Origin of the sequence: Paraburkholderia nodosa, assembly GCF_001718195.1 — a bacterium.
Classification (GTDB): Bacteria; Pseudomonadota; Gammaproteobacteria; order Burkholderiales; family Burkholderiaceae; genus Paraburkholderia; species Paraburkholderia nodosa_A.
This window is the reverse complement of the sequence record NZ_MCNV01000002.1, coordinates 1-56,250: the sequence shown is the minus strand read 5'-3', so window position 1 is coordinate 56,250 and position 56,250 is coordinate 1. Positions and strand designations below refer to the sequence as shown.

The following is a 56,250-nucleotide window of genomic DNA, read 5'->3' as shown; positions in this document are numbered from 1 at the left end:
AGCGGGCGCGGCGACCGAAGCCATCGCCACATGATGCTCGAGCAGATGGCAGTAGCCGCAGGCGCCGAATGCGTCGTCGTGCGAAAGATGCGGCGCGCTACCGGACTGCACCGGCTGCACGGCCGAGCAGAGCGTGGCGTCCGGCTCATGCGCGTGCTGCGCGGCGACGAGCTGGCTCACGAGCGGCGCAAGCACGATGAGCCACATGGCGACGAGGCCAAGCCATGCGGTCAGCAGTGAATGCTTGCGTGAATTCATGAGAATGAGAATGATTGCGCGGCGGAGTCTAACACGGCCTTTCGCGTTTGCGCACGCGCGCCCGCGGCCCTGAGGATGGCAATAAGCGCGGTGCGATGTCGCGTCCGTCGACGCCGTTGCGTGGCATCGAAACGCCCGCGGCTGGGGATTTCCTTACCTCTTCGCGCGAACTCGATGCCCGCTGCATGGTCCTATACCCCCAAGGATGAGCGGTCATGGCCGCCGCGGGCGGCCGGTGCCCACGCGCCGGATTGCGGGTTTGCCCCGGCGACGGCCATGCGCGCTATCCTGTAGCGCTTTGCGCACGGCCCGGATGTCCACGAGCGGGCCGGCGCGGGCACCCGAAGCCCCATTTGCACAGGAAAACCACGTAATGCGCCGACGTCAATTTCTTCTCAGCTCCAGTGCCGCTCTGGCCGCCAGCGGCCTCGCGCTTGCCGGCTGCACGACCACGCCGCTCGGCACGCAGAACAGCGCCTCGCAAAACACGGCGAAGCGCAATTCGATCGACGCGGGCGTCGACGCCACGCTCTCGCGCCTCTTCAGCACGGTGAGCGGGTCGCAGGAGCTGGTCTCGAAGGCGAGCGGCGTGCTCGTCTTTCCGCAGGTGCTTTCGGCAGGTTTCTGGATCGGCGGTCAGTACGGCACCGGCGCGCTGCGCGTGGATGGCCGCACGACGGGCTACTACAGCACCATTGCGGGCTCGTTCGGCCTGCAGATCGGCGCGCAGTCCAAAGCCATCATCTTCGCGTTCATGAACCCGGTCGCGCTCAACGATTTCACGAGCAGCCAGGGGTGGTCGGCAGGTGCAGACGCCACGGTTGCGCTCGTCACGGTGGGCGCGAACGGCAATGTCGATACCTCGACCGCGACGAGCCCCGTGGAAGCGTTCGTGCTGACCAACGCGGGCCTCATGGCCGGGGTGTCGCTGGAAGGCGTGAAGGTGTCGCGGCTCGTCATTTGACGCTGCCGCGCGCAGTGACGAGTTGGCATGAAAGGAGACACACGCATGGCGATGCCCACGTACCGCCGCAAACACAAGATTCACTTCTCGGAGTGCGATCCCGCCGGGATCGTGTTCTATCCGCAGTATTTCGTCCTCTTCAACGATCTCGTCGAATCGTGGATCGACGAGTTGTTGCCGCAGGAGGGCTATCACGGCGTGATAGGCGCTCGTCGCGTGGGCATGCCGACCGTGCGGCTCGAAGTGGATTTCAAGGCGGTCAGCAAGATGGGCGACGAGGTCTGGCTCTCGCTCGACGTCGAGCGCCTGGGCGGGGCGTCGCTCACGCTCGCGTGGGCCTGCACGGGCGTGGACGGCGTGCTGCGCATGGCGGCACGCCAGACCATCGTGACCACCTCGCTCGACACTCACAAGTCGATTGGCATTCCTGAGGACATTCGCGATGCGATCGCGCGGGCGATGACGGCCGCCGCGCGCGATTGATCATTGGACCACGTTCAGGCGGCAGCGCCGAGTGCCGCTTGCAACGTGACAAACGTTTTTTCGTCGGTGCGTTCGAAATGCAGCGGCGTGACCGAAACGCGGCCGGAGTTCACCACGGCCGTTTCGCTGTCGGGCCCGTTTTCGCGCGGGCCGCGATTGAAGCGCAGCCAGTGGTAGTCCATGCCACGCGGGTCGATCTGCGGCACGACGTCGATGCCCTGCACGAGCCCGACGCCCTGGCGCGTGACCGTGAGCGGGCCTGCGGCGCTGGCGTCGATATCGGGAAAATTCACGTTCAGGCAGACCGGCGCGTCATGCGCGACGGCGGCGAGGCGGCGAATCACGTCCGGCGCGAGCGCGCGGGCGGTGTCCCAGCGCACCCGCTCGCGGTCGCGGAAGGTCTGGCTCAAGGCGATGGACGGCAGGCCGAGCAACAGGCCCGTCATGGCTGCGCCCACCGTGCCCGAGAACATCGTCTCCACGCCGAGGTTGCCGCCGCGGTTGATGCCCGAGAGCACGAGCGAAGGGCGCACGTCGCCCATCAGCTGGCGCACCGCCATCACCACGCAATCGCCGGGCGTGCCGAGCACCCCGAAGCGCCGCGCGCCGCGCCGGCTCACGCGCAGCGGCGTATGCAGGCTGATCGAGTGCGAGGTGCCGCTCTGGTCGTGCTCGGGCGCGACGACCCAGACTTCGTGCGCGAGGTCGGCGGCCACGGCTTCGAGTACGGCGAGGCCGGGCGCATCGATGCCGTCGTCGTTGGTGAGGAGCACGCAGGGCAGTTTCGTATCGGTTGCGGTCATGGCTGGCTCTTCTTCGTGGCAAGGTCGGGGGAAAGGGGCATTATTCCAGAGTGCGTTCCGTGCTGCCGTGCGGGACTTTTGAAACGGATTCGTAGCCTATCCGATATAGACTAGCGCGTCGGCGCCATGAGGCGCGCCCTGCATCGAGGAGAAGTACGTGAAGCCGCAAGCCCTGCCGGACCTGGCCCGCATCCTGTTCGTTGTTGCCATACTCTGCGCGCTGACGATCGGCAGCCTCTATGTCATGCGCCCGTTCCTCCCGGGGCTGATCTGGGCCACGACCATCGTCGTCGCGACCTGGCCCGCCATGAAAGCCATCGAGAGGCGCTGCGGCAACCGCCGCTGGCTCGCCACGCTCATCATGCTGCTGATCCTTCTGGTCGTGATCGTGCTGCCGCTCTATGAAGCCATCTCGACGCTCGCGGTGCACGGCGGCGAGATCATGGAGCTGATCCGCAAATTGCCCGACTATGCGTTGACCGCGCCGCCGCAGTGGGTCAGCGACATTCCCGTGGTTGGCCCGCGCATTGCCGCCAAGTGGCAGGAGTTTTCGGACGCCGGCCCCGGCGGTCTGCTCGCGCAGCTCGAACCGTACGTTTCGATCGCGGCGCACTGGTTGATCGGCCACGCCGCTTCGGTGGGCGTGTTCGTCGTGCACATGTTCATCACCGTCATCATCACGGGCATTCTGTACAGCAACGGCGAGCAGGCCGCCGACTATGTCACGCGCTTCGCCATTCGCGTGGCTCCCGCTTATGGCGAGCAGGCCGTCAAGCTCGCGGGCGCTTCTGTCCGCGCGGTGGCGCTCGGCATCGTCGTGACGGCGGTCCTGCAGTCGGCGCTGGGCGGCATCGGTCTGTGGGTGGCGGGTGTGCCGGGCGCGGGCGTGCTCACGGCCGTGATGCTCATGCTGTGTCTCGCGCAGATCGGCCCGACGTTGCCGCTACTCGGCGGCGTGATCTGGCTGTTCGTGCACGACGCGCATGTCACGGCGATCCTGCTCGCGGTGTGGTCGGTGATGGTCGCCATGCTCGACAACCTCGTGCGTCCGGTGCTGATCCGGCGCGGCGTCAATCTGCCGATGCTGCTCATTCTCTCCGGCGTGCTTGGCGGCCTGTTCGCCTTCGGCATCGTCGGGCTCTTCATCGGGCCGGTGATCCTCGCCGTTTCGTCCACCTTGCTGAGCGCCTGGATACGCGACCCGGCGGCGCAAGCCCACGGGGCGTCCAGTTCGGCCGCCCATCAGGACGTTTGACGCCGCGCACCGAACACCATCGATTAGCAAACGTCTCCTCTTGCCGACGCGCAGTTCGATTCGACGTTACGATGACGTCTGAACTTCGCTTCGGCATTCGTTAGAGCATTCATGCGGTGCTCGCGTGGGCATGCCTCGTGCCGTTCCTGGTCGCGGGCAGCGCACCGCGCGCACCGCGCATCGCTTCCAAGGAGACGAAATGGCTCAGTTCAACTGCGATATCTGCGGCGTGCGCCCCGCGACGGTGCGGGTCGCCGTGTTGCAGGACGGCAGGCGGCGCTTTCTCGATGTCTGCGACTATCACTACGCGCAACTCACGCGGCATCAACGGACCTTGAGCCCGCTGGAGGCGCTGTTTCGCGCCTCGCAGCAGGGTGACGGCACGGACGATGCGGGCGGCCCGGCGGCTGAACCTACGCCACAGGCCATGGAAGCGGGCGACGGCGCCATCGTCGAACGCTATTTCAGCGACGTGGCGCGTGAATTGCTCCAGCGCGCGGCGGAGCGGGCGGTGCAGTTCGGGCGGCGCGAAGTCGACACCGAGCATCTGCTTTACGAACTCGCGGGCAACGACGCGGGCGCGGCGATCCTCAAGCGCCTCGGCATTCAGCCCGACGATGTGCGCGCGTTCATCGACGCCAACGCGCAAAAGCGCGAAGGCGCGCCCGCGCGGGAGGACGGCCGTATCGGCGTCTCCCCGCGCCTGAAGGGCGCGCTCGACCGCGCATTTCTCGTCTCGCGCGAACTGGGTCACAGCTACGTTGCGCCGGAGCATCTGCTCTTCGGGCTCACGCAGGTGCCGGAAAGTTTTGCGGGCCATCTGCTGGGCCGCTACGGCGTCACGCCCCAGAAGGTATTGCAGCGGCTCGTGGAGGCCCAGGGCGACAAACGCGAGCGTCCCGCCGCGAAGGGGCCGAGCGCGACGCCGCAGCTCGACCAATACAGCCGCGATCTCACCGCGCTCGCGAGCGAGGGCAAGCTTGACCCCGTGATCGGCCGTTCGAGCGAGATCGAGACCGTGGTCGAAGTGCTCGCGCGCCGGCGCAAGAACAATCCGGTGTTGATCGGCGAACCGGGGGTGGGCAAGACCGCGATCGCCGAAGGCCTCGCGCAACGCATGCTCAACGGCGACGTGCCCGAATCGCTGCGCGGGCGGCGCCTCGTCGAGCTGAACGTCAACGGGCTGATCGCGGGCGCGAAGTATCGCGGCGAATTCGAAGAGCGCGTGAAAAGCGTGATGGAGGAAATCTCGGCGCAGCGGGAAAGCCTCGTGCTCTTCATCGACGAGGTGCACATGATCGTCGGCGCGGGCCAGGGCGGCGGCGAGGGCGGGCTCGACATCGCCAATGTCTTCAAGCCCGCGATGGCGCGCGGCGAACTGAACCTGATCGGCGCCACGACGCTCTCCGAGTACCAGAAGTACATCGAGAAGGACGCGGCGCTCGAGCGGCGCTTTCAGCCCGTGTTCGTCTCCGAGCCGAGCGTCGATCAGACGATCAACATCCTGCGCGGCTTGCGCGACAAGCTCGAGGTGCATCACCACGTCACCATTCGCGACGACGCGCTCGTTTCGGCGGCCGAGCTCTCGGACCGCTACGTGATGGGGCGCTTCCTGCCCGACAAGGCGATCGATCTCGTCGACCAGGCGGCGGCACGCGTGCATCTTTCGGCCACCTCGCGACCTGCGGCGATCCTCGAACTCGAAGCGGAGCTGGCGCAATTGCGGCGCGAGCAGGACTACGCGGCGACGCGCAAAAATTTCGAGCGCGCCCATACGCTGGACGAGCCGATCGCCGACAAGGAAAAGGCGCTCACGCAGGCCACCAACGACTGGAAAGGTCAGCTCGGCACCGTGACCTCGGACGTGACGAGCGAAGACGTCGCGGAGATCGTCTCGAAGCTCACGGGCGTGCCGGTCACGCAATTGACCGCCGAGGAGCGCACGCGGCTGCTCGAAATGGAAGCGCGGCTGCATGAGCGTGTGATCGGGCAGGAACAGGCCATCGTCGCGGTCAGCGACGCGGTGCGCCGTTCGCGCGCCGGGCTGCGGCGCGGCCGGCGGCCCACGGCAGTCTTCCTGTTCCTCGGGCCGACCGGCGTGGGCAAGACGGAGCTTGCGAAGGCGCTGGCCGAAGTGGTGTTCGGCGACGAAGACGCCATCGTGCGCATCGACATGAGCGAGTACATGGAGCGCCACGCGGTGTCGCGGCTGATCGGCTCGCCGCCGGGTTACGTCGGCTATGACGAAGGCGGCCAGTTGACCGAGAAGGTGCGCCGCCGACCCTATTGCGTGATCCTGCTCGACGAAATCGAGAAAGCACACGCCGACGTCTACAACGTGCTGCTGCAGGTGTTCGACGACGGCCGGCTTACCGACGGCAAGGGGCGCGTGGTCGACTTCAGCAATACGGTCGTGATCGCGACGAGCAATCTCGGCTCCGACCTGGTCTCCGGGCAAAAGCGCTCGGGGCCGGGGTTTCTGTCGAGCGCAGAAGGGTCGATGCAAGGCGCGGTGATGGGCGAGCTGCGCCAGCATTTCCGGCCCGAGTTCCTGAATCGCATCGACGAGATCATCATGTTCCAGCCGCTCACGAGCGACGAGCTGCGCTCGATCGTGCGGCTGCAGCTCGAACAGGTCCGGCGGATGGCACACAGCCAGGACATCGACCTGACGTTCGACGACAGCGTGATCGATTACCTCGCGGCGGAGGGATATCGGCCGGAATTCGGCGCGCGCGAGTTGAAGCGCAAGATGCAGCAGGCGGTGGAGAACGAGCTGGCGAAGGAAATGCTCAAGGGCGGCGTGAAAGAGGGCGCCAAAGTCGTATGCCGTTACGACGCGGCGGGCAAACGCATGGCATTCGCGTTGCAGGGGGCGGCCGCAAGCTGATGCAGGCGGCCGGGCGGCGTTGCCCGTGCTCGCGCGCCTAACGCACCAGCTTCGGGCGCGAGACGGGTTTGACGCCCGGACGTTCGACGGCCCGCCGGATCCTGGCGAGCAGGTCGCCCTCGTGGAATCGCCGGTCCTGCGCAAAACGCTCGGCGACCGTGAGATAGGCGCCGTGCAGGCGGCTCATGATTTCCTCGCCTTCGGACTGCCGCAGGCCGAGGCGCCGGGCGAAGGCATGGAGTTCCGCCGGCAGCGGGAACGTCTTGCTCCGGTTGAGGCCGAGCGCCATGCGCCCATCGAGATCCGGATAGATGTCCGTGCAGACCACGTCGAACACCGGAGCGAGCCGGCGCGGTCCGGTCGGATCGATATAGAGGATTCCCAGGTTCTTCATGTGGGCGTCGCCGTCGCGCAACAGGCACGAGAGGGCGATGCGCTCGAACAGGCGGCGTTTCTGCGCCGGGTCCGATCGTGTATAGATGTCCACGGCCTTGGCGATCATCTCGTAGCTGCCCTCGTATTTCGCCTTGCCGGTGAGCACGCTCATGTCTTCGAATCCGATGGGCGTGCCGTCCGCCTCGCGGTCGAAGCGTGACATGACGAAGAGTTTGCCGTCTTCGGAAAGCCAGAAGTCGGGGACTTCGAGCGCGGCCTCTTTCGCCACCGACATGCAGAAGTATTCGTTGCGCGCGAGACCGGGGAAGTCGTCGCCTTCGGCCTTCACGATCACCGTGCGCAGGGGCAGCGCCGTGTGTTCGGCGGGGCGCGGGGCGTTTTCTGCGGCGAGCGGGACGACCGCCTTCGGCTGCACGCCGGAGATGCCCGAGCCGAGTGCATAGCGGTCGATCAGGCGCTCGAACAGCCGGCCCGACGGCGAGGAAAGCAATTCGTCCAGACGTTCGCCGTCGCTCTGCGGCACCCGCTCTCCCGGCACGGAATAGGTGAGCCGCCCGATTTGATTGGTGCCGGCGAGAAAGAGCAGAAACATGTCGCTCGGCGCACCGTAACGCGCGAGCCGTTCCTCGATGACGAAACGCAGGTAGCCCTCTGGCCGGTTCATCGCGAAGATGCCCATCAGGTCGCCGCTCGCGTAACTCTGGCGCCGCACGGGCATGGTGAGTGATACGGCGGCCATGTCGGGCGCGTCGCCGTAATTGAAGACGAAGCGGCTCTCGCGCGCCAGCAGACCGCTCGGTCCCTGCGGCGTATGGACTTCCAGGTTGCGGATTTCGCGCAGGAGCCGCTCGAGGTCGAATGAGGCGCTCGCAGTCATTCGTCGTCCCTGAATATGTCGTTCAGGTCCTCGAGGATGACGGTATCCATGGGGCGAAGCACGACTTCATAGCCGAGCGCGTTCACGAGCCGGCAGAGTTCGCGTACGCCGACGTTGCCTGCGTGTTCGGCGTTCGTGACGGTGCGACGGGCGACGCCGGCCTGCTCCGCCAAGGCCTGCTGGGTCAGCTTGCGCTCGCGGCGCGTCGCGCGCAGGCCTTCTGCCAGGCGCTCGGCGTTGGAAATCGAGAGGTTCGCGGGTTTTTTGCGCATCATAGTGCGCATTATAGGTTGTTATCCAGCAGCTTGCGCAGAATTCTGCGCATCCAATCAATCGGGATTCGTGGCGGAAAATGCGCGCAATTTTGCGCAAGATGATGGATAAAACGCCGATATGCGCAATATCGTGCGCATATCGGCGTTTCAGGGGTCAATGCGTGTTCGTTGAAGATTCAACGGTTTACGTCGTATTTTCCCGCCAGGGGCCGCTTCACATCGACCGCAGCGCCGAGCGCTTGAGCTTGCCGGTCTCGGTGCGCGGCAATGCGTCGATAAAGGCGATCAGGCGCGGATATTTGTACGCCGCCACCGCGTTCTTCACGAAGTTCTGCAACTCGGCGACCAGGGCGTCGCCGGCGCTGAAGCCCGGGCGCAAGACGACGAACGCCTTCACCACCTGGCCACGCACTTCGTCGGGCACGCCCGTTACGCCGCACTCGGCCACGGCGGGGTGCTGCATGAGCACCGTCTCGACTTCGGGACCCGCGATGTTGTAGCCCGACGAAACGATCATGTCGTCGGAGCGGGCCTGGTAGAACACATAGCCGTCGGCGTCGATGGATACGGCGTCGCCGGGCAGGTTCCAGCCGCCGCGCACGAACACGGCCTGGCGTTCGTCGGCGAGATAGCGGCAGCCGGTCGGGCCGCGCACGGCCAGATTGCCCGTCACGCCGGGCGCCACCGGCTGCAGGTCATTGTCCAGCGCCTGCACGACGTAGCCCGGCACCGCGCGGCCGATCGAGCCGGGGCGCACATCGGCGCCGGCGGACGACACGAAAATATGAATCAGTTCCGTGCCGCCAATCCCGTCGATCATCTCGATGCCCGTCGCGTCGCGCCATAGATCGCGCGTGGCCTGCGGCAGCGCTTCTCCGGCGGATACCGTCTTGCGCAGGCTGGCCAGGTCGTACTGCGTGACGAGCGCCGCCATCTGCCGGTAGAACGTGGGCGCGGTGAAGACGATCGTCGCGTGAAAACGCTGGATCGTGTCGAGCAGCAGCGCCGGCGTGAGCTTTTCGATCAGCACCGTCGACGCGCCGACGCGCAGCGGAAAACACAGCAGCCCGCCCAGTCCGAACGTGAACGCGAGCGGCGGCGTGCCGCAGAACACGTCCTCGGCCGTGGGCTTCAGAATGTGGCGCGGGAACAGGTCGCACATGGCGATCACGTCGCGGTGAAAGTGCATGCAGCCCTTGGGCATGCCCGTCGTACCGCTCGTGAAGGCAATCAGGCAGACGTCGTCGCTGGCCGTGTCGCAGGCCGTGAAGTCGGCGGGCTTGTGTGCCGCGAGCGCTTCCAGCGTGCCCGGCGCGGTGTCGTGAAAGTAGCAGACCTGCTTGATGCTTTCGCAAAAGAACTCGTCGGCGGAGTCCATGCAGCGCGCGAGCTCTTCAGTGAGCCGCACGTCGCACAGCGCCGCGCAAACCTGCGCCTTGTCTGCGATCTGCTTGAGTTCCTTTGCACGCAAGAGCGGCATGGTGGGAATCACCACGAGCCCCGCCTTGAGCGACGCGAGAAACGCCACCGCCATTTGCAATGTGTTCGGCCCGCGTAACAGGACGCGGTTGCCCGGCTTCAGTCCCATGTCTTCCACCAGCACGCGGGCGCTGCGATTGACGAGCGCGAGCAGTTCGGCGTACGTGGTGGCTTGTGGCTTGCCATCGATATCCGACCAGATGGCCGGGCGTTCGCCGTGTCCCGCCTCGATCGCGCGGTCAAGCAACTCGACCGCGCAATTCATGCGCGCAGGGTAGGCAACATCGGGATTGTCGAGCAGCATGTCGGGCCACTGCGACTCGGGCGGCAGATGATCGCGTGCGAACGTATCGACATGGGCGGTGGGTTGCATGGCGTCTCCGGCTGTCTGTATGAGCTGATCGTGCTGTTGCGCGGGCGCCGGTCTACTGGCGCGAGAGACGCGCGTCGTCGGGAATCACGGCCGTCGCTTCGATTTCCACTTTGGCGTCGTCTTCCATGAGGGCCACCACCTGCACCGCGCTCATGGCGATCTCGTAGTCGCCGATCAGCTCGCGAAACGCAGCGCCAATTTCCTTCAGCGATGCCAGGTACTCCTTCTTGTCGGTGACATACCAGGTCATGCGCACGAGGTGCTCGGGCTTGCCGCCCGCGGTTTCGAGAACGGCAACGATATTGCGTAGCGCCTGCACGGCCTGGGCGCCGAATTCGCGGCTCGTGAAGCGCGCGTTCCCGTCCCAGCCGATCTGGCCGGCGATATAGACCTGCGTGCCGGCAGCGGCGACGCCGTTGGCATAACCGCGCGGCTTGACCCAGCCTGCGGGAAGAAGGGCTCGTTTCATGTTTTCGTCCGGTTCCGTAGTGAAGCGTCGCGCAGCAGGCGCTTACGCGGCGTTGTATGCCTTGAGCAAGCCACGCCCGACAATGAGCTGCTGGACCTCGGTCGCGCCTTCGTAAATGCGCAGCGAGCGAATCTCGCGGTAGAGCGACTCGACGATGTTGCCGCTTTGCACGCCCATGCCGCCCCAAAGCTGCACGGCCGCATCGATCACCTGCTGCGCGCCTTCGCTTGCATGCCACTTCGCCATGGCGGCTTCGCGCGTCACGCTTTCGCCCTGGTCGCGCAGCCACGCCGCGCGATAGACGAGCAGGGCGCTGCTGTCGATGGTGAGCGCCATCTGCGCGAGTTTTGCCTGGGTCAGCTGAAAATCGCCGAGCGTCTGGCCGAACATCTTGCGCGAAGCGGCGCGCGCGAGCCCTTCGGCCATCGCGCGGCGTGCGAAGCCGAGCGAAGCCGCGGCGACCGAGGTGCGGAAAATATCGAGTGTGCGCATGGCGATCTTGAAGCCTTCCCCCGGCGCGCCGAGCATCTGGCTGCGCTTCACGCGCGCGCCGGTAAAGCGCAGGCGCGCGAGCGGATGCGGCGCGATCACGTCGATGCGTTCGGCGATTTCGAGCCCCGGTGTGTCGGCATCGACCACGAACGCGCTGATGCCGCGCGAGCCCGGCGCCTCGCCGGTGCGGGCGAATACCACGTAGAAGTCGGCGATGCCGCCGTTCGAGATCCATGTTTTTTCGCCGTCGAGCACGTAGTCGTCGCCCTCGGCGCGTGCGGCGAGCGCCATCGCGGCGACGTCGGAGCCTGCTTCGGGCTCGGAGAGCGCAAACGCGGCGATGGCTTCGCCGCGCGCGACGCGCGGCAGATAGCGCGACTTTTGCGCTCCGTTGCCAGCCAGCGAGATCGCGCCCGAACCGAGGCCCTGCATGGCGAGCGCGAAGTCGGCGAGACCCGAGTGTTTCGCGAGCGTTTCGCGCAGCAGGCAGACGGCGCGCGTGTCGATCGTGTCGCCATGGCCGCCATAAGCGGTGCCGCCCACGCCGTAGCGTAGCCAGCCGGCTTCGCCGAGCTTGCGCACGAGCGCGCGGCAGGTCGCATCGACGTCGTCGTGCGGCACGTGCACGAGATGCTCACGCGCCCATGCTTCGATTCCCGCGCCGAGCGCGCGATGGCGATCTTCGAAGAACGGCCACGCGAGTGCGTCGTGGAGATTCGTTTCAACGGCAGCGTTCAATTCAATCCCCTTCGAAAACCGGGCGCGTTTTGGCCGCGAACGCCTCATAGGCGCGGCCGAAATCGCGCGTGGCCATGCAGATCGCCTGCGCCTGCGCTTCGGACTCGATGGCCTCGTCGATGCTCATGGTCCATTCCTGATGCAGCATCGTCTTGGTGATGCCGTGCGCAAAGGTCGGACCGGAGGCGAGATCGGCGGCGAGTTTCTGTGCATCGGCGAGCAGCATTTCGGGCTCGCAAATGCGGTTGTAGAAGCCCCATGCGTGGCCTTCTTCTCCGCTCGCGGAGCGGCCCGTGTAAAGCAGCTCGGCTGCGCGGCCCTGACCGATGATGCGTGGCAGGATCGCGCACGCGCCCATGTCGCAGCCCGCGAGCCCCACGCGCGTGAAAAGGAACGCGAGCTTGCTGCGCGCGGTGGCGTAGCGCATGTCGGAGGCCATGGCGAGAATCGCGCCCGCTCCGGCGCAGACGCCGTCCACGGCGGCGATGATCGGCTGCGGGCAGTGGCGCATGGCTTTCACGAGGTCGCCGGTCATGCGCGTGAACATCAGCAGTTCGGGCATCGGCAGATCGATGAGCGGCGCGATGATGTCGTGAACGTCGCCGCCCGAGCAGAAGTTTTCGCCCGCGCCATGCAGCACGATGGCCTTCACGTCCGTCGCATAGGCGAGCTGGCGAAACAGATCGCGTAGTTCCGCATACGATTCGAACGTGAGCGGATTCTTGCGTTCGGGGCGGTTCAGCGTGATGCTTGCGACGCGGCCTTGAACCGACCAGCCGAAATGTTGCGCCTCATAACCGGCAAGCGTGAGGCGGTTGCCCGCGAAGAGCGCTTCGGCGCTGGAACGTGTCGTCAAGATATGTCTCCCGGATCTTTGCAATTTCAGTGTGATCAGCTTTCGAGCCCGTTGCGCAGATGCTGTTTGAGCTTGCCGAGCCGCTCGTGCATCTTCGACTTCTCGTCGAGCGAGAGGCCGCCGAACAGTTCCACCACCCATTGCTCGTGCGCGGCCGCCATGCGGTCGAACAGGGCGCGGCCCTCGGGCGTGAGGCGCACCACGAAGGCGCGCCGGTCGTCGGGGGCCACGTCGCGTACGACGAGGCCTTCCTTTTCGAGCTGATCGGTTATGCCCGTGACGTTGCCGCCCGTCACCATCAGGCGGCGCGAGAGTTCCGTCATGCGCAGACCTTCGGGGTGGCGCTCGAGCTGCGCCATCAGGTCGAAGCGCGGCAGCGTCGTGTCGAACTCGACGCGCAGGCGGCGGCGCAATTCGGCCTGCACGAGGTTCGTCGTGGTGAGCAGGCGCAGCCACAGGCGCAGGCCCATGTGGCTGTCGGCGCCCGTGCTCATTTCCATGTCGACGACATTCTCCGCCGGCTTTTCGACGCCCTTGCGCGGCGCTTTCGTTGCGGCCTTCGCGGTGGCGTTCTTGCGCGTGGATGCGGGCGATGTCATGTGATTTCTCCACCGGAAACGGATAGGGACTGGCCCGTGATCGCGGGCGATCCAGGCGCGCAAAGCCACAGTACGGCGTTGGCGACTTCTTCCGGCGTGACGAAACGCTGCTGCGGGTTGTGGCGCACGAGAATGCTGCGCGCCTCGGCTTCGCTGCGCGAAGTCTTGCGCGTGATCTGTTCGAGCGACGCCTGCAGCAGTTCCGTTTCCGTGTAGCCGGGGCACACGGCGTTCACGGTTACGCCCTGGGTGGCCACTTCGAGCGCAAGCGCGCGCGTCAAGCCGATCACGCCATGTTTCGAGGCGCAATAGGCGGCGACATACGGATAGCCGACCTGGCCCGCCGTGCTCGCGACATTGACGATGCGTCCGGCTTTGCGCGCGAGCATGCCGGGCAGCACCGCGCGCGTGCACAGAAACGCGCCGGTGAGATTCACGTCGAGCATGCGCTTCCACAGCGCGAGGTCGGTTTGTGTGAACGGCGCGGCCTGAGCCTGGCCCGCGTTGTTCACGAGGATATCGACGGCGCCGAGCGATTGCGCCGCATGCACGAACGCGGCGTTTACGGCGTCTTCGTCGGTGATATCGACGCTCACGCAAGCCACGTTCTCGCCGCCGCCGAGCGCGGCACGCTGGGCGTCGAGCCGCGTGGCGTCACGGCCCATCAGTGTGACGCGCGCACCGGCATGCAGGAGCGCGGCGGCAGTCGCCGCGCCGATGCCGCTGCCGCCGCCGGTCACGACGGCATGACGATCGTTCAGGATTGCCTGGTTCATGCTCACACGGTTCCTTCGGCGCGTTGCGCACGCTCGATCGGCGACAGGCCGGCCGCGGCTGCCGCTGCGGCGCGTTCGCGCTCGATGTTGCGTTCGAGTTGGGTCTTGGCCGCCATGTACTGGTTCGGCCACTTGATGTCGAGATAGCCGATGCGCGCCGCTTCGGTGAGCGTCCACGAGGGGTTGGCCAGGTGCGGCCGCGCCACGGCGCACAGGTCGGCGCGACCGGCAGCGATGATGCCGTTCACGTGATCCGCTTCGGAAATCGCCCCGACGGCGATCGTCGCGATGCCCGCTTCGTTGCGGATGCGGTCGGCGAAAGGCGTCTGGAACATGCGGCCGAAGACGGGTTTTTCTTCCTTGCTCACCTGGCCCGACGAAACGTCGATCATGTCCGCGCCTGCCGCCTTGAACGCGCGCGCGATTTCGATGGCGTCGTCGGGCGTGTTGCCGCCTTCCACCCAGTCGTGTGCCGAGACGCGTACTGAAATGGGCTTGTTTTCCGGCCAGACCGCGCGCATCGCCTTGAAAACCTCGAGCGGATAACGCAGCCGGTTTTCGATCGATCCGCCGAACTCGTCGGTGCGCTGGTTCGTGAGCGGCGAGAGGAAGCTGGAAAGCAGATAGCCGTGCGCGCAGTGCAATTCGAGCCAGTCGAAGCCCGCTTCGTCTGCCATTTGCGTGGCTTGGACGAATTGCGCCTCGATGTCGCGCAGTTCCTGGGTGCTCGCTTCATGCGACCACTGGCTCACACCGCGCAGATATTGCTGCGGCGAAGCGGAGACGAGCGGCCAGTTGCCGTCGTCGAGCGGCTGGTCGATGCCTTCCCATGCCACGCGCGTCGAGCCCTTGGCGCCGGAATGGCCGAGCTGCATGCCGATTTTCGCGTCCGAGTTCGCATGCACGAAATCGACGATGCGCTTCCACGCCTGCAGATGCTCGGGCGCATACATGCCGGGGCACGCGGGCGTGATGCGGGCCTCGGGGGAGACGCAGGTCATTTCGGTCATCACGAGCGCGGCGCCGCCCATGGCGCGCGCGCCCAGATGCATGAGGTGATAGTCGCCGGCCACGCCGTCATGGGCGGAGTACTGCGCCATCGGCGAGACGATCACGCGGTTTTTCAACGTCACGCCACGCACCGTAAAAGGCGTGAACATGGGCGGCACGGCGCGCGCCTCGCCACCCGCGCGTTGCGCGAGCCACGTTTCGAAGCCGGACAGATAATGCGCGTCGCGCTCGCGCAGATTCTCGTGCGAGATGCGCTGCGAGCGCGTGAGCAGCGAATAGGCGAACTGCTCCGGATCGAACTTCGCGTAGCGGTCCACGTGCTCGAACCACTCCGTGGAATTGCGCGCGGCGTTCTGAATGCGCAGGACGTCCACGCTACGCACGTTCGTGTAGTGCGTGAGCGCCGCGCGCAGATCGCCGGGATGCGCTTGCATGCTGTTGGTGAGTTCGATCGCGTCTTCGAGCGCGAGCTTCGTGCCCGAGCCGATCGAGAAGTGCGCGGTGTGCGCCGCGTCGCCCATCAGCACGACAGGCGTTTGCTTACCGTCGGCCGCGGTTTTCCAGTGCACCCATTCGCGATTGACCACGCGGGGAAAGCGGATCCATTGCGACGAGCCGCGCATGTGCGACGCGTTCGAGCGCAGCGCGTGGCCGTCGAGATAACGCGCGAACAGCTTCTCGCAGAACGCGATGCTGTCTTCCTTGCTCATGGTGTCGAGGCCGGCTGCGCGCCACACCTGATCGGGCGTTTCGACGATGAACGTCGACGTGTTGTCGTCGAAGCGGTAGGCGTGCGCCTGGAACCAGCCCCATTCGGTTTCTTCGAACGCGAACGTGAACGCGTCGAAGAGTTTCGATGTGCCGAGCCAGACGAAGCGGCAGTTGCGCAAATCGATATCCGGCTGATACGTGGCGGCGTACTTCTGGCGCGTGGCGCTGTTCAGGCCGTCGCTCGCAATGATGAGGTCCGCGTGGGCGACGTCGTCGTCGGTGATCTGCGATTCGAATACGAGCTTCACACCGAGCGCCTCGCAGCGCGCCTGCAGGATGTTGAGCAGACGCTTGCGGCCAATGCCGCAGAAGCCATGGCCCGACGAGCGGATTGCGCTGCCGCGAAAGTGAATCTCGATGTCGTCCCAATGATTGAAGGCGTCGAGAATTTCGTCCGCGCTTTCGGGGTCGGCCGCGCGCAGGTTGCCCAGCGTCTGGTCCGAGAACACCACGCCCCAGCCGAACGTGTCGTACGGGCGGTTCCGTTCGATTACGGCGATTTCGTAGTCGGGGTGACGGCGCTTCATCAAAAGGCCGAAATAGAGGCCTGCGGGCCCGCCACCCATGCAAACAATGCGCATGCTCGCTCCTTCGTTCAGTCTGCAAGGCCAATGTAGGTTCAATTACTTTAGGTGTCAAGTAATATGCGAGCGAGGGCGGGATGGCCCTGGGCGCAGCGGCGAAACATCTGAATATTTGTGGAACCCTTGGTGCGGCGCGGCGTCAACTCGCCAATGACGCAAGCAAAGGGAACACGCAGGCTTTCGTGCGCCTTTCCACGAGACGCGACGGCCCAAATGCCGCGACGGTGCAGACGCCGGGACGCCATGGGATGTGGCACCAGAAACGGGCGGACGCCGATTCCGTGTGCATGGCGCGCACCGTCCGGGGCTGCGCGCGCGACTGCGTGCAACCGTGAAGTGGGCGAAATGCTTACCATGGGTTACGCAGGCCCATTGCGCGTGGAGCTGGCATTAAAGTCGCTTGGTGAGGCGGCGCTCCGGCGCAGCCTTTTACGGAACCCTTTCATGCGTTGCGCGTGTGGCCATGAATCGATCAGGCATCCTTACAAAAATAGCCGTAAAGCTGACAGCTTCATCGAATCGAAGTCGCGCACCCCTTCAATCGTAATCTTCGACACGAACGGGAGTCGTCACCCATGAGTCAGACAGCGAAGCGATCGATCGAAATCGACTTTTTCCGGGGTTTCGCTTTGATTTCCATCGCGCTCGATCACATTCCTTCCAGCGTGCTTTCGCATGCGATGCTGCACAACTTCGCGTTCTGCGACTCCGCGGAAGTGTTCGTGTTCGTGAGCGGCTATGTATGCGCGGCGAGTTGGCTCGCCATTGCCGGACGCAAGGGCGAGGGCGCGGCCAACCGGCGCTTCTGGCGTCGCGGGCGCGAGATCTACGCCGCCTACCTGTGCACCGCTGCGCTCATGCTGCTGTCGGGCGCCGCCGCGGTAACGATGCGGGTGGATTCGCCGCTGGTCGCAGAGTCGGGTTATCTGCGCTTCGCCGCGCAGCCGTTCACGATGCTCGCCAATATCGCGGTGTTTCGCGACCAGCCGTATCTGGCCGGCGTCCTGCCCATGTACATCGTGCTCGTGATGCTCCTGCCATTCGTGATGCCACTTGCGCGCCGCTCGCCCGATCTCGTGCTCGTGGGCAGCTTCGTGCTGTGGTTCGGCGGGTGCTGGCTCGTGGGGTATTTGCCTACCGCGCCCGGCGCCATCTGGCCGTTCAACCCGTTTGCCTGGCAGGCCATGTTCATGCTGGGGCTGCTATGCCGCATCTATCCGGTGTCGCGTGCGTTCCAGGTCTCCTGGACGGGCCGCGCGTTGACAGCGTTCGCGCTGGTGCTCGTCGCCACGTTCGCGTTCATCCAGTTGTTCGCCGATCTGGACCCTCAGCCTGGCTACATGAAGCAGAATCTCGCGAGCGTGCGCATCGTGAACTTCGCCGCCGTGGCGTGGCTCGCCGCGCAGGCGGTGCGCAAGGGCTGGATAGCGTGGCTTGCGCAGCGGCTGCCGGCCGTCGTCACCGTGGGGCAGCAGGGCCTCGTCTGTTTCGTGGGGGGCGCGGTGGCTTCGAACGTCATCGACACGCTGCTGCGTGCAACGCATGTCACCGCTTCGTTGCCCGCACGGCTCGCGGGCGACGTGCTCGCGGTCGGCGCATTGCTCGCGCTCGCGGGTGGCATGCGGCGCCTGAAAGCGGTACGGCCGCGCGTCGCGCTTACGTGAAGCGCGACGGCAACGATTCAACGCACGACGCGCTCACGCCTTGCCAAGTTCGCGCACATCAGTGACGGGCAACGAGCCGAAGGCATCGCTCAACGCATAGTCGATCAATTGTTGCGCGGCCGCTTCGGGCGTGGACAGCAAACCGTTCTGCTTGAGCTGTTCGAAGCGCTCGCGCATCGGGAACTGGTCGACGCTCGTCGCGCGGATCATCTTTTGCATGCCGGTATCGATCACGCCAGGTGCGATGCTGCAAATGCGCAGGCCGGCCGGCGCATCGAGGGCGACGGCGCGCGCGTGGTGGTCGAGCGCGGCCTTGGTCGCGCAATACACGCTCCAGCCCGCATACGCGTTGCGCGCGGCGCCGCTCGAAATATGCACGATGCGTCGTGATGCGCTCGCGCCGGGCGCAGACGTGGCGGCGAGCGCATTCGCGAGCATCAACGGCGCTGCCACGTTGAGCGTCACGGCGCGTGCGATGGCGAGCGGGTCCTGCGCGCCGAGCGGGGCAATCGGCTCGACGCTGCCCGCGTTGTTGAAGAGCAGCACGCACTGCGCGCCGAGCGCGAACGCATCGAGCGTGTCGCCCGCCAGCCAGCGTTCGAGTGCGGCGGGATCGGCGAGGTCCACGACGGCCTCGGCGAACCGTTCCGGATGGCGGGAAGCCAGTTCCGCATGCGCGCCACGGCCGAGGCCGAGCACCTCGATGTCCCGTTGCAGCAGCGATTGCGCGAGCGCCGCACCCAATCCGCGCGTATGGCCGGTCACGATGGCGCGAATGGTGGAACGGGGGGCGGATGTCGAAATCGTCATGGTGTCGTGATGATAAAGGGATGCGATCCTTGCGTGCGCAAGGTGTCGATGCATGAAATCGAGGGATTTTGCCGCGCGCCGCATGTAGTCGCGGTGTGGCGCGGCACACGACGGCGGACGCGAAACGGGGCGCAACAAACGATTGCCCGGTTGGATCGGCCGTGTTTTCGGTATCATAGCGTCCGGTTCCATATGGAAGAGATCTGGACGTGAAAGCCGCATCGCAACAACGCCGTACCCTGAGCTTCAAGGAAGGTCTTCTTGAGATCAAGAAGAGCATGGGGGGCGGCTCAGGCCAGCCAGCCGAAGAACAGGCGCAAAAATCGCAAGGCAAGCCCGCTCACAAGGGCGCGAAGGGCCATGGCGGCTCGCACGCCCCGAAGGGCCCGCGTGCGCCGAGAGAGGGTTCGGCGGCTGCTGGCGCAGCCGGCGGCAAGGACGAGCGTGCGCGCTCGCGCCATGGCCGGCCTCAGGGCGCGCGAGCGCAGGAGCAGAATCAAGGTGAGCAGGGGCAGCGCGCGCAGCAGCCGCGCCGGCCGCAGCAGCCGAAGCCGGCCCGCGGACCTGAGGCGGCCGAGCGTTCCGGGCAGCAGCAACGCCGCCGTCCGGCGCGTCCCCAGCAGCCGCCGGCCGCGAATCTGAGCGAGGCCGAAAAGGCGCGCATCGAGCGCAATCGCCAGTTGAACACGGTCTGGAATGTGTTCGCGAAGCACTACCCGGCTTTCCGCGACCGTTTGCCGCTCAAGATCGGCGTGGCCGAGGACCTCGTCGCGCGTCACCCCGAGTACGAGCGCACGATGATCGTCGCCGTGCTCAAGCGCCATGTGAACCATCCGCGCTATCACGAGCGCGTGGCCGCAGGCGGCTCGCGCTACGAACTCGACGGCACGGCTTCGGAAGGTCCGGGCATCGACCCGTCGCACGTCGGCCGCGCAAATGCGGCGCTGGCGCGTCAGAAGGCCAAGGCCGAGGCGCAAGCCAAGGCGCGCGAAGAGGGCAACGCCCAGCCGGAGGTCAAGACAGAAGCCAAGGCCGAGGCGAAGACCGAACCCGCGCCCCAGCTCGAAGCCCAGAGCGTAGAGCCGCAAGGCCCGTCCAGCGCGCCGGAAGCCGCGGTACAGCAACCGGAAAACGGCGAGACGCCCGCAAGCGGCGCCTGAGCCCGCGCGCCGGAAGTTCCCTCGTCGAAACGCCCCTCTCGCGGCACCGCCGCGCGAGGGGCGTTCGCACGTCTGGCGAGGCGCTGCCGATCGATGCGCGCGCAACCTTCGGCGCGCACGTCGGCCTTCGTATCGGGAACTCGGGTGCTTTCGATGCGCATCGCATGGCCGCCGATCGCACGCGAGGCAGCCTGAGCGAAGCAGGTAGCAGTGTTAGCGCGCGCTGGCCGAAGCGGTGCCTTGCGCGGCAGCCTGCGCGGAGGCCGCCGATGTCGCGGAGGGTGCTGCAGCAGGGCCGGATGCGCCGATCGCGGCCGTTGCCGCCGCAGCCGCAAAGGCGGAAGCCGCCGATGCCGCCAGCCCGACGCTCGCCCGCGCATCGCTCGCGGCCGGCGTGCTAGCGGTGTCGAGCACCCGGCTGAACTCCACGGCGCGCGTGCGGATCTTTTCCGCATAGGCCTTCGATCCGCCATAGTTCTTCATCGCGGCATTGAGGTCGCCGCCGGCAGCCCGCTGGTAGCCATAGAGGATCGACGAGCCCACGTCGATGTTGACCTCGGGGTCGGTGAGATCCTTGTTGTGCAGGAGATTGCGATGCGCCGACGGCACGACCTGCATGAGTCCGGTCGCGCCATTCGCGCCGTGCGCCTTCTCGCGAAAGCGCGACTCGATCGAGATGATGGCGAGCAGCACTGCAGGCGGCAGCGAATATTTCTCGGCGGCGCCCGTGACGGCTTGCGAGATTTGCGCCGCTTTCCCTTTCGCGATACCGAACTTTTGCGTGAGGTATTTCGAAACCGCGCCGGACATGGCGCTGGAGCTTGCGGGAGCAACCTCGCTCGCAGCCGATGCGCCGACGACGTCGCTAGCGGGCGCCTGCTGCTGCGCCTGCGCGGCCGCGGTCTGCACGAGGCCCGGCAACAGGACGAGCAGGCAGAGGAACTGCCTCATGGCCGGTGCATAGGAGAAAAAGAAGGCGCAAGTATAACCGGCCCCGATTAATGAGGCCGGCTGCGTGTCATCCCGTTTTCACATCCCTGACCGGTGTCGTGCCGGGCGCGGCGCCCGGCGCCCGGCGCCCGGCGCGGCTTGAGGCCGAGTTCAGGCCGGGTTCAGTCCTTCCGCACCGAAGCCTTCCAGATTTCGTCGATGCTCGCGGCGAGCGCGGCATCGAACTCGGCGTCGCTCATCGACTTCGTGAGGTCGTTGATCAGCGCGCGCGAAAAGCTTGCAATCATGCGATGGTTTTTGGCGAGACGCTCGCACGCGTCAGTACGCGAGTAGCCGCCCGAGAGCGCCACCACGCGCACCACGCGCGGATGTTCGATGAGCGGCAGGTAGAAGTCGGGCGTATCGGGAATCGTGAGCTTGATCATCACGTTCTGCGAGGCGGGCAGCGCGTCGAGCCCTTTGAGCAGTTCGTCGCGCAACAGCTTCTCGGCCTTGGCCTTGTCGGGGGCCTTGATGGAGACTTCGGGCTCGAGGATCGGCACGAGTCCGTGCGCGGAAATCTGCGCGCCGAATGCGAACTGCTGCGCGGCGATGGAAGCGATGCCGGAAGGCGAAGCGTGCTCGATCACCGAGCGCATCTTGGTGCCGAAAATGCCGGCCGTCACCGCACGTTCGAGCAGGGCGTCCAGGCCCGGAATCGGCTTCATGAGGCGCACGCCGTCGGACTCGGCCTCCAGCCCCTTGTCGACCTTGAGGAACGGCACGACGCGGCGTTCGTTCCAGAGGAAGTCGGGCACCGGCTTGCCTTGCGCCCGGCCGTCCATGGTCGCCTCGAACAGGATCGCGCCAATCACCTTCTCGCCCGTGAATGCGGGGGCGCTGACGATGCGCACCCGCATTTCGTGGATGAGGCGAAACATTTCGGCGTCGCCGCTATACGCGCTTTCGGGGATGCCGTACTGGCGCAGCGCGCCAGGCGTCGAACCGCCGCTCTGGTCCAGCGCGGCGATGAAGCCCGGTTTGTCGCGCATCTGCGCCAGCATTTGCTCGTTTGCCATCGTCGTATCTCCCGTATTTGGGGCGCCCTTGCGGGCGCGGTTACTCGAATCGGGTCGCCGCCTGCTGCGACGAGTGTACTTGCGCCGCTGCGCCGCGTCTTTGCCATTATGTGGGCATGGCCGCGCAGCCGCGCTGAAGAGGGGAAACGATAACCCGTAGCAATTGCGGTGCCAGGGCAGACGCGCGGCAAGCGCCGTCACACGATGACTTGCGCCTGCGCGCTGCGGTCGTTCGCGAGCAGCGCCGAGAGCTTGCGCAGCGCGGCCTGCAATTGTTCGCGCCCGCCCGTCGCGCCGAGAGAAATGCGGATCGCGTTCGCGGTTTCCGGGCCTTGCTGAAACGCCGTGGAGGGCGCCACGGCGAGGCCCTCGGTGCTCGCGGCCGCCGCCAGTTCGCGCGCCTGCCAGTAGCGCGGCAACGCGTACCAGAGGTGAATGCCCGCGCCCGCCGACGATCCCAGCGTATGCGCCGCGATGCGCTGGCGCTCGCGCGCTTCGGCCTTCACGTCCGCGAAGATCTGCTCGGCCACGCCTTCCTCGATCCAGTGTGTGGCGAGCGCGTTGGTGAGCGGCGCGGCCATCAGCGAGAACGTGCGCAGCGCGGTCACGAGGCGGGTGTGCGCGTCTTCGTCGGGCAGCGCGAGATAAGCCGTGCGCAGGCCGGGCGAGAGCGTCTTGGAAAGCGTCGCGAGATAGCAGACCTGAGCGGGCGCGAGCCGGGCAAATGGCGCTGGCGCATCGGGCGCGAAACGCCAGTAAGGATCGTCTTCGACGATCAACGCGCCGCAGCGCTGCGCCACCCGCAGGATTTCCAGACGGCGTGGCTCCGGCATGGTCGCCGTCGTCGGGTTCTGCAACGTGGGGTTCACGTAGATGAAACGCGCCGCGTGCTTGCGGCAAGCCGCTTCGAGCGCGTCGGGGCGCATGCCGTGGTCATCCACGGCAACGGGGGCGATGCGGCGGCCCAGTTGTGCCGCCGCGTGCGGCAGGCCCGGATAGAGCAGCGGCTCGGCGAGGATGACCTCGCCCGGCTGCGTGAAGGCGAGGATCAGCGCGGCCAGCGCCGCCTGCGCGCCGGGACAGACCACCACGCGATCGGGCGCCACGTGGCCGAGCACGGGCTGCAGCCACTTCGCGCCCGCCTGCCAGTCGGCGCGGCCGCCGCCGCCCATGTGGTAAGTCATGAGCAGATCGGCGTCGCTGCGCACCAGCACGCGCGCCATGCCTTCGCGCAACAGCGCGTTCATGTCGAGGTCGGCGGGCGCAGGCGGGATGTTCATGCTGAGATCCACGCGTTGGAGCAGCTCGGCGCGCGGCGCGGCGATGAAGGTGCCCAGCGGCCCGCGCGCCTCGATCAGGCCGCGCCGCCGGGCTTCGTTGAAGCCGCGCGTGACGGTGGTCAGATCGACCGCAAGCAGGGTGGCGAGACTGCGCTGCGCGGGCACGCGCTCGCCGGGGCGCAGCGTGCCATGCGCCACCGCGGCTTCGATGAAATCGGCCAGCCGCAGGTAGCGCGGGCCGTTGCCGGACTGCATCGCCGTGGCCCATGCATTGATATCTCCGGCGCTTTCAGCAGGTTGGTCGTGTGTCATTCTGTCGCGGATGTATGCGTCATGTCTTACTCTAGCATGCGTGCATGAAGCGCGTAAATCCATACATATAGGCTATGTATGGCTTCTGCGGCGGCCCTCCAAGGCCGCTCGTGCGGCAGCAGAGTGAGCACGTATGGATGGGTTTGCGCGAACGTCAACCTTGGAACCAGACATGCGCAATCCAGACCCTCGCTCGGGGCGGGCCGCTACCGCCGGCCCGCCTTCTTCATCCCGTCCACTCTTCGTTACCCGCTTTCTGCGGCGCGCCGCTCTCAGCGCGGCGGGCATCCCGCTCGTGCTGCTCAGCGGCTGCAACATGGCGCTGCTCGCCCCGAAGGGCGACATCGGCGTGCAGGAAAAGAACCTGATCCTGATCGCGCTCGGGTTGATGCTGCTCGTCGTGATCCCAGTGATCGTGCTCACGCTGTGGTTCGCGTGGCGCTACCGCGCCTCCAACCCGAACGCGACTTACGCGCCGCGCTGGTCGCATTCCACGGTCATCGAAGTAGTGGTGTGGACGATTCCCTGCGTGATCGTGCTCACGCTCGCCGTGCTGATCTGGCGCACGACGCATTCACTCGACCCGTATCGCCCGATCGAATCGCAGACGAAACCCGTGCGCGTGGACGTGGTTGCGCTCAACTGGAAGTGGCTCTTCATCTATCCGGATTACGGCGTGGCCTCTGTGAACCAGCTGGCGATTCCCGTGGATACGCCCGTCGAGTTCAACCTCACCGCCGAGTCGCTGATGAATTCGTTCTTCATCCCGCAGCTGGGCAGTCAGGTGTATGCGATGCCGGCCATGCAGACGAAGCTGCATCTCATCGCGAACGAGCCCGGCATCTACGCGGGCCGGTCGGCGGCATTCAGCGGCCCGGGCTTCTCCGACATGCATTTCGAAACGCTGGCCAAGAGCCGCGCCGACTTCGACGCCTGGATCGCGCAGGCGAAGGCATCGCCCACGATGCTGAGCCGGGCGGCCTACGAACAGCTCGCGTTGCCCGGCGAAAAGACCCCAGTGACGCTCTATTCGAACGTCGCGCCGGGCCTGTTCGACGGCGTGGTCGGCAAATACATGCGGGACGTGCACGGCAACCCGATTTGCGGCACGGTCCCCGCGGTCCCGGGCACAGCCCCCAGCGCAGTCCCTGGCACAGGCGCCCCGGCGCTCACGCTCAACCGTAGCGCCATCCTGGCAGCGGAGTAATCACACCATGTTCGGAAAACTCACGCTCGACGCCGTTCCCTGGCACGAGCCGATCATCATGGGCACGGGCGCCGTCGTGGCGCTCGGCGGCCTCGCCTTGCTCGCCGCGATCACGATCGCGGGCAAGTGGGGCTATTTGTGGCGTGAGTGGATCACGTCGGTCGATCACAAGCGCATCGGTGTCATGTACATCATTCTCGCGGTCGTCATGCTGCTGCGCGGTTTCGCCGATGCGATCATGATGCGCGCGCAACAGGCGCTCGCGTATGGCGACGCCGCGGGCTATCTGCCGCCGCATCACTACGACCAGATCTTCACGGCGCACGGCGTCATCATGATCTTCTTCGTGGCGACGCCGCTCATTCTCGGCTTGATGAACGTGGTCGTGCCCCTGCAGGTCGGCGCGCGCGACGTGGCCTATCCGTTCGTCAACTCGCTCTCCTTCTGGCTTTCGGTCGTGGGCGCGGTGCTCGTGATGGTCTCCATGTTCGTGGGCGATTTCGCGGCCACGGGCTGGGTGGCGTATCCGCCGCTATCGGAGCTTGGCTATAGTCCGACAGTCGGTATGGACTACTACATATGGTCGCTGCAGCTATCGGGTCTCGGCACCACGCTCTCGGGCATCAACTTCATCGTCACGATCCTGCGCATGCGCGCGCCGGGCATGAAGATGATGCAGATGCCGGTGTTCGTGTGGACGGCGTTCATCACCAACATCCTGATCGTCGCGGTGTTCCCGGTGCTCACCGCCACGCTCGCGCTGCTCACGATGGACCGCTACTTCGACATGCACTTCTTCACGAACGAGCTGGGCGGCAACGCGATGATGTACATCAACCTGATCTGGGTCTGGGGTCACCCGGAGGTCTACATCCTCATCCTGCCTGCGTTCGGTGCGTACTCGGAAATCATCGCGACGTTCTCGGGCAAGCCGCTGTTCGGCTACAAGTCGATGGTCTACGCCACGTCGTCGATCGGCATCCTCTCGTTCTTCGTGTGGCTGCACCACTTCTTCACGATGGGCTCGGGCGCGAACGTCAATGCGTTCTTCGGCATCATGACCACGGTCATTTCGATCCCGACCGGCGTGAAGCTCTTCAACTGGCTCTTCACGATGTATCGCGGGCGCATCCGCTATCACAGCGCCACGCTCTGGACCATCGGCTTCATGGTGACGTTCGCCGTGGGCGGCATGACCGGCGTGCTGCTGGCCGTGCCGGGCGCGGACTTCGTGCTGCACAACTCGCTCTTTCTCGTTGCGCACTTCCATAACGTGATCATCGGCGGGGTGGTATTCGGCTGTCTGGCGGGCGTGAGCTTCTGGTTCCCCAAGGTGTTCGGCTTCACGCTCAACGAGTTCTGGGGCAAGGTGTCGTTCTGGTGCTGGCTGATTGGCTACTGGCTCGCGTTCACGCCGCTCTACATCCTCGGCTTCGAAGGCATGACGCGCCGCATGAATCATTATGAGGTGGCCGAGTGGCATCCGTGGCTCGTGGTGGCGCTCGTGGGCGCGGTGTTCGTGGGCCTCGGCATTCTCTCGTTCATCGTGCAGATCGTGGTGAGCCTGCGCGATCGCGAGGCCAACCGCGACGTGACCGGCGACCCGTGGGATGGCCGCAGCCTCGAGTGGTCGACCGCTTCGCCTGCGCCGTTCTACAACTTCGCCGTGCTGCCGGAGATCACTTCGACGGAGCAGCACTGGGACAACAAGGAAGCGGGCCGCGCCTACGTGCAGCCGGCGAAGTACGAGGATATCCATATGCCGCGCAACACCGGCGCGGGCTTCATCATCGCCGCGTTCAGCCTGCTGTTCGGCTTTGCGATCGTGTGGCACATGTGGCTGTTCGCGGCGGCGGGACTCATCGGCATGATCGCCACGTTCATCGCGCGCACCTACAACCAGGACGTGGATTACTGGGTCCCCGCCGCCGAGGTCGAGCGCATCGAGAACGCGCGCTTCAGGCAACTCGGCATCCAGCGTTTCGATCAATCCGAGCACATCGAGGAGATGGCATAAACCATGGCTCACGCTGCTACTACTCACGCCCATGGTCATGCCCATGGTCATGATCACGACGACAGCACCAGAACCACGCTGGGCTTCTGGATCTACCTGATGAGCGACTGCCTCATCTTCGCGACGCTCTTCGCCACGTTCGGCGTGCTCGCGAATGCGACGGCAGGCGGTCCGGGCGCGAAGGAACTATTCGAACTGCCTTACGTGCTCGGTGAAACGCTGCTGCTGCTTGCGAGCAGCGTCACCTTCGGCATGGCCATGCTGAATCTCTACGCGCAGCGGCGCGGACAGGTGATCGTCTGGCTCGCCGTCACATTCCTGTTCGGGGCGGGCTTCGTCGCGATGGAGGTGAACGAGTTCGCCAAGCTCATCGCCGATGGGGCGGGGCCCGGGACGAGCGCCTACCTTTCGGCGTACTTCACACTGGTCGGCACGCACGGGCTGCACGTCACGGCGGGTCTGTTGTGGATCGCGATCATGATGCACCAGACCTTCAAGTTCGGTCTGACCGGCACGGTCCGCCGCCGCCTCGCCTGCCTGAGCCTCTTTTGGCACTTTCTCGATCTCGTGTGGATCTGTGTATTTACGTTTGTTTACCTGCGAGGTTTCCTGTGAGCCAGTCCCATGCCACCCACCACGCCGTGCATGACGCGTCGCACGGCAGTTTCAAGGGCTACATGATCGGCACGGTGCTCTCGCTCGTGCTGACGCTCGCGTCGTTCGGCGTGGTGATGTTTCGAGTCGTTTCGCCGGCCTTCGGGCTTGCGGCCATCGTCGTGCTCTGCATCGCGCAGCTCATCGTGCAACTCGTGTATTTCCTGCATATCGGCGCATCGCGCAGCCAGCGCGCCAACACGGGCATCTTCATCTGCACGGCGTTCCTGATCGCGGTGATCGTCGGGCTTTCGCTGTGGGTCATGCACAACGCAAACGTCAACATGATGCCCACGCAGATCTCGATCGACCGCGCCATGGAGCACGACTGACGTGTGACGTTGCGTCCCCGAATACGGGCGCCGGAACCGCGGGCACGGTGCATGCGCTATGTGAAGCGTCGCGACACACCGTCGCTTTTACGTGGAGTGTGACCATGAACAAGGACCAGGTGAAGGGCACGGCTGAAAAGATGAAGGGCAAGGTCAATGAGGCCGTAGGCCGCGCAACCGACAACCCGGCGCGCGAAGTGAAGGGGGACCTCCAGCAGGGTGCTGGCCAGGCACGCAAGAACGTTGGTGACATGAAGGAGGCCGCAAAGGACGTGGAGAAGGACACGAAGCGCCATCACTGATAAACGATCGCTAACCCACCGCGCCGCCGCCTCGAAAGGGGCGGCGGCGTCATGCTGTCCGCGCGTGGCGCGTTCTGCGCTCAGGCCGGCGAGATCCACAATCAAGGAATCAGCCCTTTCGGAGGGTCGATGGCGACTGCCTGGGTACGATTGCCCGCGCCGAGCTTGGCGTTGATCTTGCGAAGATGCGACTTCACCGTCAGTTCGGAGACGAACAGCTTCTCCGCGATCACGCGGTTGCGGTGGCCGGCCGAAAGCATCCTTAGCACGTCCAGTTCGCGCGCCATGAGCGCGTCGGCGGGAGAGTCCGCGGCGTAGGGCGAAAGATCGGCGGCACCCGTTGAGTCCGCCATGCGCGCGCGGGCGGGCGCCACGCCGTCCAGCAACTGCGCGACGAACGCGGGCACCACGCCAAGCGAGCCGATTTGCGTGGGACCGCGCTCGGCCCATGCGTCAAGCAGGCGCATCAATGCTTCGCCTTCATCGAGGAACGCGCGCACGAAGCCTTCGTGGCTCGCCATGCGCAGCGCGCGGTCACGCCCGGCTGGCGTGTGCTGCGCTCGCACTTGGGCAGCGCCACGGTGCTGACCGTCTTGTTCCAGTCGTTCGCGGGCTATGCAGTCGTCGCCTGCGGCATCACGTGGATGCCCGTGTATTTCCGCCTCGGACTGGGCTTGCCGCCCGCACGCGCAGGCTGGCTGTTCGGTCTCCAGGTGCTTTTGCAGGTGCCGGTCGGGTTCGCGCTGGCCACGCTCTCGCACGCGCTGCTCAGGCGCAACGTTTCGACGCGCATCGCGCGAGGCGGGCTTTCTGTCGCTGCAGCCCACAAAGGAGGGCTGCGGGGCGCGCTGACATCCGCGTACCCGATTCGACCGAAAGATTATCTCGGCCGGGTTCCTGGTAATTCGCAGTGCAATCCATTCCGCCAACGAGCGGATACCGACAATAGAAGAGGAGACATGCATGCGTTTGAAGCTGATTAGCCAGGGTGTGATGGGCGCGACGTTCGCAATGGCCGCGAGCGCCGCTTGCGCCCAGACGAGCGTGACGCTCTACGGCGTGGCCGACACGTTCTTCCAGTACCTGAACAACGGCGGCTGCAGGCGAACTATTCGTATGCGAGGCCGAAAACGCCACCGTCGCATTCACTCGCTGCTGCGCTCGGCACCGCGCATGCGTATAACGTCACGGAGGTTGGCGCGACGATTCAGGCCACCTCGTTCGACGCGATCCAGATCGCCGGTATTCAGCGCAACATTCACGGCGTTAGCGACGAGACGCTGGGTGTGGAGCTTGGCTACGATCACCGGATATCTAAGCGCACGAGCCTTTACGCGCGTGCGGGTTATCTGAAGAACCACGGCCAGGCGATGATGAGCTGGCCCGGCATTTCCGTCACGACCCCGCATTCTTCGCAAACGCTTGCCGTGCCTGGCATCTCGCATCTTTTCCGAAACACATTACTACGGACTGCAAATAGATAGCGGCGCGGCATGACAGCCTCGTCGCTTTCGATCTGCCTTCATTTTGCCATGTGCAACAGGAGGATAGCGGCACGGCGAAAAGCCCTCAGAACAGGTATGCTGCAGGCATCCCGTGTGTTCCGCGCGGGGCACGAACGTGGAGCTCCCGATGTCTGCCAATCCTGCCAGTGTGTCCTCCGGACTGCGCGAAGTCTGGTTGATCCGTCATGGTGAAACGGAATGGAGCCTCTCCGGGCAGCACACCGGCCGCACCGATATCGCGCTCACCGGTCACGGACGCGAGCAGGCGCGCTCGCTGGCGCCGTCGCTCGCCGCACAGCACTTCGACGCGGTGCTTTGCAGCCCGATGGCGCGGGCCATCGAGACCTGCCAGCTCGCGGGCCTCGGCGACCAGATGACGATTTCGGCCGACTTGCACGAGTGGGACTATGGGATTTACGAAGGCCTCAAGACAGCGGATATCCGCAAGACCGAACCCGACTGGAGCGTGTGGCATTCGCCCATCGCGCATGGCGAGGATCTCGCGCGGGTTCAGGCGCGGGCAGCGTCGGTAATCGAGGGCCTGCTGGCCATGCGGGGCCGCGTGGCACTCTTTTCACACGCGCATTTCCTGCGTGCGTTGGGGGGCTGGTGGGCTTCCGGTTCGGCGGCGCTCGGCGAGCATCTGTATCTCGACACGGCTTCGGTGAGCATTCTCGGCTTCGACCACGAAAGCCGCGCCATCCGCCGCTGGAATGCGCTCGGCGAGCGCAGGGCGTTGATGTAAAGAATTCCTGACGCGCGCGCTCGCTCAGCGCAAGGAGCACGACAGCCAGTGCGCGATGCGCACGCCATCCAGACGAGAACCCTCGGGCGTGGCGCTCCCTAGCATTGTGACGATCACGGGCCGCCGGCCGTGCACCATCATGCGCATCACCATATTGTGGCCGGACTCGTTGATGAAGCCGGTTTTCTGCACGCTCGCGCGGACCTGCCCGTAGCGCACCAGACGATTGCTGTTCACATACTGCAACTGCCCCTGGCCAGTGGCCATGCGTTCCTCATGATCGATCGAATAGCGGCGAATGAGCGGGTAGCCATCGGCTGCGCGCACGAGGCTCGCCAGTTCGCGCGCGGTTGAAACGTTCTGCGGCGAGAGTCCCGTCGCGTTGACGAAATGCGTGTGCTTCATGCCGAGGCGCTGCGCTTTCGCGTTCATTGCCGCGATAAACGCAGGCTGGCCGCCTGGATAATCGCGGCTGAGCGCCGAAGCCGCACGGTTTTCCGATGACATCAGCGCAACGTGCAGCATGTTCGCGCGCGTGAGCGACGCGCCCACGCCGAGGCGCGAATGCGTGAATTTGAGCGTGTCGAGATCGGCGGCCGTGACTGAGAGCCGCTGTTGCAGGGGCGCATGCGCACTATCGAGCCAGACGATGGCCGTCATGAGCTTCGACACCGATGCGATGGGCGCCACCGTGTCGGCATGGCGCGCGTAGAGCGGCGTGTGGGTGTTTTCGTCCACAACGTAGACGGCATGCGAAAAGAGCTGCTTGCGCGACGCCGGCGTAAAGCCGCAGCGGGCGAGCAGGCGAGGAGCGTGCGCGTTTTTGGCGCTCGCGTGCACGGCGTGTTGCGGCGCGGGTGGCGGCCCATGTCTGGGCTTCGCGCGTTTGGTGCGGCGCTTCGGCCCGGAGAGTTTGGTGGAGGGCGCATCGGCGGGCATCGAACGATGCGCGGGCTTCGTCTTGTGCGCGACTCTCTTCTTCTTCTTCGTGGCCGTTGCGTGGTGGGGTCTTTCGGCCACGCTGCGATGAGCGGCGGCATGGGCGCTGGCTGGAACCGCGCCTGCCGCGAGGGCCGCGACAATCAGGGCGAGCAGGCTGGGCAGCAATCGAAGTCGGGAAGCGAAAGGCATCGACGGATGGGCTTGAACGTTGGGTCTGCGCTGTGCGCGTCGAGATTTTGGCGGCATTGTTCGAGCGGGATCGACCGATGAAGTTCCATTCCGGTTCCATAATCGTCATTCAGTGGGATCATCGTCGTATTGAACGGGCGGCGAGCGGGTCCGTATACTCCGTCATGCCAAGGGGGAACAGGGATGCTCAATCAACTCTCCGACACCTTCCTGCTCGTCTTCGCGGGACTCTTTCCCGTGATCAATCCGCCCGCGGCGGGGTTCATCGTACTGAGCATGCTGCCGCATGCGACGGCCGGCGAACGCGCATTTCTCGCGCGGATCATTGCCATCAACAGCCTGTTCATTCTGCTCGGGGCGCTGCTCATGGGCGCCTATGTGCTCTCGTTCTTCGGCATATCGATACCCGTGTTGCGGGTTGCGGGCGGGCTGGTCATCGCGTTCGCCGGCTGGAACCTGCTTCACAAATCGCGCGAAGGCGCGGAGGCGGCGCAATCGCAGGCGCCGCCGGATTCGGCGCGCCAGGCGACGCTGCGCGCCATGGCGTTTTATCCGCTCACGCTGCCGGTCACTGTCGGACCGGGGTCGATTGCGGTCGCGATTGCGCTTGGTACGGGTCGGCCGCGCGGTCACGTGCAACTCGTCAATGTCGTCGGCGTGCTGCTCGCGCTGGTCGTTCTTTGCGGCTGCATCTATCTGTGTGTGCGCTTCGCGGGGCATGTCGGCAAGCGGCTCGGACCGGTCGGGACCGAAGTGCTCATGCGCTTGCTCGCGTTTGTGCTGCTGTGCATCGGCCTGCAGATCTTGTGGCTCGGGATCGAGGATCTGCTCGAATCGGTGCCGCTTTCGGTGAGCGTCAAATAGCGCAGCGCGCCCACACTTCTCGCCGTGTTGCGCCGCATGAAAGGGAAAACCACGAGCCCATAACATCAGACGTCTGATGTAGATTGGAGCCCAATGTCGCCAACCCACGCAATCTTGCGGAAGCCATGCGCCTGAGCGTCGATCAGTCGATGTGCGAGCGAATCCAGGATTCGCTGCTGGAAATGATCCGCGAGCGCTCGCTCAAGCCGGGCGATCAAATCCCACCGGAGCCCGAACTTTGCGAGCTGTTGGGCGTGGGCCGCTCGAGCCTGCGGGAGGCGGTCGCGCAGATGATTTCCCACGGTCTGCTCACGCGCGTGCACGGCAAGGGGACCTTCGTCAGACAAATCACGCTCAAGCTGCAAGGCGGTCTGGATGATCTGATGTCTGTGACGGACATGATACGCAGTGTTGGTGCAGTGCCTTCCACGAGCCGTCTGCAGGTGCGGACGATCGCGGCTTCCGGCAGCCTCGCGCAAAAGCTCGGCATCGCCGAAGGCGAACCCTGCGTGCGCTTCGAGCGCGTGCGGCGCGCCGACGATGCAATCGCCGCTTACTGCATCGACATCGTGCCCAAGGCGCTGCTCGAAGGGCAGGAGCTGGGCGAGTCGCTGTTCGGCACGCTGGAGCGCGCGGGCGTTCGGCTCTCCCACACCCATAGTTCGATCCAGCCGACCGTTCTCACCCCGCGGGATTTGCCGGAATTGCAGGAGAACATCGGCATGTTCCTGCTGATCGACGAAGTGGATTTCGACGAGACCGGCCGCGCGGTCTGCTACAGCAACGACTACTACAACGCCAGCATTTTCAAGTTCGATCTCGTGCGCAAGCGACGTTAGGCGGGCCAGTGGCCCATTTCCGGACAGGAAGAACGTATGCACTTCGAAGCTTTCACCTCTGCCGAATTGACCGAGTATCTGCTGGGCATTCCGGCCGTCTGTGCAAGGCTTGGCGACGACAGGGAATTGCAGGTCGTCGAAGTGGGCGACGGCAACCTGAACTACGTCTACTTCGTGAGCAGCACGCGTGACCCGCGCTTGAGCGTCGTCGTGAAGCAGGCGCCGCCGTACCTGCGGCTGGTTGGCGAAGCTTGGCCGTTGCCGCGCGAGCGCATGGAGCGCGAAGTGGCGGCGTTGCGTCGCTTCGGCGCGTTGTGCCCCGAGCACGTGCCGAGCGTCTTTCACGCGGATAGCGAGAAGTTCCTGATGGTGATGCAGCGGCTCGATTCGCATCGCGTGCTGCGCGGGGGGCTGATAGACGGCATCGTATATCCGCGGCTCGCCGATCACATTTCCACGTTTCTGGCCCGCACGCTCTTTCACGGGTCCGATCTCTATCTCGCGCCGGATGCCAAGAAAGCGGCCGTCGGCGGCGACATCAACACGGAATTGTGCAAGATTACCGAGGAACTCGTCTTCACGTTTCCGTTCGAAGATCATCCCTCGAATGTCTACAGCCCCGCGCTGCCTGTTGCTGCGATCGAACGGCTGCGCACGCACGAGCCGCTGAGGCTCGCGGCAGGCGAGATGAAGTGGGCCTTTATGAACCATGCGGAAACGCTCGTGCACGGCGACCTGCATACCGGCTCGATCATGGCGAACGAGCATGAGACCTATGTGATCGATCCCGAGTTCGCGTTCTATGGGCCGATGGGCTTCGACACGGGCGCGTTCATTGCGAACCTGCTGCTCGCGTATTACGCGCGCGACTGGCACGACCGCGAGGCGGGACGCGACCCGGCCGCCTACCAGGGCTGGCTGCTCGAACAGGTCGAGGCTGTGTGGAACGCCTTCGCGAAGAAGTTCGCGCAGATCTGGCGGCTGCACGAGCGCGAGACCGGCCACGCGTACATTGGCGGGCCGGCGGGCACGCGTGCGGCGGAGGCCTTCCGCGACGATTTCATCAAACGCCTCTTCGCCGACACGCTCGGCTTTGCGGGCTGCAAGATGATCCGCCGCATCGTCGGCATGGCGAAGGTGGCGGAAATTACGAGTATCGAGGACGATACGGTGCGCGCGCGCGTGGAAGTGCGCTGCCTGAAGCTCGCCGAAGCGCTGCTGGTCGGGCGGCGCGAGCTGGCATCGATCGAGGCGGTTACCGCGCTGGCCGCTCAGGTGCTCATCGAACCGGCGTAATCGAACACAGGCTGCCGTATGAGCGGCAGAGCCCGGACAACCGGCATCGACGGAGAACGTATGACGTTGCAGGCGCAACAATCGAGTCTTCCGCCCACCATCGAGTGGCGCGACGGCACCCTTTATCTGCTCGACCAGACGCGTTTGCCGCGCGAATGTGTGGTCGAAGCCGTGGGCAGTGTCGAGGCGGTCTGGCGCGCGATACACGAGCTGCGCGTTCGCGGCGCGCCTGCGATCGGTGTGGCGGCCGCCTATGGCCTGTGTGTGGCGATGCGGCACGAGCCAACCGATCCGCGCGATACGTTCCTCGCGCGTCTCGAAGCGCACGCCGCGTTTCTGGACAGCGCGCGGCCCACTGCTGTGAATTTGCGTTGGGCGCTGGAGCGGATGCTCTCGCGCGCACGCGCCGAGTCCAGTGCGACGGGCGCCGCGCTTTATGAAGCGCTCGTTGCCGAGGCTAAGCGCATTCATCAAGAAGATATCGAATTGTGCGCGCGGATCGGCGAAGCCGGACGTGCGCTCATCGCACCCGGCAGCGGCGTGCTCACGCACTGCAATGCCGGTGCACTGGCCACGGCGGGTATCGGCACGGCGACTGCGCCCCTCTATTGCGCGCACCGCGACGGCGTCGCGTTTCGCGTCTACGCAGACGAGACGCGGCCGCTCCTGCAAGGCGCGCGGCTCACCGCTTACGAATTGCAGCAAGCGGGGCTCGACGTCACGCTGATCACCGACAGTATGGCGCCGACCCTGATGGCCCAGGGGCTCATCGATCTCGTGATCGTCGGCACCGATCGCGTGGCCGCGAACGGCGACGTCGCGAACAAGATCGGCACGCTCGGCGTGGCGATCGCGGCGAAGCATTTCGGCATTCCGTTTTATGTGGCGTGTCCTTCGTCCACGCTGGATCTGCGTACCCCCAGCGGCGCGGACATCGTGATCGAGGAGCGCGGAGCGGCGGAAGTGACGCATCTCGCGGGACAGCGCACCGCGCCTGAAGGCATTCAGGTGCGCAACCCCGCGTTCGACGTCACGCCCCATACACTCGTGACCGGCATCGTGACGGAGCGCGGCATCGTGCGCGCGCCGTTCGAGGAGAGCCTTGCCGCACTCTTCGCTAACGGAGCCGCGGCGTGAGCGGCGCGAGCGAAGGGCGTCGTGCGGGCGAAACGGCGGAACGTGCGCGCGATGTGCGGGCGGAAACCGAAATGCGCCAGCAGATCGTCGATACCGCGCGCGAGATGGAGCGTCTCGGCATCAATCAGGGCACCTCGGGCAACGTGAGCGCGCGCTGGCATGACGGACTTCTGGTTACCCCGAGCGGCGTGCCGAGCGCCGCGCTCACGCGCGAGCGCATCGTCTGGATGCCGCTCGACGTGTGCGACGACGATCCGCTCTTCGAAGCGCAACGCCCCTCGTCGGAGTGGCGTTTTCATCGCGACATCCTGCGCGCGCGCGCCGACGTGAACGCCGTGATCCATACGCATTCACAAGCCGCGACGGCGCTCGCAATTCACAGTCGCGGCATACCCGCGCATCACTACATGGTGGCCGCGGCGGGCGGCAATTCGATTCGCTGCGCGCCGTACGCGACGTTCGGCAGCCAGGCGCTCTCCGATCACGCGCTCGAAGCGCTGCACGAGCGGCTCGCGTGCCTGCTCGCGCATCACGGCGTCATCGCGCTCGGGCGCGATCTCGCGCGGGCGTTGTGGCTGGCGAACGAAGTGGAGGTGCTCGCAAAGCAATATTTGCTGGCCTGCCAGCTCGGCGAGCCGCCGCTGCTTTCCGACGCGCAAATGGAGGAAGTCATCGAGAAGTTCAAGGGCTACGGCCCGCGCAGGTAATACGCGCTCGCGCGCGTCCAGGCAGTCGTTGCATTGCAAAACACACGCGGTACAAACGATTACGCAGTCGGTTGGCGGTTCGCAGGTCAGTCAAAAACCAGCAGATCAAAGACAGGAGACGGTGATGGCGTGGAGTTCAGCAGGGTTCGACAGTTGGGTGGCGCGCAGCGCGCGCATGGGAGCTACGGCCGGCGTGACGATGTTCGCCGCCGCGGCAATGCTGGCAGGCTGCTCGAAGAGCGAGTCGCCTTCGACCAGCGCGGCTGCGTCCGACGCCGCCGCGGCGAGTGCACCGGCGCAGGCCGTGGCGGCGGCGCCGGCAGTCACGAAGATCAAGGTAGGCTTTTCGATCGCCACGCTCAATAACGCGTTCTTCGTCGGCTTGAAGAATGGTGTGGAGCGCGGCGCGGATAAGCAGGGCTTCGATCTCGTGCAAACGAACGCGAACGGCGACGCGCAGCAGCAGGTCAACGACACGCTCAATCTGCTGAGCCAGGGCGTGCAGGCGATCGTGCTCAACCCGATCGATTCGAAGGCGATCATCCCGGCGGTCGAGAAGGCCAATTCGATGAACGTCCCGGTGTTCATGCTCGACCGCGGCTCGGACGGCGGCAAGGTGACCTCGTTCGTTGCTTCGGATAACGTAGCGCTCGGCGCCACCGGCGCAAAGTGGATCGCCGACCAGTTGAGCAAGCGTTATGGCTCGCCCAAGGGCAACGTGGTCGATCTGATCGGCCTCATCGGCACGACGGCGGCGACCGATCGCGAGAAGGGCTTCTCGGAAGAAATCGCGAAGTATCCCGACATCAAGGTCGTCGCGCGTCAGGAGGGCGGCTTCGATCAGGAGAAGTCGCTCAACGCGATGACGAGCATTCTGCAGAAGTATCCGCAGATCGACGCGGTATTCGGCGCGAACGACGACAACACGGTGGGCGCGGAAAAAGCCATTGACAATGCGGGCCGCTACAAGCCGCTCGGCGACCCCGGCCACATCATGGTGATCGGCGCGGACGGCACGGCGCAGGCGCTGTCTGCGATCCGTGCGGGCAAGCAGGACGCGACGATCTCGCAGAACCCGATCGGCATGTCCGCCAAGGCGATGACGTTCATTACCGACTACGAGGCGAAGAAGGACGTGCCCTCGAATTACGCGTGGCCGACCTATCTGATCGACAAGTCGAATATCGATTCGGACGGCGTGAAGCAATACGGTCTGTGGGCGCTCGAAGTCAAGCAGTAACGGGCGGTCTTAAGCGCCGGCCGCGCGTGACGCGTGCGCCGGCGCCAGGGATGAACGGATGAAACGCGAATCAGGTTCGGCAATGGACGTATCGCAGCAGGCGAACAACAGCGCGGGCGGCAGCACAGACGCGCCGCCGCTGTTGCGCATGAACGGCATCGTGAAGAGCTTTCCCGGCGTGAAGGCGCTGCGAGGCGTGAGCCTCGAGTTGCATGCGGGGCACGTGATGGCGATCGTCGGCGAGAATGGCGCGGGCAAGTCGTCGCTCATCAAGACGCTCTCCGGGGCTTACGAGCCGGACGAAGGTACGATCGAGATCGACGGCGTACGACTCGCGCGCGGCACCCAGGCCGCAATCGACGCGGGCGTGGCCGTGATCTATCAGGAGCTTTCGCTCGTCAACGACATGACGGTGGCCGAAAACCTCTTTCTGGGCCGCATGCCGCGGCGCTATGGCCTCGTCGATCATCGCAGCGCCAACGCCATGGCGCGCGAGGCGCTGTCCCAGGTCGGACTGGAAGGCGTGCCACCCGCCATGCGCCTCGGTGATCTGCCGCTCAACAAGCGCCAACTCGTGGAGGTCGCCAAGGCGCTCGCGCGCGACGCCCGCATACTCGTGATGGACGAGCCCACGGCCGCGCTCCAGCATCACGACATCGAGCATCTCTACGCCGTCGTGCGGCGACTGCGGGCGGCGGGCATGGGCATCATCTTCATTTCGCACCATCTCGAAGAGGTGTTCGAACTGGCCGATTCGGCCGTGGTGATGCGCGACGGCGCGACGGTCGGCGCGCGGCCCATGCCGGAGTGGAACGAACCGGCGCTCGTTCAGGCAATGGTCGCGCGCAATCTCGACTCGTTCTATCCGTGGGAGGCGCGGCCCTATGGCGACGTCGTGCTGGAAGCGCACAACGTGGCGAGCGAGCCCGTGCTGCGCGACGCGAGTTTCAGCATTCGCGCGGGCGAGATCGTGGGCATCGGTGGCATTGCGGGCGCGGGGCGCACCGAGCTTTTGAAGACGCTTTGCGGCGCGCTCCCGCTTACCCGTGGCGAACTGCGGCTGCGCGGGCGCAGGCTCGCGCTGCGCTCGCCCGCGCAAGGCATGCGCGCGGGCATTGTCTACACCGCCGAGGACCGCAAGCTCGAAGGGCTCGTGCTCGACGCGAGCATCGAAGAAAACGTCGCGCTTTCGAGCCTGCGGGCGCTGGTGCGCGGCGGCTTCGTGAGCGCGGCGAGAAAGCGCCGCCTCGCGCGCGAGGCGGTCGAGCGCTTCGCGGTGCGCGCGCCTTCGGTCACGTCGCTCACCGGCAACCTTTCGGGCGGCAATCAGCAGAAGGTGATTCTCGGGCGCGCGAGCGCGACCTCGCCGGCTGTGATCCTGCTCGACGAGCCCACGCGCGGCATCGACGTCGGCGCGAAGACCGAGATCTATGCACATATCGTCGCGATGGCGCGCGCGGGCGCGGCCGTCGTGCTCGTGAGCTCCGAACTGCCCGAACTGCTCGGCATGTCGGACCGCGTGCTCGTGATGTATCGCGGCAGCATCGTCGGCGAAGTCGCGCGTGAGCACGCGAGCTCGGAGAGGATCATTCAATGGGCTACCACCGGAGTTGCAGCATGACGTCCACCACGGTTCGACCGCGTGAAGAAACACCAACCCTGCAACAGCGCGTGCTGCGCCAGCTGCGCAGCGGCCTGGGGCCGCTCATTGCGGCGCTCGTGCTGATCTGTATCGCGCTCTCGCTGGCGTCGCCCGAATTTCTCACCACGAGCACGCTGACCAACATCATGGTGCAGGTGTCCGTGGTCGGCATCGCGGCCGTGGGCGGCACGTTTGTGATCATCACCTCGGGCATCGACCTTTCCGTGGGCTCGCTCGTCGCGCTGAGCGGCATGGTGGCCGCGACTGTCATGGCCGGCGCGAGCCCGGACGCGGTCGGGCTCGGCGTAGCAGGGCTCGTGATCGCGCTCGTCACCGGCGCGGCGGTGGGCGCGCTCAACGGCTTTGGCATTGCGTGGCTGCGGCTCGTGCCGTTCATCGTCACACTCGCGATGATGGCAATGGGGCGCGGCCTTACGCTTGCGATTTCGGATGGGCGCACGAAATTCGACTTTCCCACCGTGTTTACCGCGTTCGGTGCGAAGACGTTTGCGGGCCTGCCCGCGCCGATGCTCGTGATGCTGGCCGTATTCGTCATTGGCCACGTGTTGCTGCGCAAGACCGAATTCGGCCACCAGGTGTTCGCCGTGGGGGGCAACAAGGAAGCGGCGCGGCTCGCGGGCATTCCGGTAAGCCGCGTGATCTTTCTTACCTACATGTTAGCGGGCGTGACCGCTGCCATTGCGGGCATCGTCCTCGCGGGGCGGCTCAATTCGGCGTTACCGTCGGCGGCCAACGGGCTCGAGCTGCAGGTGATCGCAGGCGTCGTGATCGGCGGCACCTCGCTCGCGGGCGGGCGCGGCTCGATCGTCGGCACGTTCATTGGCGTCGTGCTGATCGGCGTGATCAATGTCGGGCTCTCGCTGCTCGGCGTCAATCCGTTCTGGACGCAGTTCATCCAGGGCGGCGTGATTCTCGCGGCCGTCTTGCTCGACGCGCTGAGCCAACGGCGCAAGCTTTGAACGGAGAAGTCAACGTGAGCGGTGGTGCGAACGCCACCCATTACTGGAGACGCGACACGTGAAAAAGATCATTAATCATCCTGATCAATTTGTCGACGAGATGATCGACGCCTTGCTGCTCGCCCATCCGGGCTGGCTCAAGCCGGTCACGGCCGACCGCCGTGCGCTCGTGCGTGCCGACGCGCCGAACGCGGGCAAGGTCGGCATCGTGACGGGCGGCGGCTCTGGGCACCTGCCGGGCTTTCTCGGCTACGTGGGCAAGGGGCTCGCGAGCGGCGTGGCAGTGGGCAACGTGTTTTCGTCGCCATCGTCGGAGCAGATCTACGAGGCCACCAAGGCGGTGCACGGCGGCGCGGGCGTGCTCTACCTGTACGGCAACTACGGCGGCGACGTCCTCAACTTCGATCTCGCCGCGGACCTGGCCGACGCGGACGGCATCGAGACGCGCACCGTGCTCGTTGCCGACGATGTCGCTTCCGCGCCGCCCGAGCGGGCTTCTGATCGCCGCGGCGTAGCGGGCATGGTGTTCGGCTTCAAGTGCGCGGGCGCGGCGGCCGAACGCGGCGACACGCTCGACGAAGTCGCGCGCATTGCCGCGAAGGCGAACGGCGCGACGCGCACGATGGGCGTGGGCCTTTCGCCGACGATCCTGCCGGCGGCAGGCAAGCCCACCTTCACGCTGCCCGATGGCGAAATGGAGATCGGCATCGGCATTCATGGCGAGCCGGGCACGCACCGCGGCAAACTGGAGAGCGCGAATGCCATCGCCGAACGGCTTGCGGGCGCGATAATCGGCGACTTGCAGGCCAAGGCGGGGGCGAGCGTGGCGCTGCTCGTCAACGGGCTCGGCGCGACGCCGCTCGAAGAACTGTATCTGCTGTACCGGCGCGCCGCGCAGGCCGTTGCCGCCGCCGGGCTGCGCGTGGCGCGTGCTTATGTAGGCGAGTACGTGACGAGCCTCGAAATGGCGGGCGCCTCGATCTCCGTGATGCAACTCGACGAGGAACTCGACACGCTGCTCGATGCGCCGGTGCGCTCGCCGTTCTGGCGCGAAGGCTGGCGCGTGGACGAGGGAGGTGCGCGATGAGTCTTTCGGTCAGCGAAGTCCGGGCGCGGCTCATCGATGCGTTGAACGCGATGCCCGCCAGCGCGGAGGAACTGCGCGAACTCGACGCCGCGCTCGGCGACGGCGACCTGGGCGTCACCGTGAAGGCGGGCTCGCACGCGGCTGCCGATGCCATTGCGAAGCTGCCGCCCGACGCTGCGCTGGGCGACGTGCTGATCGCCACGGGCAAGGCGTTTTCGACGGCGAACCCTTCGACGTTCGGCGCGCTCGTGGGCGGCGGGCTGCTCGCTGCGGCGAAGACCGTGACGGGCAGCCATGCAGCGGGCCGGGCCGAAGCGCTCGCGATGGGTCGCGCGGTGGCCGCGCGCATAGCCGAGCGGGGCAAGTCGCAGCTCGGCGACAAGACGGTGCTCGATGCACTCGTGCCGAGTCTCGATACGCTCGAAGCGTTCGAATTGGGCGCCGACGAGCGCACGCTCCTCGACGCGATGATCGACACGGCGGAGCGACAGGTGCTCGCCACGGCCGCGTTGCAGTCGAAGAAGGGACGCGCGGCGTGGGTGCAGGAACGCAGTATCGGTCACGCCGATCCCGGCGCAACGGCCTGGCTCAGGTTTCTTCAAGCCTGGCGAGGGTGAGCTTCGCCACTCAACGAACAAGCATCTCGGCCACGCCGGCCGCCGCCAAAAACACGACGACAACGAGCGGCGGCACCTTCCAGCGCGTGAGCAAAAAGAAACCGATGACCGCGACCGCAAAGTCGATCCGTGACTGGACGGCGCTCGTCCACACCGGCGAATAGAGCGCCATGGCGAGCAGCCCGACCACGGCTGCATTCACGCCCGCCAGCATGGCCGCCATGGAGGGATGGGCGCGAAGCGCTTGCCAATAAGGCAGCGCGGCGAGCACGAGAAGCAGGCCTGGTAAAAAGATGCCTGCTAGTGCCACGAAGGCGCCCAGCGCATGACTGGATGGGCCGCTCATGATCCATCCAAGGAAAGCCGCGAACGTGAAGAGCGGACCGGGCACCGCTTGGGCGGCTCCATAGCCGGCAAGAAAGTCGTTCGGCGAGACCCATCCCGTCGCCACGGTCTCACGCTGCAGCAACGGCAGCACCACGTGACCGCCGCCGAACACGAGGGCGCCCGAGCGGTAGAAGGCGTCGAACACGCGGACGGTATGCGTCGTGTCGAATGCGGCAAGCGCCGGAAGCCCGAAAAGCAGGGCGCAAAAGAGGACGAGCGCGACCAGACCGGCGGTACGCGACACGCGGAACTGCTGCGTATGCTGACGCGTGCCGGCGATGGTTCCCGCAGTCGTGGACCGGCACAGCACGATACCGAGCGCGGCGCCCAGCACGATGACGATCAACTGTGCATACGCCGTCGTCATGACAGCGAGAAGCACGACCGCAATGAGTGCGATGCCGGCGCGGCGGTGGTCGGGGCACAGGCGGCGCGCCATGTCCCATACGGCTTGCGCGACGACGGCAACGGCGACGAGTTTCAGTCCGTGAATCAGCCCGTTCCCCACGGGGCCGCCGAGTTCAGGCGCGACGATGGCAAAGGCGATCAGGAGTGCAACGGATGGCAACGTGAAGCCGCACCAGGCTGCCAGGCCGCCTCGCCAGCCGGCGCGCAGCAGACCGATCGAAAATCCGGTCTGACTACTGGCGGGACCGGGGAGAAACTGGCAGAGACCGAGCAGATCCGTGAAGGTTGCGTCGTCGAGCCAGCGACGCCGCTCGACGAACTCGCGACGGAAGTAGCCGATATGGGCGATGGGACCGCCAAAGGACGTCAGGCCCAGCTTCAGAAAGACTCGCAGGACTTCAAGCGCGGAGCCTGCACGGTCCGGCTCTGACGTCGACATATCTGTTTCCATGGAACTCAGTCGTAACGAATACAAACATAGATCGATTTTGCGGCGATCATACCCGATCCGCTGGCACGATCGCAGGCCGGGACTTTCACAGCGTTGATCCGGTGGTTCGCAAACAACACACGCCAATGGACGGTTTAAAGCGTCATTCCTCTGCGTAAATCGAGCCGGTAAAACGCTGAATTCTTCTCGTTGATGCTTTCGTTCGCGCGCTGCGCGCGTCAACTGTCTATGCTCGTTGTAATTGTGCCGACACAGCGCCCCGGAGGGAGTCATGCAAGCAGATCCGAAAGTCATCGAATATCTCAATGCGGAACTGAAGAACGAGCTGACGGCGATCAATCAGTACTTTTTGCACGCACGACTTTACGGACACTGGGGTCTCGCAGGACTCGGCAAACACGAATACGACGAGTCGATCGAGGAGATGAAGCACGCGGACAAACTGATCGAGCGGATACTCATGCTCGATGGCCTGCCCAATCTGCAGGACCTTGGCAAACTTCTGATCGGCGAGGACGTTCGCGAAGTGCTCGAGGGCGATCTCAAGCTCGAACGCACTGCGCAGGCACAGTGCAAGGAAGCCATTGCTTACTGCGAATCCGTTCGGGACTTTGTCTCAAGGGAAATTTTCGTCGAGATCCTGGACGACACCGAGGATCACATCGACTGGCTGGAAATCCAGCTCGGGTTGATCGACAAGATCGGCCTGGAAAACTATCAGCAATCGGCGATGGCCTCGGTCAGCTGATACGCGATCCGGCGTGGAGCATGCCGGGAAAAAGCGTGGATGCCGCTTGCGGGGCACCCACGCACCTCTGCTTCAGGAAACCAGTGGTCGACAACGTTTAGTCGTTGTACTTCGTGAGGGCATCGAGTCGTTGCCACCTGCGTCGCTCGTTGCCGTGACGCTCTTGCCCGTCGAATCGATCAGCGTGACGTTCGCACCTGCTAGCGCGTCGCCGACTGCTACGGTGCCGCCGATGCTCGAAGGAGTGGCCGTCGAGGTGGACGTTGTCGACTCGCTGCTGCCACCGACCCCGCACGCCGCGAGAGTTCTCCTGGAGAAACGAGCACCTGGAATGCCGGCAGCCGGACGGCAAGAAGAATGGCGCATGCAGCGTCAATACCCAAACCCTGGAAAACGTCTTAAGGATAAATGTTTCGGCAATTGCATCGGGCAATAATGAAAGATTTGTGTAATGAAATCGATGGCAAGTCTATGACAGCTGTGTTGCTGGAAACGTTTTCGGACTCCCAGGACGCGCCCGTAAGGACCGTGCAGCGATGTAATAAAAATCTCGCCGGCAGATGAACAATTTGTATGAAGAAATAAATAATGCCGCCGATAACCCAGATATGTCCCGTGCTGCTTCCGGTGTTCGTGTGGCGGTGCACCGGTGTCAGGCGTCACGGACGCCAGGCGTTTGCGCTTGTTCGTTGAGTCGAAACACGATTGCCGGACTTTTCGACGTTGATACCGCGTCGAGCTGGGCACGAACTCGCTTAAGCATTCTGGTTCTTTCATTCTCACCAAAGTGAATCATGAATTTCAGCAACATGAAGCTCGGCACCAAACTGATCAGCGCTTTCATCCTGGTTTCGGCGATCAGCGCTGCGGTTAGCGGGATCGGTCTGCGCAACATGGCGCAAATCAGCGCAAATGCAGACAAGACGTATCGAGAGGATCTTGTTGGACTGAACCTGATCCAGCAGGCTAACGCGGACGTACTGCGAGTCGGAACTTATCTGCGCAATGCGGTTCTGGCCACAACGGCCGAGCAGCGGGCTGGCTCGCTGGACCAGGCCGACAAGGCACTGGCCCAGGCGCGTGATCACCTGAACCAGGCAGAACCGCTCGTCTATACCGACAAGGGGAAGGCGACCTTCGGCGAGCTTGATCAGGGCTGGCAGGACTACATCCAGGCCTTCAACGAAATGAAAGGCAAGATCAATTCTGCCGCGTTACAGGACCGGGATGGCCTGACTGAATACATGCTGGGTGAGTATCACAACAAGGGTTTCAGGACGCTCGTCCTGATGGGCAATCTGGTTACCCTGAAACAGGGCGACGCGCAAAGGACGGCGGAATCCAACGACGCCGTGTACGGCGAAGGCCGCAATCTGATGCTTGTCCTCGTGGCGATGTCCGTCTCGATCGGCCTCGGTATCGGCATCTGGATGATGCGTAGCGTCACCCGGCAACTGGGTACCGAGCCTGCAACCGCCGCCGCCGTGGCCAGAAGCGTGGCCGCGGGTGACCTGAACGTGAGCATCGACCTGCGCGCCGGCGACACAAACAGCCTCATGGCATCGCTGAAGTCCATGTGCGAGGCCCTGATGCGGGTCGTCTCGGAGGTGCGCGAAAACGCTGAAGGTGTCGCGACTGCGAGCGCGCAGATCGCACAAGGCAATCTCGAGCTGTCGAGCCGCACCGAAGAACAGGCCGCGTCGCTCGAGGAAACCGCGTCGAGCATGGAGCAACTGACCGCGGCGGTCCGCCACAACACGGACAATGCAACGCAGGCTGCCACGCTCGCGGGTACAGCCTCGGGTGTGGCGCAGCGCGGCGGCGAGATCGTTGGTCGCGTCGTCGAGACGATGCGCGACATCTCCACGAGTTCGACGCGAATGTCCGAGATTATCGGTGTCATCGAGGGCATCGCCTTTCAGACCAACATCCTCGCACTGAATGCAGCAGTCGAGGCGGCGCGCGCTGGAGAGCAGGGGCGCGGCTTCGCCGTCGTAGCGGGCGAGGTTCGCACGCTCGCGCAGCGCAGTGCGACTGCTGCGAAGGAAATCAAGGAACTGATTTCCGACTCTGTTCACCGGGTGGAAGCAGGCTCGAGGCTCGTCGAAGAAGCAGGCGGCGCAATCAAGGAAGTCGTGCAATCGGTGAAGCGCGTGACGGACGTCGTGGGCGAAATCTCGTCGGCATCGAGCGAGCAAAGCACCGGTATCGAGCAGGTGAATCAGGCGGTCAACCAGATGGACCAGGTCACGCAGCAGAACGCCGCGCTCGTGGAAGAGGCTTCGGCAGCCGCGCAGACGATGGCGCAGCAGGCGGAGAGCCTACGCAAAGCGGTGGCCTTTTTCAGGTTCAATGGCAACGGAACGACTTCATCTCCGGCGACGAAGCTGCAGAAGGCCTCGCAAACCGTCTCCCGGAACCGCCTCACGTCCTCTCCGGCAACAACGAGAAAGGTCGCCGTGATGGCAGAGCCGTCCGGGGGCGGGAGTAAGGTTCTGGCTGCCACCGCTGCCGGCACATCGGACTGGCAGACATTCTGAACCGGGCTGCGAGGGTTGGGCGGCGATTCAGAACAGAGCGCAGGCAGATCGAGTGGACGAAGAGCCACGATGACGCTCGCCGTATGTTGCCGCAGCCGGCGACGAGGAACTCCCGGATGGAGACACGCGGGCCGCGTTACGAGCGGGCCCGTTGAAGTAGCGCGAGACACGACTGCAGCAGCAAGTGCAGTGTGTCAAAGGCCATCTTGCTGTCTCCAGGCATCGGTTGTCGCCGGCTTCGGTGCATTTCAAATCCGCAAGGCCGTGCATTACCCCGCGATGGAGAGCGGCAGGATCCGAATGTTGACTTCTGTCCGGATCGCAATCAAAGACCATGAGATCTTCCGCTTCCCCCAACGTATCGAAGGTAGTTGTGAAGTCGCTCGAGTCCGCGGGAATAGACCACGTGTTTCTGGTCCCCGGAAAGCTGATTTACCCGCTTCTGGCTGCGATTGATGATTCACCATCCATTCGCGGCATCGTTGGCGCTCATGAGACGGGCAGCGCTTTCATGGCCGATGGCTATGCGCGCGCTAGCCGCAAATTCGGCGTTTGCGCAGGAATTTCCGGTCCCGGTACCATGAACTTCGTGCCCGGCATGGCAGCCGCGCAGGCAGACCGGATTCCGATGCTCTATATTGCGGGAGCGATTTCGTCGACAGCGGAGGGTAAAGGGGCGTTCCAGGATGCGACATCAGGCGGCATCTATGAAAGTGGCGTGGTCAGAGGTCTGATGACGGACGTGGTCGAGCTGAAGAACAAGGATAATGTTCAGGCGGAGCTACGTCGTGCGACGGACGGGCTGAACTGGATGCGTCGGGCGCGGTCATTCATCAGTATCCCTGTTGACGTTCAAAAGCAGGACGTCCCTCCCGGTCCGCAGGTAGCACGGCGACCCTACGCCCAGCACGAATTCAATCTGGGTGAAGCGCCCCCTGACCGTACCGCGCTGGATGCCCTGTGCCGCCTCTATCTGCTCCAGTCGAAGAAAGTCGCGTTTCTGATTGGTAGTCGCGGGAATGACGCGGAAACTGCAAGGGCGCTTCTTGAGGTTGCCGAGAAATTTCACGTTCCGGTCGCGACGACGCTGGCAGGCAAGGGTGCCTTTCCCGAGGGACACGAACTCGCGCTGGGCATCTACGGGTTCTCAAGCCATTCGCGCGCCGCACGTGTGATCAATTCGGACGAGCTTGACGCGCTCGTTGTATTTGGCAGCGATCTGAACCAGCGCGACAGCATGAACTGGAGCAGGAAGCTGACCGAGGGGAAGGATCTGCTTGTCTTCGATGATGGCTTTGATCAGCCGCCGATGGGGCACATTGCCCAGCGCAGCATTTTCTCGGGAATCGGGGCTAGCTTCCGGTTGCTTGCCCGGATCAACACGGGCGCCAACGACGATTTCCAGAAAGTGCTCGAAAGAAGGAGGGCATGGATCGCCGGGGTCAGCCAGACTCCCCTGTACGACGGGCAATTCGAGGATTTTTCCGCGCAGCAGACCTCCAGCGGTAATGAATCGCTTTATCCTGGCGCCGTCATCAAGCGCCTGTGCAAACTGTTGCCCAGCAACAGCAACGTCGTGGTGGACTCCGGTGCCCATCGTATATTCATGGCCCACTACTGGCTGTCGTCGGGTATGGGCAACTACTTTTCGTCCAACGCTCTCGCGCCGATGGGCTGGGCTATTGCAGCCGGAATTGGCGTCAAGCTTGCGTCCCCCGAACGCCCTTGCGTCGTAGTCACAGGCGACGGATGCATGATGATGCACGGAACGGAGATTCAGACGGCAGCTCGCTACGGCGTCAAAGTGATCTACGTCGTCCTGAACAACTCTGCGCACGGTGCAATTCACATCGATGCGATGAGGGGCGGTCTGATTTCGGAGCAGTTCACCAGACTGCCCCGTCATAGCTGGACCGCGTTTGCATCGTCGTTTGGTGTGGCGGCACGCGTGGTTAGCGGAATCGACGAGCTGGACGATGTTCTTGGTGAAGCAAGTCGATATGACGGCCCGTTCCTGATTGAAGTCATGACAGGGGTCTTTCCCGCGCCGAACCGGTACTATTCGGAAGCGGGGGCCTGTTCCTGAACAACTTCAACTGGGCGAACAACAACGAGTCGGCCATCGGCGCATCGTCCAACTATTGCATCGCGCGGCCATGGCGAAGGAGCGCCTTGAGGCGGGGGCACTCGTTATGCCGTTCAGCGAGGTCGTGCAAAATGGACTGGGCTATTTCCTCGTCTATCCCTCGCAACGCGCCGCACAGGCCAGGATTCGTGCACTCGCCGACGTCTTGACCCGGCTCGCGCAGGAAGACCCGACTAAGCCGGCCCAATAAGCGGCTGTCAGGTCGCTTACTTCGGCTGAACGTGGATTCATTTCGCTTTGCCAAATGCGTCCGCGATTTGCCGCGCGCGCTTGACCTCGTCGCTGTGCAGATAGATCGAGGTCGTCGAAACGGAAGCATGCCGCAGGTTGTCGCGCACCGTGGTGAGTTCGGCGCCGCGCCCGAGCGCGTGTGTGGCGTGCGTGTGGCGCATCCAGTGCGGACTCGCGCGGCGCAGCTTTTCCGCGAGCGGCGCATGATCGGCCTCGATGGCTTTGGCGGCCAGCAGGAAGAAGCGCCGCAGCACCCCCCACAGACGCACGCTGCTGATCGCGGCGTCGCTGTCGGCCTCGAGACTGCCGATGACCGGCGTCGCCGGATTCCAGCGCACGGACACGACCGGCAGGTCACGTTCGGCCAGATAGTGCGCGAGCGCCTCCCACGCGAGCGGCGGCAAGGCGACGCGCGCAAGCTTGTTTCCCTTGCCCGTCACGCGCAGCCAGTGATCGCCGCGTGCATCTGTTTCGACGTGGCCGAGCGTGGCTCCAACCAGTTCGCTCGCGCGCAGGCCGGTCGCGTAGCCGAAATCGAGCAGGAAGCGCAGCCGCTGAGCCGCCGGCGCTGACCAGCCGTACGACCACTCGAGGCCGTCTGCGATCGTGCGCACGAGCGCCCATTCCCCTTCGCTGAATGCGTGCGATGTATCGAGTGCTTGCGCGCCGCTCGCGCCGCGCACTTTCACGCCGGAAAACGGATTGGCGAGCACGTAGCGCTGCTCGATGAGCCAGCGGAACAGCGCGCCGAGGATCGATAGCGCATGCGCAACCGAGCGCGCCGAGAGGCTGCCGTTGAACGGCCGCCAGTCCGGCGACGTGCGTGCCCGCACGGGGCCGACCCAGCGTCCGCGTGGAGAGGGATGGCGCAGGAACGCGCGGTAGGCGATGGCGTCTTCGGTCGAGAGCGACGAGAGCGCGCGGCCCCGCTCGACGATCGCCCAGAGGATCAGCCGTTCGGCTTCCTTCCGGTAGGTACGCTGCGTGGCGGGCGACTCGTGCAGCGCGAGCCAGGTCTGGATCGCTTCATAGTCGTTCGACGCATCCAGCGTGCAGGTCGCGCGGGGTGCACGGAAAGTGCCTTCGGAGCCGTCGACTTCGTGCGGCAGTTTGAGTGACTCCCACGGTGCGATGTCGCCGCGCTGGCTCGCCACGATGAGCGCGCGCGCCTTTTCCGTGAGTGCTGGCCAGGCCGCAAAGAACGCCTCGATCGCGCGGGCGCTCGCCACACCGAGTCCCGGCACGGCCTTCCACCACTGGCGGCGGCGCGGGATACGCACGGTGAGGTCCGCGAGCGTGGTGATGCCGTGCGCGTACAGCACCCGCACGGCGCGCGGCGTGAACCACTGCGCGATGTCGTCAGCAATCTGGGGTTCGGGCGGGCGGGCGTTGCGCAGGCTGTCGATTGCCTGCGCGACAGCCTTGGCGTGCCGCTCGCGTTCCTCCACGGGATGTTCGAACAGCGCCACCAGATCGTCGCGATGCGCCGCGCGCGCGAGGGCGACGAGCCTGCGCCGGATGCGTCCGAGCACGCCACGCGCCGATTTCCCGTCGCCGAGCGCCGAGGGGAGATAACGCTCGACGGCGGGCCGCACGGCGAGGCCTGCATACCACGCACGCAGCATGGCGAGTTCGTCGGCGTCGGGGAATCCGGGCGGCTCGGTGGAAGCGGGTGCGGCAAGGGGTGTGTGACGCGTTTTCATCTGACGAAGTTTAGCTTAGAAATAAGCCTCTAGTGATAAGAAGGATTATCTTTCTAGTTGGATATACACTCCGTCTGACCATCTTCACGTTTCTTTCACGCTGGCCAGGCCGGCATAAGCGTGGCGACGGCGTTGCCGGCACGCCGTTCACGGCGGGCGATATCCAGGCGGCGGCATTGTCCGAATCGCAGCGCAATGCGCTGACTCCCGATGAGATCATCGAAATGATGAAAGCCGGCGACGAGCGGTTTCGTACCGGCAAAATGAAAAAGCAGGACTTCTTCGCGCAGAAGAGAGCGAGCGCCAGCGGCCAGTATCCTGCAGCAATCGTCCTCAGTTGTATCGACTCGCGCGCGCCGGCCGAGATCATTCTGGATATGGGAATTGCTGTCGCGCGATCGAATATTCAAGGTGCGATAGCCGCCATCCGCCGCGGGAGTCCGATTCTCTCCGATCTGGAAAACAAAGGAAACGCGAAGATGGTGGGCTCACTACGGCCGTAACCATCGCAAGCCAATCGGTACAGCGAGAACCTTCCTGTAAAGCGCGATCAACGCGCCGGTCGCCGCCACGCCCGCGAGGCGCCAGAACGGGCTGCCAATCATGCAGGCCAGCCACGCGACGATCGCCGCGCCGATCATGTCGAATGGCCAGTGCACGCCGACGAAGATGCGAGCCCAGGCAACGGCGATATCGACGAACAAGGCAAGCAAGCCGATTCCCCGCTTCCCGCCGTACAGGAAGGTGAACGAGACTGCGCAAAGCAGCGTCACATGATCGCTAGGAAACGAAGAATCGGGCGCATGGGCGAGAAACGTATAGCCCGTTGCGCTGACGAAAGGGCGGGGGTGATACCACGCCAGACCGATCAACTGGTTGATGCCGAGAGCCAGCAAGCCGGCAAAGCAGGCGCGCACCGCCAACGCGCGGCGTTCGTCCGAGCCTGTCAGCCATAGCGCCACCAGCATGGCCGGGACCAGCAGGATCGCATAGTCCGCGATCAGCGTGCCCGCGGTAATGAGCCAATGCGGCGTCGCGGGTGTGGCATTGAGTGCGATAAAAAACGTTCGGTTCAGTGTTTCGACTGCGTCCATGGGGCCCTCTGTTTTCACGCCCGTTCTTGCGTTAACACTTGAAGGGGGTTCCGGTTGTCAAAGGCGATTCTACGCATCGGCCCCTTAACAAAACCTTAACAGGGGCGACCGCGTTCCACGGTCCGGCCGCCGTGGACGGCATGACATGGCCAGTTTTGTCAGTATGTCGGCCGGTTTGATCAGTCTGTCAGGCGCCGGTTGGCGCTAGGATTGCCACGGCGTGCCTTGGGTACTTCCTGAACAGGTCGGGACCAGAGGTAGAAACAGGCTGCGTCGGCGCTTCACAGGCGGCAGACAGATAACTGAGGAATCCATATGAATAGGGAAGTCGTGGTGATGGGCGGTGTGCGGACCGCGATCGGCAAATTCGGCGGCAGCCTGAAAGATGTGCCGCCAACCGAACTCGGTTCAATCGTCGTGCGCGAACTGCTCGCACGAAGCCGCGTCGAGGCAAAGGACGTGGGGCATGTGGTGTTCGGCAACGTGATCGCCACCGAGCCGCGGGATTTCTACCTGTCTCGCGTCGCCGCGATCAATGCCGGCATTCCCGAATCGACGCCTGCGTTCAACGTCAACCGGCTGTGTGGTTCCGGCCTGCAGGCGATCGTTTCCGCCGCGCAGACCATTCTGCTCGGCGAAGCTGACGTGGCGATCGGCGCTGGCGCCGAGAACATGAGCCGCGCGCCGTATATCACGACCGAGGCGCGCTTCGGCGCACGTATGGGCGACGCACGCCTCATCGACATGATGCTGGGCGCGCTCAATGATCCTTTTCACACCGTGCCGATGGGCGTGACCGCCGAGAATGTCGCGGGCCGTTACGGCATCACGCGCGAGCAACAGGACAATCTTGCGCTCGAGTCGCATCGCCGCGCAGCGCGAGCGATCGCCGAGGGCCGCTTCGCCAGCCAGATCGTGCCGGTCAAGCGCACGGTGAAAGGGCGCGAGACCGTCTTCGACACCGACGAACATTTGCGCCACGACGCCACGATCGACGACTTCGCGAAGCTCAAGCCCGTATTCGCGAAAGAGAACGGTACGGTCACGGCGGGCAACGCCTCCGGCATCAACGACGCAGGCGCAGCCATGCTGCTGATGTCGCGCGAAGCGGCCGAGGCGCGCGGCCTCGCGCCGATGGCAAAACTCGTGGCCTATGCACATGCGGGCGTCGATCCGCTTTACATGGGCATCGGGCCGGTGCCGGCTACGCGTCTTGCGTTGCAGCGCGCGGGGCTGTCCGTCGCGGACCTCGATGTGATCGAATCGAACGAGGCCTTTGCCGCCCAGGCATGCGCGGTCACGCAGGAGCTGGGTCTGGACCCGGAAAAGGTGAACCCCAATGGCTCGGGTATTTCGCTCGGCCATCCCATTGGCGCGACCGGCGCACTGATCGCCGTGAAGGCGCTGCACGAACTCAAGCGCATTGGTGGCCGCTACGCGCTCGTCACGATGTGCATTGGCGGCGGGCAGGGGATCGCCGCCATTTTCGAAAACGTCCAGTGAGTTGAGTGCGCCTTCGGGCGCGCCAAATAAAGCCATGCAAATCGAAACATTGGGAATCGTGGGCGCCGGGACGATGGGTTCCGGCATCGCGCAGGTCGCCGCGCTCGCTGGCGTGCGCGTGATTGTGGTCGACGTCAGCGAAGCCGCGCTCGACAAAGGTCTTACCGCGCTGAAGGGAAGCCTCGATCGGCTCATTGCGAAAGACAAGCTGGACGCGGCGGCGAGCGAGGCCGCGCTTGCCCGCATCGAGACGTGCACCGATTATCAGCGCCTCGGTGCTGCTGGGCTGATTATCGAAGCCGCCACCGAAAACCTCGATCTGAAGCTGCGCATCTTGAAGCAGATTGAAGCGGTCGCGCGTCCCGACGCCATTCTGGCTTCCAATACGTCTTCAATCTCGATCACCACGCTTGGCGCCGCGCTTGCCGACCCGTCGCGCCTCGTCGGCATGCACTTCTTCAATCCGGTGCCGTTGATGCCGCTCGTCGAAATCATCCGGGGCCTCGAAACCGGTAGCGCCGCAGCGGAGGCGGTCCACGAGTTGACGGTGCGGCTCGGCAAGTCGCCGATCAGCGTGCGCAATTCGCCGGGCTTCGTGGTCAACCGCATTCTCGTGCCGATGATCAACGAGGCTTTCTTCCTGCTCGCGGAAGGCGTCGCGCCAGCCGAGGATATCGATACCGGCATGCGTCTCGGAGCGAATCAGCCGATCGGGCCGCTGGCGCTTGCCGATCTCGTTGGACTCGATGTGGTGCTTTCGGTCATGGACGTTTTTTACAAGGACTTTGGCGATTCGAAATACCGCGCGTGCCCGCTGCTTCGTGAACTGGTGGCCGCCGGACGTCTGGGCCGCAAGACTGGGCGCGGCGTCTTTAGTTACAGCTAGAAGGAATGCGGCGCGCGTGAGGGTGATTGTCGAATGTGATGCGGTGGGTTTGGATGTTTACGAACATTAATATCTCGTGGCCAGATAGAAGTGTCCGGTTTCCGGCTCATTAGATGGAATGGTCGCCTCCCGCCTTAATGGGCCGTCCAGCGCCGCAGTCTCGCGTCCTGAACATGCGACATTGCTGGTTCGGCAGTCCAGCCGCCAAGGAGAACCAGATGGAACCCACGACCATTGCCATCGACCTGGCCAAGCGCGTTTTCCAGATTCATTACGTCGAGACCGAGACCGGCGCAATCCGCAGCAAGGTACTCAAACGCGCCCAGCTCGTGCCGTTCTTCGCCAACCGGCCTGCGAGCCGTGTCGTCATGGAGGCCTGCGGCAGCGCCCATCACTGGGCACGGGTGCTCGCGCGGCTTGGGCACGACGTCCGGCTCATCGCAGCCCAGTTCGTACGGCCATTCGTGAAGTCAAACAAGAACGACGCGGCCGACGCTGCGGCGATCTGGGAAGCTGCCCAGCGTCCCGGCATGCGGTTCGTGGCCGTCAAGACCGAAGACCAGCAGGCCATGCTGGCGATGCACCGGATACGCCAGCAACTGGTCCGGATCCGCGTCATGCAGGTCAACCAGCTTCGAGGGCTGCTCTACGAATTCGGTATCGTGCTGCCGCAAGGTCGCCGGGCATCGATCGAGGCCGCGAAAGTCGCGCTGGCGTCACTGGCCGAGCAGCTGCCAGCCATGCTCGCAGACAGCCTGCAGGACCAGTTCTCGCGGCTTCGCGCACTCGACGATCAGATCGCACGGATCGAGCAGCGCATTCTCGATTGGCGCCGCAATGATGATGCATGCAAACGCATCTCGGAGATTCCTGGCGTGGGTGTCCTCACGGCGACTGCTGCGGTATCGGTCATCGGACAGGCACAGACGTTTCGCTCCGGACGGGAATTTGCCGCCTATCTGGGGCTCGTACCGCGACAGAACAGCTCCGGCGGCAAGGTGAAGCTCGGCAGCATCAGCAAGCGTGGCGACGTGTATCTGCGAACGCTGCTGATCCACGGTGCGCGATCGGTCATCGTAAGCGCAAGGCACTTGCCGGAGCGCTTGCGCCAGATGCTGTCCCGTCGTCCAACGAACGTCGTAGCTGTTGCACTCGCCAACAAGATGGCGCGAACAATCTGGGCGCTCCTCGCGTACGGCCGAACGTATGAAGCAGCACAAGCGCAGTGACCACGCTTCAAAGGCAGTAACCCCATTCACGGTTGCACAGGTGTACTGAGTGATGGCAAGACAGGTTGGACCGCGCAAAGGCAAGCCTGAGACATTTCTCGGACCTCGAGTCCGCTAATTAGATTAGGACCTTTGCGGCGAAATCCATCGGGGCCGGCGGGCATGCCCGCGATCGAGTCCGGATATAAGTCCGCAACCACCCTCCTCGCCACGCACAATCACCTTGCAAATGGGAGGCGACCTTCGGCGGACGCTGCGCGCGCGGTATCCATAGCCCCGCGTCGCGCATCCATCGACGTACCGTCTCCTTCGCCAGCCGGATGCCGTGACACTCGCGCAGCTTCTCGCACGCCAGCGTCGGCCCGAAATCGGCGTAATACCCACGTACCAGCGCCACGGCCCGGGCACGCAGGTCAACAGGCAGCTCCCGGTTGCCGGGCCGCCCACGTCTGGCCGACACCAGGCCCGCCGGGCCACAAGCCTCATAGCGCCGGCACAGCCGGCTGATCTGCCGTTCACCGAGCTGCAGCCGCTCAGCCGCCTGAAAACACCGCAGGCGGCCTTCAACGACCGCCTCGATGACCTTGACCCGCTCGAGTTCGTGCATGCCTGCCGTGATCAGCTCACGTCCGTTCATGGTTTGCCCCTGGTCGACGCCTCACGCGAGCGTGCGCCTCAACCAGGGCAGGAATCGGACATCACTAATGAGCCAGAATCAGACATTACAAAAAAGCTGTGACAATGTCCCGGCCAGATACAGATGTCGTACTGCGGGCTAAATACAGATGTCGCATCTCTTCCCCGGTCTGATGTTCCTGCAGTGCTGAAGGCCAGCGGTTGAAGCAGCAGGGCGCTTGTGCCTGTTCAGCGGGTCCGGGCAGTCCGCTGGCCAGGTCTGGATGGCTGCGTTGCTAGCGTCTTTCGCTGCGCAAGGTTTACGATCACGGCCTCCATGTCGGCCTGCGTGAACTCGCGCGTCTTCTTCGTGCCGGGCGCACGCTCATGGCTACGCACCTCGATGCCGCGGTTGGTGCGCGA

Annotated in this window: 51 protein-coding genes and 2 pseudogenes (1 of these 53 only partly in view); 32 read left to right on the top strand and 21 right to left on the bottom strand. The window is 64.7% G+C overall.

All coding sequences use genetic code 11. From position 1 onward, the window contains the following. A protein-coding gene (locus BFD71_RS03615) for a DUF2946 domain-containing protein (protein WP_069261940.1) crosses the window boundary here: on the bottom strand, positions 1 to 258 show its 5' portion. It extends 114 nt beyond the left edge of the window; 258 of the gene's 372 nt are visible here — the first part of the coding sequence; its start codon is at positions 256 to 258; the stop codon falls past the left edge of the window. Between the two features lie 373 nt (positions 259 to 631). Here BFD71_RS03615 and BFD71_RS03610 point away from each other — a divergent pair, with 373 nt between their 5' ends. Next, complete coding sequence (locus tag BFD71_RS03610; protein ID WP_069261939.1) at positions 632 to 1,222, top strand: BPSL1445 family SYLF domain-containing lipoprotein; 591 nt, start codon at positions 632 to 634, stop codon at positions 1,220 to 1,222. 45 nt (positions 1,223 to 1,267) lie between these two features. Then, entirely contained in the window at positions 1,268 to 1,705 is a 438-nt protein-coding gene (locus tag BFD71_RS03605) for an acyl-CoA thioesterase (protein ID WP_069261938.1), read from the top strand. Positions 1,706 to 1,719: 14 nt separating this feature from the next. On the opposite strand, the gene surE is transcribed toward BFD71_RS03605, so the two are convergent. After that, positions 1,720 to 2,508 (bottom strand): 5'/3'-nucleotidase SurE, encoded by a 789-nt coding sequence (gene surE / locus BFD71_RS03600; protein ID WP_069261937.1) that lies wholly within the window; start codon positions 2,506 to 2,508, stop codon positions 1,720 to 1,722. Between the two features lie 157 nt (positions 2,509 to 2,665). Between surE and ydiK the strand changes: the two genes are divergently transcribed. After that, positions 2,666 to 3,763, top strand: coding sequence for an AI-2E family transporter YdiK (gene ydiK / locus BFD71_RS03595; RefSeq protein WP_083245036.1), 1,098 nt, complete (start codon positions 2,666 to 2,668; stop codon positions 3,761 to 3,763). Between the two features lie 199 nt (positions 3,764 to 3,962). Continuing rightward, on the top strand, positions 3,963 to 6,653 hold the full coding sequence (locus tag BFD71_RS03590; protein ID WP_069261936.1) for an ATP-dependent Clp protease ATP-binding subunit: 2,691 nt from the start codon (positions 3,963 to 3,965) through the stop codon (positions 6,651 to 6,653). Positions 6,654 to 6,690: 37 nt separating this feature from the next. Here the strand turns inward: BFD71_RS03590 and BFD71_RS03585 are convergent, their stop codons facing one another. The 9 genes from BFD71_RS03585 to BFD71_RS03545 form a co-directional block, all read right to left on the bottom strand. Further along, positions 6,691 to 7,926 (bottom strand): type II toxin-antitoxin system HipA family toxin, encoded by a 1,236-nt coding sequence (locus BFD71_RS03585; RefSeq protein ID WP_069261935.1) that lies wholly within the window; start codon positions 7,924 to 7,926, stop codon positions 6,691 to 6,693. Then, positions 7,923 to 8,201, bottom strand: coding sequence for a helix-turn-helix domain-containing protein (locus tag BFD71_RS03580; protein ID WP_069261934.1), 279 nt, complete (start codon positions 8,199 to 8,201; stop codon positions 7,923 to 7,925). The genes BFD71_RS03585 and BFD71_RS03580 overlap by 4 nt, the downstream gene beginning before the upstream one ends. Positions 8,202 to 8,415: 214 nt before the next feature. Beyond that, a complete protein-coding gene (locus BFD71_RS03575) occupies positions 8,416 to 10,053 on the bottom strand; it encodes an AMP-binding protein (RefSeq protein WP_069261933.1) in 1,638 nt (545 codons plus the stop codon). A 52-nt stretch (positions 10,054 to 10,105) separates the two neighbouring features. After that, entirely contained in the window at positions 10,106 to 10,522 is a 417-nt protein-coding gene (locus BFD71_RS03570; protein WP_069261932.1) for a RidA family protein, read from the bottom strand. Between the two features lie 42 nt (positions 10,523 to 10,564). Continuing rightward, positions 10,565 to 11,752: an acyl-CoA dehydrogenase family protein gene (locus BFD71_RS03565; protein ID WP_069261931.1), complete on the bottom strand. Its 1,188-nt coding sequence runs from the start codon at positions 11,750 to 11,752 to the stop codon at positions 10,565 to 10,567. Between the two features lies 1 nt (position 11,753). After that, positions 11,754 to 12,608 (bottom strand): enoyl-CoA hydratase family protein, encoded by an 855-nt coding sequence (locus tag BFD71_RS03560; protein ID WP_069261930.1) that lies wholly within the window; start codon positions 12,606 to 12,608, stop codon positions 11,754 to 11,756. 35 nt (positions 12,609 to 12,643) lie between these two features. Continuing rightward, entirely contained in the window at positions 12,644 to 13,207 is a 564-nt protein-coding gene (locus BFD71_RS03555) for a MarR family winged helix-turn-helix transcriptional regulator (RefSeq protein ID WP_069261929.1), read from the bottom strand. Beyond that, positions 13,204 to 13,983, bottom strand: a complete 780-nt coding sequence (locus BFD71_RS03550) for an SDR family NAD(P)-dependent oxidoreductase (RefSeq protein WP_069261928.1) — start codon at positions 13,981 to 13,983, stop codon at positions 13,204 to 13,206. The genes BFD71_RS03555 and BFD71_RS03550 overlap by 4 nt, the downstream gene beginning before the upstream one ends. Positions 13,984 to 13,985: 2 nt before the next feature. Then, on the bottom strand, positions 13,986 to 16,346 hold the full coding sequence (locus BFD71_RS03545) for a bifunctional salicylyl-CoA 5-hydroxylase/oxidoreductase (protein WP_069261927.1): 2,361 nt from the start codon (positions 16,344 to 16,346) through the stop codon (positions 13,986 to 13,988). A 578-nt stretch (positions 16,347 to 16,924) separates the two neighbouring features. Here BFD71_RS03545 and opgC point away from each other — a divergent pair. Next, on the top strand, positions 16,925 to 18,013 hold the full coding sequence (gene opgC, locus BFD71_RS03540; protein WP_069261926.1) for an OpgC domain-containing protein: 1,089 nt from the start codon (positions 16,925 to 16,927) through the stop codon (positions 18,011 to 18,013). Between the two features lie 33 nt (positions 18,014 to 18,046). Here the strand turns inward: opgC and BFD71_RS03535 are convergent, their stop codons facing one another. Beyond that, on the bottom strand, positions 18,047 to 18,823 hold the full coding sequence (locus BFD71_RS03535) for an SDR family oxidoreductase (protein ID WP_069261925.1): 777 nt from the start codon (positions 18,821 to 18,823) through the stop codon (positions 18,047 to 18,049). Positions 18,824 to 19,032: 209 nt separating this feature from the next. Between BFD71_RS03535 and BFD71_RS03530 the strand changes: the two genes are divergently transcribed. Further along, positions 19,033 to 19,983, top strand: a complete 951-nt coding sequence (locus BFD71_RS03530) for a ProQ/FINO family protein (protein WP_069261924.1) — start codon at positions 19,033 to 19,035, stop codon at positions 19,981 to 19,983. A gap of 213 nt (positions 19,984 to 20,196) precedes the next feature. Here the strand turns inward: BFD71_RS03530 and BFD71_RS03525 are convergent, their stop codons facing one another. From BFD71_RS03525 to BFD71_RS03515, 3 genes are all read right to left on the bottom strand, one after another. Further along, positions 20,197 to 20,934: a transglycosylase SLT domain-containing protein gene (locus BFD71_RS03525; RefSeq protein WP_083245033.1), complete on the bottom strand. Its 738-nt coding sequence runs from the start codon at positions 20,932 to 20,934 to the stop codon at positions 20,197 to 20,199. Positions 20,935 to 21,095: 161 nt separating this feature from the next. Next, on the bottom strand, positions 21,096 to 21,992 hold the full coding sequence (locus BFD71_RS03520) for a fructose bisphosphate aldolase (RefSeq protein WP_069261923.1): 897 nt from the start codon (positions 21,990 to 21,992) through the stop codon (positions 21,096 to 21,098). 197 nt (positions 21,993 to 22,189) lie between these two features. Further along, complete coding sequence (locus tag BFD71_RS03515; protein ID WP_069261922.1) at positions 22,190 to 23,584, bottom strand: aminotransferase-like domain-containing protein; 1,395 nt, start codon at positions 23,582 to 23,584, stop codon at positions 22,190 to 22,192. A gap of 172 nt (positions 23,585 to 23,756) precedes the next feature. On the opposite strand from BFD71_RS03515, the gene cyoA reads away from it, so the two are divergent. The 5 genes from cyoA to BFD71_RS03490 all read left to right on the top strand — a co-directional run bounded on the left by cyoA (position 23,757) and on the right by BFD71_RS03490 (position 28,096). Continuing rightward, complete coding sequence (cyoA, locus tag BFD71_RS03510; RefSeq protein WP_083245032.1) at positions 23,757 to 24,791, top strand: ubiquinol oxidase subunit II; 1,035 nt, start codon at positions 23,757 to 23,759, stop codon at positions 24,789 to 24,791. A 7-nt stretch (positions 24,792 to 24,798) separates the two neighbouring features. Then, entirely contained in the window at positions 24,799 to 26,808 is a 2,010-nt protein-coding gene (gene cyoB / locus BFD71_RS03505; RefSeq protein ID WP_069261921.1) for a cytochrome o ubiquinol oxidase subunit I, read from the top strand. Between the two features lie 3 nt (positions 26,809 to 26,811). Then, complete coding sequence (gene cyoC, locus BFD71_RS03500; RefSeq protein ID WP_069261920.1) at positions 26,812 to 27,423, top strand: cytochrome o ubiquinol oxidase subunit III; 612 nt, start codon at positions 26,812 to 26,814, stop codon at positions 27,421 to 27,423. Beyond that, positions 27,420 to 27,794: a cytochrome o ubiquinol oxidase subunit IV gene (gene cyoD / locus BFD71_RS03495; protein WP_069261919.1), complete on the top strand. Its 375-nt coding sequence runs from the start codon at positions 27,420 to 27,422 to the stop codon at positions 27,792 to 27,794. The genes cyoC and cyoD overlap by 4 nt, the downstream gene beginning before the upstream one ends. A 104-nt stretch (positions 27,795 to 27,898) precedes the next feature. Further along, complete coding sequence (locus BFD71_RS03490) at positions 27,899 to 28,096, top strand: CsbD family protein (protein WP_069261918.1); 198 nt, start codon at positions 27,899 to 27,901, stop codon at positions 28,094 to 28,096. Positions 28,097 to 28,197: 101 nt separating this feature from the next. Here BFD71_RS03490 and BFD71_RS40275 read toward each other — a convergent pair whose 3' ends face one another. Beyond that, entirely contained in the window at positions 28,198 to 28,617 is a 420-nt protein-coding gene (locus BFD71_RS40275) for a helix-turn-helix domain-containing protein (protein ID WP_141710558.1), read from the bottom strand. Between the two features lie 30 nt (positions 28,618 to 28,647). On the opposite strand from BFD71_RS40275, the gene BFD71_RS40270 reads away from it, so the two are divergent. From BFD71_RS40270 to BFD71_RS03475, 3 genes are all read left to right on the top strand, one after another. Further along, on the top strand, positions 28,648 to 29,079 hold the full coding sequence (locus BFD71_RS40270; protein ID WP_141710557.1) for a hypothetical protein: 432 nt from the start codon (positions 28,648 to 28,650) through the stop codon (positions 29,077 to 29,079). A 45-nt stretch (positions 29,080 to 29,124) separates the two neighbouring features. Then, positions 29,125 to 29,580, top strand: coding sequence for a hypothetical protein (locus tag BFD71_RS40265; RefSeq protein WP_141710556.1), 456 nt, complete (start codon positions 29,125 to 29,127; stop codon positions 29,578 to 29,580). A 148-nt stretch (positions 29,581 to 29,728) separates the two neighbouring features. Further along, positions 29,729 to 30,346 carry a histidine phosphatase family protein gene (locus BFD71_RS03475; RefSeq protein ID WP_069261915.1) on the top strand — a complete coding sequence of 206 codons (618 nt, stop codon included), beginning with the start codon at positions 29,729 to 29,731 and terminating at the stop codon, positions 30,344 to 30,346. 24 nt (positions 30,347 to 30,370) lie between these two features. Here the strand turns inward: BFD71_RS03475 and BFD71_RS03470 are convergent, their stop codons facing one another. After that, positions 30,371 to 31,453, bottom strand: coding sequence for a serine hydrolase (locus tag BFD71_RS03470; RefSeq protein WP_441829742.1), 1,083 nt, complete (start codon positions 31,451 to 31,453; stop codon positions 30,371 to 30,373). Between the two features lie 207 nt (positions 31,454 to 31,660). On the opposite strand from BFD71_RS03470, the gene BFD71_RS03465 reads away from it, so the two are divergent. The 10 genes from BFD71_RS03465 to BFD71_RS03420 all read left to right on the top strand — a co-directional run bounded on the left by BFD71_RS03465 (position 31,661) and on the right by BFD71_RS03420 (position 41,886). After that, the gene (locus tag BFD71_RS03465; protein WP_069261913.1) at positions 31,661 to 32,341 is read left to right on the top strand and encodes a MarC family protein; all 681 of its coding nucleotides are present in this window, start codon (positions 31,661 to 31,663) and stop codon (positions 32,339 to 32,341) included. 83 nt (positions 32,342 to 32,424) lie between these two features. Then, a complete protein-coding gene (locus BFD71_RS03460; RefSeq protein ID WP_256094478.1) occupies positions 32,425 to 33,180 on the top strand; it encodes a GntR family transcriptional regulator in 756 nt (251 codons plus the stop codon). A gap of 36 nt (positions 33,181 to 33,216) precedes the next feature. Then, complete coding sequence (gene mtnK / locus BFD71_RS03455) at positions 33,217 to 34,476, top strand: S-methyl-5-thioribose kinase (protein ID WP_069261912.1); 1,260 nt, start codon at positions 33,217 to 33,219, stop codon at positions 34,474 to 34,476. 60 nt (positions 34,477 to 34,536) lie between these two features. Further along, positions 34,537 to 35,613, top strand: coding sequence for an S-methyl-5-thioribose-1-phosphate isomerase (gene mtnA, locus BFD71_RS03450; protein WP_069261911.1), 1,077 nt, complete (start codon positions 34,537 to 34,539; stop codon positions 35,611 to 35,613). A 71-nt stretch (positions 35,614 to 35,684) separates the two neighbouring features. Continuing rightward, positions 35,685 to 36,320 carry a class II aldolase/adducin family protein gene (locus BFD71_RS03445; RefSeq protein WP_069262384.1) on the top strand — a complete coding sequence of 212 codons (636 nt, stop codon included), beginning with the start codon at positions 35,685 to 35,687 and terminating at the stop codon, positions 36,318 to 36,320. Between the two features lie 124 nt (positions 36,321 to 36,444). Next, a complete protein-coding gene (locus BFD71_RS03440; protein ID WP_069261910.1) occupies positions 36,445 to 37,560 on the top strand; it encodes a sugar ABC transporter substrate-binding protein in 1,116 nt (371 codons plus the stop codon). An 82-nt stretch (positions 37,561 to 37,642) separates the two neighbouring features. Beyond that, the gene (locus BFD71_RS03435) at positions 37,643 to 39,181 is read left to right on the top strand and encodes a sugar ABC transporter ATP-binding protein (RefSeq protein WP_141710584.1); all 1,539 of its coding nucleotides are present in this window, start codon (positions 37,643 to 37,645) and stop codon (positions 39,179 to 39,181) included. Beyond that, on the top strand, positions 39,178 to 40,182 hold the full coding sequence (locus tag BFD71_RS03430; protein ID WP_069261908.1) for an ABC transporter permease: 1,005 nt from the start codon (positions 39,178 to 39,180) through the stop codon (positions 40,180 to 40,182). The genes BFD71_RS03435 and BFD71_RS03430 overlap by 4 nt, the downstream gene beginning before the upstream one ends. Positions 40,183 to 40,240: 58 nt before the next feature. Beyond that, on the top strand, positions 40,241 to 41,269 hold the full coding sequence (locus BFD71_RS03425) for a dihydroxyacetone kinase subunit DhaK (RefSeq protein WP_083245029.1): 1,029 nt from the start codon (positions 40,241 to 40,243) through the stop codon (positions 41,267 to 41,269). Next, the gene (locus tag BFD71_RS03420) at positions 41,266 to 41,886 is read left to right on the top strand and encodes a DAK2 domain-containing protein (protein ID WP_069261907.1); all 621 of its coding nucleotides are present in this window, start codon (positions 41,266 to 41,268) and stop codon (positions 41,884 to 41,886) included. Before BFD71_RS03425 ends, BFD71_RS03420 begins: the two co-directional genes overlap by 4 nt. A gap of 10 nt (positions 41,887 to 41,896) precedes the next feature. Here the strand turns inward: BFD71_RS03420 and chrA are convergent, their stop codons facing one another. Beyond that, positions 41,897 to 43,132 carry a chromate efflux transporter gene (gene chrA, locus BFD71_RS03415; RefSeq protein WP_069261906.1) on the bottom strand — a complete coding sequence of 412 codons (1,236 nt, stop codon included), beginning with the start codon at positions 43,130 to 43,132 and terminating at the stop codon, positions 41,897 to 41,899. A gap of 271 nt (positions 43,133 to 43,403) precedes the next feature. Here chrA and bfr point away from each other — a divergent pair, with 271 nt between their 5' ends. From bfr to BFD71_RS03395, 4 genes and pseudogenes are all read left to right on the top strand, one after another. Next, positions 43,404 to 43,880 carry a bacterioferritin gene (gene bfr, locus BFD71_RS03410; protein ID WP_069261905.1) on the top strand — a complete coding sequence of 159 codons (477 nt, stop codon included), beginning with the start codon at positions 43,404 to 43,406 and terminating at the stop codon, positions 43,878 to 43,880. Between the two features lie 794 nt (positions 43,881 to 44,674). Then, positions 44,675 to 46,420, top strand: a complete 1,746-nt coding sequence (locus tag BFD71_RS03405; protein WP_069261904.1) for a methyl-accepting chemotaxis protein — start codon at positions 44,675 to 44,677, stop codon at positions 46,418 to 46,420. A gap of 334 nt (positions 46,421 to 46,754) precedes the next feature. After that, positions 46,755 to 48,506, top strand: a complete 1,752-nt coding sequence (locus tag BFD71_RS03400) for a thiamine pyrophosphate-binding protein (protein WP_069261903.1) — start codon at positions 46,755 to 46,757, stop codon at positions 48,504 to 48,506. Positions 48,507 to 48,576: 70 nt separating this feature from the next. Next, positions 48,577 to 48,756, top strand: a pseudogene (locus BFD71_RS03395) (LysR substrate-binding domain-containing protein); the annotation flags it as partial. Between the two features lie 37 nt (positions 48,757 to 48,793). On the opposite strand, the gene BFD71_RS03390 reads toward BFD71_RS03395, so the two are convergent. Further along, positions 48,794 to 50,500, bottom strand: coding sequence for a site-specific integrase (locus BFD71_RS03390; protein ID WP_069261901.1), 1,707 nt, complete (start codon positions 50,498 to 50,500; stop codon positions 48,794 to 48,796). A 32-nt stretch (positions 50,501 to 50,532) separates the two neighbouring features. Here BFD71_RS03390 and BFD71_RS03385 point away from each other — a divergent pair, with 32 nt between their 5' ends. Further along, on the top strand, positions 50,533 to 51,003 hold the full coding sequence (locus BFD71_RS03385) for a hypothetical protein (protein ID WP_176732818.1): 471 nt from the start codon (positions 50,533 to 50,535) through the stop codon (positions 51,001 to 51,003). Here the strand turns inward: BFD71_RS03385 and BFD71_RS03380 are convergent. Next, positions 50,992 to 51,594: a phosphatase PAP2 family protein gene (locus BFD71_RS03380; protein ID WP_069261899.1), complete on the bottom strand. Its 603-nt coding sequence runs from the start codon at positions 51,592 to 51,594 to the stop codon at positions 50,992 to 50,994. The genes BFD71_RS03385 and BFD71_RS03380 overlap by 12 nt on opposite strands. 315 nt (positions 51,595 to 51,909) lie before the next feature. On the opposite strand from BFD71_RS03380, the gene bktB reads away from it, so the two are divergent. From bktB to BFD71_RS03365, 3 genes are all read left to right on the top strand, one after another. After that, positions 51,910 to 53,097, top strand: coding sequence for a beta-ketothiolase BktB (gene bktB, locus BFD71_RS03375; RefSeq protein ID WP_069261898.1), 1,188 nt, complete (start codon positions 51,910 to 51,912; stop codon positions 53,095 to 53,097). A 34-nt stretch (positions 53,098 to 53,131) separates the two neighbouring features. Beyond that, a complete protein-coding gene (locus tag BFD71_RS03370; protein WP_069261897.1) occupies positions 53,132 to 53,983 on the top strand; it encodes a 3-hydroxybutyryl-CoA dehydrogenase in 852 nt (283 codons plus the stop codon). A gap of 218 nt (positions 53,984 to 54,201) precedes the next feature. After that, complete coding sequence (locus BFD71_RS03365) at positions 54,202 to 55,212, top strand: IS110 family transposase (protein ID WP_069261896.1); 1,011 nt, start codon at positions 54,202 to 54,204, stop codon at positions 55,210 to 55,212. A gap of 238 nt (positions 55,213 to 55,450) precedes the next feature. Here BFD71_RS03365 and BFD71_RS03360 read toward each other — a convergent pair. Next, positions 55,451 to 55,849: pseudogene (locus BFD71_RS03360) on the bottom strand (helix-turn-helix domain-containing protein); the annotation flags it as partial. Positions 55,850 to 56,250: the final 401 nt, after the last annotated feature.

What these genes read in the sequence shown, in the direction of transcription:
- BFD71_RS03610 (WP_069261939.1), top strand. Translation starts at nt 632, where the DNA reads ATGCGCCGACGTCAATTTCTTCTCAGCTCCAGTGCCGCTCTGGCCGCC.
- BFD71_RS03605 (WP_069261938.1), top strand. Translation starts at nt 1,268, where the DNA reads ATGGCGATGCCCACGTACCGCCGCAAACACAAGATTCACTTCTCGGAG.
- surE (WP_069261937.1), bottom strand. Translation starts at nt 2,508, where the DNA reads ATGACCGCAACCGATACGAAACTGCCCTGCGTGCTCCTCACCAACGAC.
- BFD71_RS03590 (WP_069261936.1), top strand. Translation starts at nt 3,963, where the DNA reads ATGGCTCAGTTCAACTGCGATATCTGCGGCGTGCGCCCCGCGACGGTG.
- BFD71_RS03585 (WP_069261935.1), bottom strand. Translation starts at nt 7,926, where the DNA reads ATGACTGCGAGCGCCTCATTCGACCTCGAGCGGCTCCTGCGCGAAATC.
- BFD71_RS03580 (WP_069261934.1), bottom strand. Translation starts at nt 8,201, where the DNA reads ATGATGCGCAAAAAACCCGCGAACCTCTCGATTTCCAACGCCGAGCGC.
- BFD71_RS03575 (WP_069261933.1), bottom strand. Translation starts at nt 10,053, where the DNA reads ATGCAACCCACCGCCCATGTCGATACGTTCGCACGCGATCATCTGCCG.
- BFD71_RS03570 (WP_069261932.1), bottom strand. Translation starts at nt 10,522, where the DNA reads ATGAAACGAGCCCTTCTTCCCGCAGGCTGGGTCAAGCCGCGCGGTTAT.
- BFD71_RS03555 (WP_069261929.1), bottom strand. Translation starts at nt 13,207, where the DNA reads ATGACATCGCCCGCATCCACGCGCAAGAACGCCACCGCGAAGGCCGCA.
- BFD71_RS03550 (WP_069261928.1), bottom strand. Translation starts at nt 13,983, where the DNA reads ATGAACCAGGCAATCCTGAACGATCGTCATGCCGTCGTGACCGGCGGC.
- BFD71_RS03545 (WP_069261927.1), bottom strand. Translation starts at nt 16,346, where the DNA reads ATGCGCATTGTTTGCATGGGTGGCGGGCCCGCAGGCCTCTATTTCGGC.
- opgC (WP_069261926.1), top strand. Translation starts at nt 16,925, where the DNA reads ATGAGTCAGACAGCGAAGCGATCGATCGAAATCGACTTTTTCCGGGGT.
- BFD71_RS03535 (WP_069261925.1), bottom strand. Translation starts at nt 18,823, where the DNA reads ATGACGATTTCGACATCCGCCCCCCGTTCCACCATTCGCGCCATCGTG.
- BFD71_RS03525 (WP_083245033.1), bottom strand. Translation starts at nt 20,934, where the DNA reads ATGAGGCAGTTCCTCTGCCTGCTCGTCCTGTTGCCGGGCCTCGTGCAG.
- BFD71_RS03520 (WP_069261923.1), bottom strand. Translation starts at nt 21,992, where the DNA reads ATGGCAAACGAGCAAATGCTGGCGCAGATGCGCGACAAACCGGGCTTC.
- BFD71_RS03515 (WP_069261922.1), bottom strand. Translation starts at nt 23,584, where the DNA reads ATGACACACGACCAACCTGCTGAAAGCGCCGGAGATATCAATGCATGG.
- cyoA (WP_083245032.1), top strand. Translation starts at nt 23,757, where the DNA reads ATGCGCAATCCAGACCCTCGCTCGGGGCGGGCCGCTACCGCCGGCCCG.
- cyoB (WP_069261921.1), top strand. Translation starts at nt 24,799, where the DNA reads ATGTTCGGAAAACTCACGCTCGACGCCGTTCCCTGGCACGAGCCGATC.
- cyoC (WP_069261920.1), top strand. Translation starts at nt 26,812, where the DNA reads ATGGCTCACGCTGCTACTACTCACGCCCATGGTCATGCCCATGGTCAT.
- BFD71_RS03490 (WP_069261918.1), top strand. Translation starts at nt 27,899, where the DNA reads ATGAACAAGGACCAGGTGAAGGGCACGGCTGAAAAGATGAAGGGCAAG.
- BFD71_RS40275 (WP_141710558.1), bottom strand. Translation starts at nt 28,617, where the DNA reads ATGGCGAGCCACGAAGGCTTCGTGCGCGCGTTCCTCGATGAAGGCGAA.
- BFD71_RS03475 (WP_069261915.1), top strand. Translation starts at nt 29,729, where the DNA reads ATGTCTGCCAATCCTGCCAGTGTGTCCTCCGGACTGCGCGAAGTCTGG.
- BFD71_RS03465 (WP_069261913.1), top strand. Translation starts at nt 31,661, where the DNA reads ATGCTCAATCAACTCTCCGACACCTTCCTGCTCGTCTTCGCGGGACTC.
- mtnK (WP_069261912.1), top strand. Translation starts at nt 33,217, where the DNA reads ATGCACTTCGAAGCTTTCACCTCTGCCGAATTGACCGAGTATCTGCTG.
- mtnA (WP_069261911.1), top strand. Translation starts at nt 34,537, where the DNA reads ATGACGTTGCAGGCGCAACAATCGAGTCTTCCGCCCACCATCGAGTGG.
- BFD71_RS03445 (WP_069262384.1), top strand. Translation starts at nt 35,685, where the DNA reads ATGCGCCAGCAGATCGTCGATACCGCGCGCGAGATGGAGCGTCTCGGC.
- BFD71_RS03440 (WP_069261910.1), top strand. Translation starts at nt 36,445, where the DNA reads ATGGCGTGGAGTTCAGCAGGGTTCGACAGTTGGGTGGCGCGCAGCGCG.
- BFD71_RS03435 (WP_141710584.1), top strand. Translation starts at nt 37,643, where the DNA reads ATGGACGTATCGCAGCAGGCGAACAACAGCGCGGGCGGCAGCACAGAC.
- BFD71_RS03430 (WP_069261908.1), top strand. Translation starts at nt 39,178, where the DNA reads ATGACGTCCACCACGGTTCGACCGCGTGAAGAAACACCAACCCTGCAA.
- BFD71_RS03420 (WP_069261907.1), top strand. Translation starts at nt 41,266, where the DNA reads ATGAGTCTTTCGGTCAGCGAAGTCCGGGCGCGGCTCATCGATGCGTTG.
- chrA (WP_069261906.1), bottom strand. Translation starts at nt 43,132, where the DNA reads ATGGAAACAGATATGTCGACGTCAGAGCCGGACCGTGCAGGCTCCGCG.
- bfr (WP_069261905.1), top strand. Translation starts at nt 43,404, where the DNA reads ATGCAAGCAGATCCGAAAGTCATCGAATATCTCAATGCGGAACTGAAG.
- BFD71_RS03405 (WP_069261904.1), top strand. Translation starts at nt 44,675, where the DNA reads ATGAATTTCAGCAACATGAAGCTCGGCACCAAACTGATCAGCGCTTTC.
- BFD71_RS03400 (WP_069261903.1), top strand. Translation starts at nt 46,755, where the DNA reads ATGAGATCTTCCGCTTCCCCCAACGTATCGAAGGTAGTTGTGAAGTCG.
- BFD71_RS03390 (WP_069261901.1), bottom strand. Translation starts at nt 50,500, where the DNA reads ATGAAAACGCGTCACACACCCCTTGCCGCACCCGCTTCCACCGAGCCG.
- BFD71_RS03380 (WP_069261899.1), bottom strand. Translation starts at nt 51,594, where the DNA reads ATGGACGCAGTCGAAACACTGAACCGAACGTTTTTTATCGCACTCAAT.
- bktB (WP_069261898.1), top strand. Translation starts at nt 51,910, where the DNA reads ATGAATAGGGAAGTCGTGGTGATGGGCGGTGTGCGGACCGCGATCGGC.
- BFD71_RS03370 (WP_069261897.1), top strand. Translation starts at nt 53,132, where the DNA reads ATGCAAATCGAAACATTGGGAATCGTGGGCGCCGGGACGATGGGTTCC.
- BFD71_RS03365 (WP_069261896.1), top strand. Translation starts at nt 54,202, where the DNA reads ATGGAACCCACGACCATTGCCATCGACCTGGCCAAGCGCGTTTTCCAG.